The 44,044-nt window shown below is 54.1% G+C and carries 39 protein-coding genes and 2 pseudogenes; 27 read left to right on the forward strand and 14 right to left on the reverse strand.

The features are described from left to right. Window positions 1-554 precede the first annotated feature (554 nt). A complete protein-coding gene (locus HWX89_RS25445; RefSeq protein ID WP_138793693.1) occupies window positions 555-1,514 on the reverse strand; it encodes a quinone oxidoreductase family protein in 960 nt (319 codons plus the stop codon). 155 nt (window positions 1,515-1,669) lie between these two features. Here HWX89_RS25445 and HWX89_RS26385 point away from each other — a divergent pair, with 155 nt between their 5' ends. Beyond that, window positions 1,670-1,891, forward strand: a complete 222-nt coding sequence (locus tag HWX89_RS26385; protein WP_246705311.1) for a LysR family transcriptional regulator — start codon at window positions 1,670-1,672, stop codon at window positions 1,889-1,891. Further along, window positions 1,872-2,582 carry a LysR substrate-binding domain-containing protein gene (locus HWX89_RS25450; protein WP_246705307.1) on the forward strand — a complete coding sequence of 237 codons (711 nt, stop codon included), beginning with the start codon at window positions 1,872-1,874 and terminating at the stop codon, window positions 2,580-2,582. Before HWX89_RS26385 ends, HWX89_RS25450 begins: the two co-directional genes overlap by 20 nt. 430 nt (window positions 2,583-3,012) lie before the next feature. Here HWX89_RS25450 and HWX89_RS25455 read toward each other — a convergent pair whose 3' ends face one another. Continuing rightward, window positions 3,013-4,944 (reverse strand): methyl-accepting chemotaxis protein, encoded by a 1,932-nt coding sequence (locus HWX89_RS25455; protein WP_138793694.1) that lies wholly within the window; start codon window positions 4,942-4,944, stop codon window positions 3,013-3,015. A 596-nt stretch (window positions 4,945-5,540) separates the two neighbouring features. On the opposite strand from HWX89_RS25455, the gene HWX89_RS25460 reads away from it, so the two are divergent. Both HWX89_RS25460 and HWX89_RS25465 read left to right on the forward strand, forming a co-directional pair. After that, entirely contained in the window at window positions 5,541-5,771 is a 231-nt protein-coding gene (locus HWX89_RS25460) for a hypothetical protein (RefSeq protein WP_138793695.1), read from the forward strand. 503 nt (window positions 5,772-6,274) lie between these two features. After that, entirely contained in the window at window positions 6,275-6,691 is a 417-nt protein-coding gene (locus tag HWX89_RS25465; protein WP_138793696.1) for a DUF983 domain-containing protein, read from the forward strand. A gap of 92 nt (window positions 6,692-6,783) precedes the next feature. Here HWX89_RS25465 and HWX89_RS25470 read toward each other — a convergent pair. Next, window positions 6,784-6,999: pseudogene (locus HWX89_RS25470) on the reverse strand (alpha-crystallin domain-containing protein); the annotation flags it as partial. Between the two features lie 459 nt (window positions 7,000-7,458). Here HWX89_RS25470 and HWX89_RS25475 point away from each other — a divergent pair. After that, window positions 7,459-7,704 (forward strand): hypothetical protein, encoded by a 246-nt coding sequence (locus tag HWX89_RS25475; protein ID WP_138793697.1) that lies wholly within the window; start codon window positions 7,459-7,461, stop codon window positions 7,702-7,704. Window positions 7,705-7,780: 76 nt separating this feature from the next. Here the strand turns inward: HWX89_RS25475 and HWX89_RS26225 are convergent, their stop codons facing one another. Then, window positions 7,781-8,068 (reverse strand): hypothetical protein, encoded by a 288-nt coding sequence (locus tag HWX89_RS26225; RefSeq protein WP_210271544.1) that lies wholly within the window; start codon window positions 8,066-8,068, stop codon window positions 7,781-7,783. Between the two features lie 579 nt (window positions 8,069-8,647). Between HWX89_RS26225 and HWX89_RS25480 the strand changes: the two genes are divergently transcribed. From HWX89_RS25480 to HWX89_RS25495, 4 genes are all read left to right on the forward strand, one after another. Then, window positions 8,648-9,460: a chromate resistance protein ChrB domain-containing protein gene (locus HWX89_RS25480; protein ID WP_138793699.1), complete on the forward strand. Its 813-nt coding sequence runs from the start codon at window positions 8,648-8,650 to the stop codon at window positions 9,458-9,460. A 4-nt stretch (window positions 9,461-9,464) separates the two neighbouring features. Beyond that, window positions 9,465-10,865, forward strand: a complete 1,401-nt coding sequence (chrA, locus tag HWX89_RS25485) for a chromate efflux transporter (RefSeq protein ID WP_138793725.1) — start codon at window positions 9,465-9,467, stop codon at window positions 10,863-10,865. A gap of 155 nt (window positions 10,866-11,020) precedes the next feature. Continuing rightward, window positions 11,021-11,302, forward strand: a complete 282-nt coding sequence (locus HWX89_RS25490; RefSeq protein WP_138793700.1) for a ribbon-helix-helix domain-containing protein — start codon at window positions 11,021-11,023, stop codon at window positions 11,300-11,302. Beyond that, window positions 11,292-11,603, forward strand: coding sequence for a type II toxin-antitoxin system RelE/ParE family toxin (locus tag HWX89_RS25495; RefSeq protein WP_138793701.1), 312 nt, complete (start codon window positions 11,292-11,294; stop codon window positions 11,601-11,603). The genes HWX89_RS25490 and HWX89_RS25495 overlap by 11 nt, the downstream gene beginning before the upstream one ends. Before the next feature lie 205 nt (window positions 11,604-11,808). Here the strand turns inward: HWX89_RS25495 and HWX89_RS25500 are convergent, their stop codons facing one another. The 7 genes from HWX89_RS25500 to HWX89_RS25530 all read right to left on the reverse strand — a co-directional run bounded on the left by HWX89_RS25500 (window position 11,809) and on the right by HWX89_RS25530 (window position 17,920). After that, a complete protein-coding gene (locus HWX89_RS25500) occupies window positions 11,809-12,714 on the reverse strand; it encodes a LysR family transcriptional regulator (protein WP_138793702.1) in 906 nt (301 codons plus the stop codon). A gap of 123 nt (window positions 12,715-12,837) precedes the next feature. Then, a complete protein-coding gene (locus HWX89_RS25505) occupies window positions 12,838-13,956 on the reverse strand; it encodes an alkene reductase (protein WP_138793703.1) in 1,119 nt (372 codons plus the stop codon). A gap of 10 nt (window positions 13,957-13,966) precedes the next feature. Continuing rightward, window positions 13,967-14,986, reverse strand: a complete 1,020-nt coding sequence (locus HWX89_RS25510; protein ID WP_138793704.1) for a Gfo/Idh/MocA family protein — start codon at window positions 14,984-14,986, stop codon at window positions 13,967-13,969. A 149-nt stretch (window positions 14,987-15,135) separates the two neighbouring features. Next, window positions 15,136-15,471, reverse strand: a complete 336-nt coding sequence (locus HWX89_RS26615) for a putative quinol monooxygenase (RefSeq protein ID WP_353505731.1) — start codon at window positions 15,469-15,471, stop codon at window positions 15,136-15,138. Further along, window positions 15,431-15,967, reverse strand: coding sequence for a cupin domain-containing protein (locus HWX89_RS25520; protein ID WP_138793706.1), 537 nt, complete (start codon window positions 15,965-15,967; stop codon window positions 15,431-15,433). The genes HWX89_RS26615 and HWX89_RS25520 overlap by 41 nt, the downstream gene beginning before the upstream one ends. A 337-nt stretch (window positions 15,968-16,304) precedes the next feature. Beyond that, window positions 16,305-17,144, reverse strand: a complete 840-nt coding sequence (locus HWX89_RS25525; protein ID WP_138793707.1) for a type 1 glutamine amidotransferase domain-containing protein — start codon at window positions 17,142-17,144, stop codon at window positions 16,305-16,307. An 83-nt stretch (window positions 17,145-17,227) separates the two neighbouring features. Further along, window positions 17,228-17,920 carry a type 1 glutamine amidotransferase domain-containing protein gene (locus HWX89_RS25530; RefSeq protein WP_138793708.1) on the reverse strand — a complete coding sequence of 231 codons (693 nt, stop codon included), beginning with the start codon at window positions 17,918-17,920 and terminating at the stop codon, window positions 17,228-17,230. Window positions 17,921-18,256: 336 nt separating this feature from the next. On the opposite strand from HWX89_RS25530, the gene HWX89_RS25535 reads away from it, so the two are divergent. Then, window positions 18,257-19,129 carry a LysR family transcriptional regulator gene (locus HWX89_RS25535; protein WP_353505732.1) on the forward strand — a complete coding sequence of 291 codons (873 nt, stop codon included), beginning with the start codon at window positions 18,257-18,259 and terminating at the stop codon, window positions 19,127-19,129. Between the two features lie 121 nt (window positions 19,130-19,250). Here HWX89_RS25535 and HWX89_RS25540 read toward each other — a convergent pair whose 3' ends face one another. Both HWX89_RS25540 and HWX89_RS25545 read right to left on the reverse strand, forming a co-directional pair. Next, the gene (locus tag HWX89_RS25540) at window positions 19,251-20,015 is read right to left on the reverse strand and encodes an SDR family oxidoreductase (protein ID WP_138793710.1); all 765 of its coding nucleotides are present in this window, start codon (window positions 20,013-20,015) and stop codon (window positions 19,251-19,253) included. 38 nt (window positions 20,016-20,053) lie between these two features. Next, window positions 20,054-20,848: an SDR family NAD(P)-dependent oxidoreductase gene (locus HWX89_RS25545; protein WP_138793711.1), complete on the reverse strand. Its 795-nt coding sequence runs from the start codon at window positions 20,846-20,848 to the stop codon at window positions 20,054-20,056. Between the two features lie 123 nt (window positions 20,849-20,971). Here HWX89_RS25545 and HWX89_RS25550 point away from each other — a divergent pair, with 123 nt between their 5' ends. From HWX89_RS25550 to HWX89_RS25625, 16 genes are all read left to right on the forward strand, one after another. Continuing rightward, window positions 20,972-21,913 (forward strand): GlxA family transcriptional regulator, encoded by a 942-nt coding sequence (locus HWX89_RS25550; RefSeq protein ID WP_210271545.1) that lies wholly within the window; start codon window positions 20,972-20,974, stop codon window positions 21,911-21,913. Window positions 21,914-22,079: 166 nt separating this feature from the next. Next, window positions 22,080-23,480 (forward strand): hypothetical protein, encoded by a 1,401-nt coding sequence (locus HWX89_RS25555; RefSeq protein ID WP_246705310.1) that lies wholly within the window; start codon window positions 22,080-22,082, stop codon window positions 23,478-23,480. A gap of 88 nt (window positions 23,481-23,568) precedes the next feature. Beyond that, a complete protein-coding gene (locus HWX89_RS25560) occupies window positions 23,569-24,672 on the forward strand; it encodes a PDDEXK-like family protein (protein ID WP_138793712.1) in 1,104 nt (367 codons plus the stop codon). A 104-nt stretch (window positions 24,673-24,776) separates the two neighbouring features. After that, on the forward strand, window positions 24,777-26,240 hold the full coding sequence (locus tag HWX89_RS25565; protein WP_138793713.1) for a hypothetical protein: 1,464 nt from the start codon (window positions 24,777-24,779) through the stop codon (window positions 26,238-26,240). A 247-nt stretch (window positions 26,241-26,487) separates the two neighbouring features. Next, window positions 26,488-27,756 carry a DNA (cytosine-5-)-methyltransferase gene (gene dcm / locus HWX89_RS25570; RefSeq protein WP_138793714.1) on the forward strand — a complete coding sequence of 423 codons (1,269 nt, stop codon included), beginning with the start codon at window positions 26,488-26,490 and terminating at the stop codon, window positions 27,754-27,756. Between the two features lie 50 nt (window positions 27,757-27,806). Then, the gene (locus HWX89_RS25575; RefSeq protein WP_138793715.1) at window positions 27,807-28,262 is read left to right on the forward strand and encodes a very short patch repair endonuclease; all 456 of its coding nucleotides are present in this window, start codon (window positions 27,807-27,809) and stop codon (window positions 28,260-28,262) included. Next, complete coding sequence (locus HWX89_RS25580; RefSeq protein ID WP_210271546.1) at window positions 28,263-29,483, forward strand: type II restriction endonuclease; 1,221 nt, start codon at window positions 28,263-28,265, stop codon at window positions 29,481-29,483. Between the two features lie 877 nt (window positions 29,484-30,360). Continuing rightward, a complete protein-coding gene (locus tag HWX89_RS25585) occupies window positions 30,361-31,461 on the forward strand; it encodes a DUF3800 domain-containing protein (RefSeq protein ID WP_138793716.1) in 1,101 nt (366 codons plus the stop codon). Window positions 31,462-32,582: 1,121 nt separating this feature from the next. Then, window positions 32,583-33,107, forward strand: a complete 525-nt coding sequence (locus HWX89_RS25590) for a hypothetical protein (protein WP_138793717.1) — start codon at window positions 32,583-32,585, stop codon at window positions 33,105-33,107. Window positions 33,108-33,229: 122 nt separating this feature from the next. Beyond that, window positions 33,230-34,993: an AAA family ATPase gene (locus tag HWX89_RS25595; protein WP_138793718.1), complete on the forward strand. Its 1,764-nt coding sequence runs from the start codon at window positions 33,230-33,232 to the stop codon at window positions 34,991-34,993. A gap of 3 nt (window positions 34,994-34,996) precedes the next feature. Further along, a complete protein-coding gene (locus tag HWX89_RS25600; RefSeq protein ID WP_138793719.1) occupies window positions 34,997-35,833 on the forward strand; it encodes an HNH endonuclease in 837 nt (278 codons plus the stop codon). Between the two features lie 176 nt (window positions 35,834-36,009). Further along, window positions 36,010-36,951, forward strand: a complete 942-nt coding sequence (locus tag HWX89_RS25605; RefSeq protein WP_138793720.1) for a restriction endonuclease — start codon at window positions 36,010-36,012, stop codon at window positions 36,949-36,951. A 583-nt stretch (window positions 36,952-37,534) separates the two neighbouring features. After that, window positions 37,535-38,365, forward strand: a complete 831-nt coding sequence (locus HWX89_RS25610) for a DNA adenine methylase (RefSeq protein WP_138793721.1) — start codon at window positions 37,535-37,537, stop codon at window positions 38,363-38,365. Between the two features lie 4 nt (window positions 38,366-38,369). Further along, window positions 38,370-39,554, forward strand: a complete 1,185-nt coding sequence (locus tag HWX89_RS25615; RefSeq protein ID WP_178340935.1) for a metallophosphoesterase family protein — start codon at window positions 38,370-38,372, stop codon at window positions 39,552-39,554. A gap of 1 nt (window position 39,555) precedes the next feature. After that, complete coding sequence (locus HWX89_RS25620; RefSeq protein ID WP_093002869.1) at window positions 39,556-41,406, forward strand: ORC-CDC6 family AAA ATPase; 1,851 nt, start codon at window positions 39,556-39,558, stop codon at window positions 41,404-41,406. Next, entirely contained in the window at window positions 41,399-42,349 is a 951-nt protein-coding gene (locus HWX89_RS25625; protein ID WP_138793723.1) for a hypothetical protein, read from the forward strand. The genes HWX89_RS25620 and HWX89_RS25625 overlap by 8 nt, the downstream gene beginning before the upstream one ends. Window positions 42,350-42,587: 238 nt before the next feature. Here the strand turns inward: HWX89_RS25625 and HWX89_RS25630 are convergent, their stop codons facing one another. Continuing rightward, window positions 42,588-43,733, reverse strand: a complete 1,146-nt coding sequence (locus HWX89_RS25630) for an RHE_PE00001 family protein (protein WP_178340936.1) — start codon at window positions 43,731-43,733, stop codon at window positions 42,588-42,590. A gap of 188 nt (window positions 43,734-43,921) precedes the next feature. On the opposite strand from HWX89_RS25630, the pseudogene HWX89_RS26400 reads away from it, so the two are divergent. After that, a pseudogene (locus HWX89_RS26400) lies at window positions 43,922-44,044 on the forward strand (integrase); the annotation flags it as partial.

Raw genomic sequence — 44,044 nt, forward strand, 5'->3', positions numbered from 1 at the left:
CTCCAGCTAATCAATTACCCGAGCTGATTTAGCTGAAACGCGCCGAGAGGATGGCCAAGGATGAGGAAGACAATTTGTGTTTACGCTGAACACGATGCTGAGCTTTACAATGGAAGATTCTAACGCCGTGAGGGGAATCGAACCCTCGTTCTATCAGAGGTAACTCATTGATTTAGAGTAACAAGGTGACTGTTTAAGCGCATGTCTCGATCAACCCGTCTCACTAATCGACGACCCTATGGCTGTTGACGTCAATGGCGGCGCGGGGAGCAGCGCTTGCCTCGCGCCTGCCAAAGCCAATCCCACACATGCTTGAAAGCTGGAGAAGAAAATCATCAGTTCCACCCTTTATACAAAACGAAAAAGAGTCTGAAGCTCCCTCCGCGCTTGCACAGGGAATGGGTTGTCCAAAACCCGCTCGTGACTATTGGACGGTATAACCGCCATCGACAATTGCTTCATCGCTGACGCAACTTGTTCGTAAGGCCCTCCGGCTCTCTTCGGCGCAATGGCGAAGCGCGTTCGCGGCGCGGGATGCGCATTGCCCTTCTCGGCTAAGGGATCATGATGACCCTGCCAAGTGGCTTCGCTTCCTCGGCAAATTCGTGCGCATCTCGCGCCTGCGAAAGGGGAAACATCCTTTCGATCATGACCCGTATCTCACCCTTTTCGAGAGCACTCAAAAGCTTATCGATTGTCGAGCGGACATGATACCGCTCCAGAAGCGGCCCCATGAACACGCCGTATAAGGTTTGGTTCGATTGCATGGCGGACCAGAGATCGACGGAGAGACCACCTCCACCCGCGTTGCCGACAAAGACGAGACGACCTTCGGGGGCCACGGTCGCAAGAGATCTGGACAAGGTGACACCGACAGGATCAATCACCAGATCGACTCCTTTCCCTTTCGTAATGTGCTGTACCGCATCAACCACGTCGCCAGAGGACCGATCAATGACATAGTCCGCACCGAGCGACGGAATTTTATCCAGCCGTCGCTTGCCACTGGAAACGGCAATTACCCTTGCTCCGATCCGAGAAGCGAGTTGCACAGCTGCGAGCCCGACACCCCCGGCCGCTGCCTGAATGAGAACAGTCTCCCCCGTACGAAGACCGCCTTTGGCAAAAAGGCAATAGTGCGCTGTACCAAACGAGATAGGCACGACCGCAGCGGAACCTGCATCTACGCCCGATGGCACGATCCAGGTGTGATTTGCCGGGACTGCCCAAAGTTCAGCGTGTGACCCTTGCATATTGAAGGCCGTAACCTCGTCTCCGACTTTGCGGTTGCGGACGTTGGCACCGACCTCTACGACTTGTCCCGAGGCTGCGTATCCGACAACCCACGCGGAGCCAGAAGGCGGAACCGTGCGGCGATTGATCAAATCGCCGCCCTCGATTGAAATTGCAGTCGTTGCAATCAGAACATCGTCAGGACCAATCTTGGGGTCGGCAACATCCCGGTACTCCAAAACCTCAGGAGCGCCGGCCTTGTCGTAGACAGCTGCTTTCATGGTATATCCCTTAATCAAGCTTATGTCGTCTCCCGATGAAGCTTGCTCCGCGCTGCCTCACAGTAGACTTTCGAGCGAGGATAGACGCCTTGTCAGATATCGATAAACTACCATCTCTCGAATGGACTTAGAGATGAGATCGATAAATGGACCGGATGATCCTTCGCGATTTAGCGGTTTTCGAAGTGGTTGCTCGCTGTCGAAGCTTCACACAAGCCGCCTCTGAACTCGGAATAAAACAATCTACCCTTAGCTATACGATCAGCAAGCTAGAGAAGAAGATAGGGTTTCCGCTGCTCGCGCGAACAACTCGAAGCGTCGCCCCGACCGACCCTGGGCGGCGTTTGCTGGAAATTCTTGGGCCAAGCGATTCGTGACCTGGGGGAGGAATTGCAGACCTTGCAAGACGAAAGGGCAACGGTGACAGGCGTCGTCCGCCTGACAATGATCCCCGTCGCGTTCGAGAGCATTATTCGCCCAGTGCTGCCGAGCTTCTGTCAGCGCTACCCTCACGTCGTGATTGAAATTTCCACGAACGAAGGGTTGGATGATGTTGTGGATCAAAGGTTTGATGGCGGGATCCGCTTTCGCGGCCTTATCGATAAGGACATGGTGTCGCTGCCGTTGACCGCGACAACCCGTGTCGTTATCGCAGGTGCGGCGTCCTACTTCGAGAAGTACCCAACTCCGACCAACCCGGAAAATCTGATCCACCATCGCACTATATCATACCGATATGTCAGCTCCTCGCGGCTCCTGCGATGGCCGTTGGCAACAGGGCAACGGAAGCTGGATTACAAAGTTACTCCCTCCTTGATCTTTGACGACGGCGAAGCGATCAGAAAGGCGGTGATCGACGGGCTAGGAATCGGCTTCCTGCTTCGCTCCCAAGTGGCCGCCGATCTCGAAACCAACAAGCTGGTGCAGGTCCTTGACGACTGGGTTACCGATTTGCCGGGTTTCAGTCTGTTTTACCCGAGCCGACAAAGAATTTCGCTCGCGTTTCGTGCTTTCATCGATCACTTGAAGGAGATCGGAAAAAAAAAGAACTCGGCCGTCGTTCGTTAAAGGCCTATCTTCGAATTCCCATCGAAGAAGACGTCGTCGGAAATCACCGGATGTTAAGACTAATGAACATTCGAACGATATCAATTAAGTGCACGTCTCACGGCATTCTTCCTGCAGTTAGACGGTTGAGCGTCTAATCCATGATAATCCTACGCGATTTTAGATAGGATACTGAAAAACTGTAACTACACAGGCGTGAAGTCGCATCTCACAATTGTGCAAAGTAAGAATGTCACACCCCGTGATCTAACCGATGGGTCAGACTGTGGGAGCGTCGACGAATGCTTAACTCGTAGTTCTCTCCGTCCACCACATGTAAGAGTGGGACAACAGTCGGCTGTTCGTCGTGCATCGGTTCTTCTGCTTCACCAAAAGAATTGCTCCTCGCCCGTTTAAACCGGAGCGAGGAGTAGAGGGACGCCGACGCTGATCAGAATTCTTCCCAGCTTCCCTGCGCTGGAGCTCGACCCACAGCACTTGCGACCTTCGCCATAATACGCCTTGCTGGAGACGCGACAGGTCGGCTAGCTTGAGTGACGACGGATGGTCGCACGTAGCTATTCGCTGGAGTGCCGCCGAGTTGGAACTGTTGCATGCGTGCACGAAGCCGATCGACTTCGCCGGCAAGGCCAGCACTCGCCGCTGTTGATTCTTCAACCATGGCAGCGTTCTGTTGTGTCACCTGATCCATCTGATTGATCGCGGTATTAACCTCACTCAATCCTACTGATTGCTCTCTCGCAGACGTTGCGATCGCATCGAGTTGGTGGTTGATGGTGACGACCTGCTGTTGGATCACTGCCAGCGCTTCTCCAGTGGCCTGTACCAATTCCACGCCAGAAGCGACCTCGTCCGCAGAATTGCGAATGAGGTCCTTGATCTCCTTTGCCGCCTGGGCAGATCGTTGTGCTAGTTCGCGAACTTCCTGTGCGACGACTGCAAAGCCCTTTCCAGCCTCCCCTGCTCGTGCCGCTTCGACACCAGCATTCAAAGCCAACAAATTGGTCTGGAATGCGATCTCGTCAATTACCCCGATGATGTTAGAGATTTGGTTGGATGAATTTTCGATCCGCTGCATCGCTTCAACAGCGTTGGACACGACAGCGCCGGAGTTTGTCGCGCTCGTGTTCGCATTAATCGCGATTTGACGTGCTTCCTCTGCACGCTGAGAAGAATTGGTGACGTTTGCGGTAATCTGGTCCAGTGCTGCCGCGGTTTCTTCAAGCGCCGCTGCCTGTTGTTCGGTCCGCTTTGACAGATCTTCCGCGCTCTTGCTGATTTCGCGCGCACCGCTGTCGATCGAGCCGGTCGCTTCAGAAACAGCACGCATTGTCTGCGCGAGTTCGTTGACTGCTGAATTGAAGTCAGTGCGTAGTGCCTCGAACTCAGATGCGAAAGGCTCATTCAACCGGAATGAGAGATCACCCGCTGAAAGATGTTTGAGCCCTGTCGCAAGACCGCTCGTAGCCTGTGACATTTCTTCGGATCGTTTACGATCTTCTGCGGCAATGCGAGCCCGTTCGGCTTCTGACTGCGACCGGTTTGCTTCGGCTTCCGCCTCAAGCTGTTTTGCCCTCTGTCCGTTATCTTTGAAGATTTGAACAGCGCGTGCCATGCCACCAACTTCGTCCCGTCGCTCTCTTCCGACAACGTCGACGGAAAGATCACCGTTAGCAAGTTTCTCCATCAACGCTGCCAGCGCGCGTATCGGAAGAACAAGCCAAGAGCGGATCGCGAAGAAACCCAATGCCAGCACGATGAGCACCCCGCCAACAATCCCAACAAGCGTCAGAAATGCTGTTTGACCTACCTCTGTAGTCAGCGCATCCGACTTCGATTGCGCTGAAGCCACAGTATCTTGCGTGACCTTGGCGAACTGGTCGCTCAGTGGACCGAATGCCGGCTGACATTGCGTCAGGAAAATGTTCTGTGAAGCTGCAATGTCTTGGGCTGACAAGGCTGCGCGTGCAGATTCCAGGGTTGATTTGCATGTGTTGTCGAGCGCGGATAGACCTGCAATTTTCAGCTGAGGAATCTGTGCGTTGGACGGCATGGCTGCGATTGCCGTGTCCATGAACGTCACGTAATTCTCTCGCTGTTTCTCCAGCTCTTTCACGGCGCGATTGTTTAAATCTTCGCTTTGAGACATGAGCAGGTCGCCAATTGCGGCGCGGGCTGCTTGAAGCGAGCGATTGGCACGCGCAATGTAGAGCCCCGCCGAAGTTTCGCCTGTGAGGAGACGGGCGTATTGGGCATTGACCTTCGTAATCTGAAGGTCGCTATAGATCGCGACGCCGACGGAGAATGCTCCGAAGATTGCCATGATGGTGAGAAATTTTCCGATGATTGGCACATTTTTCATGTGATGCCGTCGCCCAAAAAAATAGATGAAACGATGCCTGCGGCAGATCATCTACCCTCAGCGAATATCACGTTGAACTCTGGAAACGCCTGTACAGATGGGGGCTCCACGGAGCAACGACAGCAGGCGATGCAGTATTCGTTCAACGACTGTCGGTGGCACCTAAAAAGGCCGCCTGACGTGCGTGAAAGTTACGTGGGCAAAATTAAACATTAGTAAAATGGCATGCAGTAAAGCTGAGAATTTGAGTGTAGTGATTGAAAAACGTCAATCTCATCAGAGGCGCTGGATCGGTGAACATTGGTGTCAGACACTCAATACCGGCGAATTGCCTGAGGGCGCATAGCCCGTTGAGATACATTCAATTTCGAAGTCCAACATGCCAATGATTTCAACGGCTCCCTTTCGGCTATCGCGGTAACGTTTGGCATGACCGTACGAACACCGAGCAAGAATACTTTAAGCTCCATCTCTGCGACGGTTTTGTTGTCGTTTTTTGTCGCGCCGTGAAATCGTCAGGAATAGCCATATAGCACAACTAGGCTCACAAGGTTCATAAGCTTTACGATGGAAGGCAATCGGAAGCGGAGACAAATATGAAAAACGATCGAACCTTATGGCCCTTGTTAGGGGCCGCGGCTGTGGCTGTGGCGATGATCGTGGTCGTCTACTTCGTCAGGGCGACGCCTGAGACAGCGTCATCAAGTCCACCGGACAGGGGCCAAACGGAAGAGCAAGCACTTGCGGGGCCTGCTGACAGGAATGCGTTGCCTGATGCCGACCTCAGCACTGCATCGCCGTTCAACAATAGATCGCAGGGTGTGTAATCAGAAAGGTGACCTAATCTCTGATTATGAGTAAATCGATGCATGTTTTCTCTTCAATTATTGTCAGAACGACGAACCTGGTGAAGCATACGTCAGAGCATGCTTTACGCCCAATTTAGACACTCGTTTCTTTGCTAAGCTGCGACAATTAAGGTCATAGTCGTAGGCATTGGTATGTTTTATGCCGTCAAGTGGCATCACGACCAGGCGAAAAAGGGATAACGGCTTTCTCTGTTACGACGCAGCAACGGGCCGTGCGGCTGTTGCTGTCTTGCTTCTCTAATTATGCTCTCGAACGACCCAAAGACTTCTCCCTCAAAAGAGGGGCCGGTTGTCCGTTGTGCTGCCGGAGGTATGGTGACGTTACTGCCGGAACTTCTAGGGAATAGTCAGGTTTGGAAATTTAGCTGAGGGCGCATTGAGCGCTGATCGGTGGGTAACTCGTCCAGATCGATCGAAATGAAATGCGCGACCAATCTGACACAACTGAAAGGACAAGTTCAATGGCAGACGATTGGCCACAGTTGCCTCCTGTTAAAACAGGGCTAAAAGGCCTTTGTCCCAGATGCGGGCGGGGGCACTTGTTTGATGGCTATCTGTCCGTCAAAAAAGAGTGCGAAGTTTGTGGACTCGATTTTTCCTTCGCAGACCCTGCGGACGGCCCGGCATTTTTTGTGCTTTGCTTTACAAGCATCCCTGCCGTAGCGGTCGCATGTTACATTGAAGTAAGTTTTTCGCCAGTATGGTGGGTTCATCTTTTCACGTCGTTGCCGTTGGTTCTTCTTTCGTGTCTCGTGCCGCTGAGACTTCTTAAGGGTTGGCTAATTAACAGCCAATATTTCTACAAAGCTGAAGAGGGTAAAATCGACCGAGAGTTCGGCAAAACAAGTTCGTCCTCTTTAGAAACTGACCGAAATTAGCGCGTCGCCCACCACTAACGCCTTAACTTGCGTCCTGCGAAAACCTAACGAACGTTTCACCCCATCCAGCCTGCCTCGGAGAGCGACTGCGCCAGGACATTGCGCTCCTGAGTGAGATATCGAGATCGCCTTCGCCAAAGCCTGCCACCGCCATCGTGATACGGTAGTCGTCTTCCGGTCTTGACGATGTCATAGGCCGGCCAGGTCTCGATTGCGTTGAGACGCGGCGTATTGCTGAGTAGATTGAACACGCGGTCGAAGCCGATGCTCGAACGATAGGGCGGGGCAAAATCAAGTTCAGTTCTCATAACCATATCCTCCGTAAAGCAACATGGAAGTAAGCGGAGAAATCCACCTCCTCGGTCAATCGACCCCCTCACTGGGCCGTCGGCGCTGACCGATTTGGTTTTTGAGATTTTGTCGTTCAAGACCCCGCTCGAAAATTTTTTCCAGCTCTCTAAAATCATCTTGTTCGCCTGAAAACCAATCCTATCTCGAGTCGCGATCTTCGCTTTGGGAGCATCGGGATGGATTATGGAATGACTGAGTTATTTTCGGACGCCGACACTGAGATTTTGCCTCCGGCGCGCAACACTGAACACGAGATGGCCATTTGCCTTTGCTGCTGTCGCCAGCGTCCCAACTTCACCATGGACGAAGACGGCTGCGGCATATGTGACGAATGCTTGGCAACTTAACCCATATTGAGGAAAATGAGTGCTGCACTCCGGCAGCAAACTGAAGCATTGGCTGAAAGGAACATGAAGATGGCTGGTATCACGGATTGGCTGGACGATCGCGTGCAGGAAATCATTCGCGACCCGGGCCTGCATGAGAACAAGGCAGACTTTCGCGATCAGGCGAAAACCCTGGTGGAGTCCGCCGAAGCTGAAGGTTTCACGGTGGCCGAGATCAAGGAGGCTTGTGGTGGGGACGTAGAGCGATATCTCCTCGATCAGCAGAACGCGATGACCGATGTCAACCGACAGCAGAGATTGGCCGACGACGCGTAGCTGCGCGGGCGAATTCGGGATGCCGCGAGACGTTCTCATCTATCAAGGAGATCACTCAATGCCCGGAACCTTTGTCTCAATCTACGTTCTTGCCTTCAATCTCGACGACCGAGGCCAACCAGTGCCAGCATTCGATCCTCGTCCTGCCGCGACCGAGGACGCCGCCATCGGGGAGGCTAAAGATCTTGCTAATCGGCACGCGGGCGTCGTTGTATGGAAACGCAAGGCCCACCCTGTCGTGGGGGAAGAAGGAGAGCCTGAAATAGTCTTCCAATCGGGTCAGATCGGAGACTTTGCGTAAGCCGAACAGCGCATGAGCGCTTTGAAAGCGTGAGGCAGCGCAGGCAAGACCACCTATTCCCATTTGCTTTGAGCTCGGAGGCCCGGAAACCAACGGCATCCCGCACGTTTCGGCCTGTCTCACATCCGCCAAGCCTTCATCGAGATCGTCGCAGTTTGTTGCGAGTAGGAATTAACGATTGGCGCACTAAGCTACGGTGCAACGATGGCCTCAGCGTCCGACCAGCGGGACGCCTTCCGGCGTTAGACTGAAGACCGGTAATCTGGCCGTGTCTCGAGGGCTTGCTGAAGCATGTGGAAAAGCTGGGAAAAACCGACAATATCGCCTGACGCCAGCAGGTCTTCGCTACCAGCATGAGCTGACGGAGGGCGATTAAGAGTAAATGATGCGCAGATGTCCGCCCGACCCAGTTTGCGATCGCTTATTCCGATAGTTGGCCAGCGCTTTAGATGGGCGGCATCGTCTCATAGTGTTATGTAACACAACGCTGTCGAATAACGCGCAGGTAATTGCCCCCGACCCTGGGTATATTGACTCGCACTCCTTCCGGTCGCACATTCATCATATGGGGTAGCGATCGCCCCACGAGGCTACGGCCGAAGTGTCGCGTCCTTTGAACCCGAGCAACCGGAGGGACGCGCCATGCCGTCATTTCTTGAGATCACGCCCGACAAGCTGAACCGAATTCTTGGCACGCGAAGCGCGCCGACCATTATCGACGTTCGCAATGACGAGGACTTCTCAGCCGATCCCCGACTCGTCCCCGGGACGATACGCCGCGACTATCGCAAGGTGACCGAGTGGGCCGACGATTTGAGCGGACCTTCCGTCGTACTCTGCCAGAAGGGTCAGAAACTCGGGCACGGTGTGGCTGCCCATCTCCGTGCCCTCGGCAAACCCGCCGAAGTCCTGGAAGGTGGCTTCGAGGCCTGGCGCGCGTCAGGCGCGGCTCTGGTACCGCAGGACAAGCTTCCTCCGCGCGACGGCCGCGGCAGAACCGTCTGGGTCACGCGCTCCCGGCCGAAGATCGACCGCATCGCATGCCCCTGGCTGATCAGACGCTTCGTCGATCCTTCTTCCGTCTTCCTGTTCGTCCCCGCAGCCGACGTAGCCGGGGTCGCTGACCGCTTCAATGCGACGCCATTCGACATCGAGGGAGCCACCTGGAGCCACCGCGGCGAGCTTTGCACCTTCGATATCATGGTGGAAGAATTCGGTTTAGGAACCGCGCCACTGCTTCGTCTCGCAACGATCGTCCGCGGCGCCGACACCGCAAGGCCCGAACTTGCGCCAGAAGTGCCGGGCCTGCTCGCAGCATCCCTCGGCCTTTCCCGAATGTTCAACGATGACCTGGAGCAGCTCGAAGCGGGCATGCTGCTCTATGATGCCTTCTACAGATGGTGCCGCGATGCGACCGATGAGACGCATAACTGGCCCAACTCGAGGAAGGGATAAGATGATGACCGACCTCACTAAGGCGAATGCTCATGTCGACCGAGCGGCAGGCGAAGACGTTGTTCCCCTGTCCGAAGCGGTAAAAGTTTGGGCGCGTGTAGCCGCACTCAGCTTCGGCGGCCCCGCAGGCCAAATCGCAGTCATGCACCGCATCGTGGTCGATGAGAAGCGCTGGGTCGGGGAACAGCGTTTCCTCCACGCCCTCAACTACTGCATGCTGCTTCCGGGGCCCGAAGCCCACCAGCTTGCCATCTATATTGGCTGGCTGCTTAACAGGACCAAGGGCGGCATGATCGCTGGCCTGCTGTTTGTCCTTCCCGGCTTCTTGTCTATCCTTGCGCTCAGCTATGTCTACGTCATCTTCGGAGACGTCAGTGCAATTGAGGGCATGTTCTTTGGCCTCAAATGCGCTGTATTGGCGGTTGTGATCCAGGCGGTCTTCCGGATTGGCAGCAGGGCACTCAAAAATGAGGTGATGGTTGCTATAGCGGCGGCAGCCTTCGTGGCTATCTTCTTCTTTCATATCCCGTTTCCGCTGATCATCATCGGCGCCGGCATCATCGGCTACTTTGGCGGCCGCGCCCGGCTCGAAACGTTCAGGCCGGGCGGCGGACATAAGTCTGGGCCGAACGTTACCCTGGAGGACAAAGATTCTGTGCTGGGGGAAGACATTCCGGTGCACGCCCAACCCAATCTAGCGTGGTCACTCAAGGTATCGGGGGCCTTGGCAGCGTTCTGGCTTGTTCCGGTAGCAGCGCTTGTCTTGCTGCTAGGCTGGAACAACGTCTTCTCGAAGATCGGCCTGTTTTTTAGTCAGATGGCTGTGGTGACCTTTGGAGGCGCCTACGCCGTCCTGGCCTATGTGGCGCAGGCCGCCGTGGAAAACTATGGCTGGCTTCGACCCGGCGAAATGCTCGACGGCCTTGGCATGGCCGAGACCACGCCGGGACCGCTGATCATGGTGACGCAGTTTGTCGGCTTTCTTGCGGGCTACCGCGATCCGGGGGCGCTCTCTCCGTTAATGGCGTCAACGCTTGCTGCAATCCTGACGACCTGGGTGACGTTCCTGCCGAGCTTTCTCTGGATATTCGCGGGCGCACCCTTCATCGAAAAGATGCGCGGTAATGCGGCCCTCGGCGGCGCGATGTCGGCAATTACTGCTGCTGTCGTTGGCGTAATCCTGAACCTTGCGGTCTGGTTCGGGCTGCATGTCCTGTTTGCCGAAGTGAGGGCAATTCACTATGGGCCGCTTGAACTCGACCTACCTGTGTTTTCATCGATTGTTTTGCCGTCAGTGGTTCTGACGCTATTGGCGGCGTTCGCGATCTTCCGCCTCAAGCTGTCAGTTATCGCTGCACTCGTTCTTTTGGCGACTGCAGGTATCGTGTGGCAGACGATTGGATAGGCCCTTGAGCACACTGTCGCCCCAGCTCTAAATCGAACCATCCAGCACCTCCTGTCATGACGCTCAAGCGAGCCGGGAGACGTGCGCTGCAACGGGGAAGTTGCAGCGCTGTTTGTTTGGTGGTAATAATTACTACCAAAAGAGTGGAGGTAGCTATGCCCAATGTTGAAAAAGTCAGCGTCTCGATGACCTCGCAACACGCAGAGCTGTTGCGCGATGCCGTTAATAGCGGCGCGTATGCCAGCGGAAGCGAGGTTGTACGGGAAGCCATGCGTGACTGGTCGGCAAAGTGGATGCAGAAGCGCGACGATATCGCTAAGCTACGTGCGATGTGGGAAGAAGGCAAAGCGAGCGGACCTTCTGTCGGAGTGGATTTTGATGCAGTGCTTGAGGAAGCTCGCCAGGAAGTAAAGTCTCCCCCTCCTCATGCCCGCTAAACTACTCTGGACGCCGAAGGCGCGTGCCGACATTAAGAACATTTACGTTGAGATAAGTCGCGAACAGCCTCTTAGCGCTGAGCGGTACTTTGCTAACTTTCGTCGCAAGGCGGAAATGCTCGTCGCGCATCCGCGTTTGGGCGAGCGTCACCCGGAGGTATTCCGTACCGCCCGGATGTTGGTAGAAGCGCCCTATGTCATACTTTACGAGACAAGGCCCGACTCCGACGACGGTCCTGTTCATGCAATTGAGATCGTACGAGTAGTGGACGGTCGGCGCGATCTTTCCGCTCTGTTTTGAGAGCCAAAGGGCTGGAGCTAAGCTGTAAGCAAAGTCACGCTCTCTTGAACAGAATCAAACCGCAGGTCCGGCTTTGCCTCACAAACATCGAAAACACAGGCCCCCGGCCCTGTCGTTCATAGCTGCGGCCGTCGCCAGCCATACTCTACGCGAATGTCGTGAAAGGCTCGGCGAACGAACGACTATGCTGGCACCGAACTGCCACTCATCCGAGCTGTAATCTGGGCTGCAACTGCTCGACCATATAATCGATAAATACGCGGCTTCTCGTCGGCATGTGACGGCGACTGCTGTAAACGACGTTGATATCTTCGATGTCACCCGCGTTGTAATCGGGCAGCACCTCAACTCGGCGTCCGTCAGCAATATCTCTTGCGATATGAAACATTCCTAGGCGGCTTATGCCCAGACCGTCCAGCGTGAGCTGGCGCATCGTCTCTCCATTGTTTGTCAACGTACTGCCTCGGATTGCGACATTGACACGTTCGGCGTTTACCAGAAATGGCCACTCGTCCATCGAGCGTCTGAAATTGAAATTGAAGCATTGGTGCATCGCTAGGTCGTCTGGATGCTTCGGAGAGCCGTGTTTTTCCAGATAGGTCGGGGCGGCAACTACTGCTCGTCGGCTTCGTCCCAAGAGCCGTGCATGAAAATCGGCGTCTGCCAGTGGCCCCATCCGTATTGCGATATCCACCGAGTCGCGGTTGAGATCAACGACCGCATCTGTAAGGGAGATATCGAGCACGATCTCGGGATATCGCTGCCTAAACTCTGGTAGCACCGGCAGCAGCCAATGATTTCCGAAAGGCAGCGACGCGTTTACGCGAAGAACGCCTCGAGGGGAGCTTGTATGGGCGGCAACATCACTTTCAGCTTGGTCGATGTCGGAAATGATCCGGACACTGTTCTCATAGAACTGCTTGCCCTCCGGCGTCACGCTCACCGCTCGTGTTGAACGCTTCAAGAGCAAAACCCCTAGACGTTGCTCGATGCGGGTAACAACCTTGCTAACAGCCGAAGCAGTCATATCGAGCCGTTTTCCGGCCGCCGAAAAGCTACCCGTTTCGACCACCTTGATGAAGGCCAGCATCTCGCCGCTTCGACTATCCATAGTGCAATCCTGCTGTCGTGGGTTCCATTCAGCGTTCCCAAGAGCACCTGAGAGCGGCGAGACCAATAACAAAATCATGGGCCGACCGGAGCTCCTCACTCCGGTCGGCGACGCGCACATCGGTTATGCAACTCGACCTATGGGCTGATAGGCAGGGTAGTCTGTATAACCCCGATTGTCGCCACCATAGAACGTCGCTCGGTCAGCCTCAGTCAGCGGCCAGTCGTGCCGCAAGCGTTCGACAAGATCGGGATTGGATATGAACGGCTCACCGAATGCAGCCATGTCTATTATCTTGTCCCGTAGAAGCTGTTCGGCGCGCACACGATCAAGCCCGCCGGCGAGGATTAGTGTGCCGGAATAAGCTTGGCGAAACTTCGCGAGGAAATCGCTTGGGATTGGTGAAGCTCCACGGCTCGCCTGATCCATGATGTGGATATAGGCGATGTTGCGTTTTCCGAGCTCGGCCGCAAGGTAAAGATACGTCTCCTCAAGCTCCGGATAAAGCCCCATTTGAAACAGCCTGCCGTATGGCGACAACCGGATTGATACGCGAGAGCAGCCAACACGAGCTATTGTTGCGTCGATGGCTTCCAGTAAGAAGCGCGTACGGCTTTCCATGTTATGGGCGCCATACTTATCCGAACGATCGTTGACGGTAGGATTGAGGAACTGCTCGATCAGGTAACCGTTGGCTCCATGAAGTTCGACACCATCGAATCCTGCTTTGATTGCATTGCTGGCAGCGTCAGCGAAATCCCCAATCACGCGGGCAACGTCCTCAGTTGTGAGGGCTCTTGGAACGCTCGCTTCCACGAATGTAGGCTGCCCCTCACCATCGAAGGCGAAAGCCTTGCTCATTTCGTCTCGGGCCGGAGTTGAGGTCGAGCTAACGGGAGCTTGCCTGCTGGGCTGAAGCGACACATGAGACATTCTGCCAACATGCCAGATCTGAGCAAAAATGGTCCCACCTTGCTCATGCACAGCCTCCGTCACCGCCCGCCATCCTTCAATTTGAGGCCCGCTCCAGATGCCTGGTACAAAGGCAAATCCTTGCCCCTCCTGGGAGATCGGCGTCCCCTCGGTGACAATGAGCCCAGCACCGGCGCGTTGGCGATAGTAGCGAGCGGTTTCGTCATCAGCGTAACCTGCGGCAGCGCGCGCTCGCGTCATGGGAGCCATCACGACGCGGTTGCGCAGCAGTCGTCCAGACAAATCGTAAGAGTCAAAAAGCGAGGTCATCGTTGCCTCCTCAGTTTGCTTCTGCTGCGTTCCAGACCGCGTCAAGCAGGCTCTGGGTCTGAACAGTCGCTTCCATCCATTGCAAGCGCTGCTCCGCGTCGGGCTCAAGTGCGAGCTGCGCAAAAGAATCGATCATCAGTGCATGCTGAGGTTTTGTGCCAGGCGTTTCAATGAAGCTGATGTCGTTGCGCGTCGCCATGCCTGTCCTGTGCGTGAAACCGGTTGAGATGTCAGGATTATCGAACGCGAATCCGCTGTTCCAGTCCAAAACGAAATCATCCTGAGCGAGTACGCCCGAAGTACCACCCAATGTCAGGTCCATCACCGCTGTACCTGTAGTGTAGCCGACATCGAAGGTTGTTGTTTTGCCACCCTCAAACGCAAGCAGGCCGGTTGCACGGATAACTGCGTTTGTCTGCGCGTCCCGTTCTGCAAAGACCCTGATGTCCTTCAACTGACCGGGCGATAAAAACTCGACGGCGGCGCGCATGGAATACCATGCCATGTCGCCGATGGCACCCATCGGCTCCTCGCTCTGGTCGAAACGGATATTCTCCCTGTCGGAGAACGGGAAATAGAACATGGTGTGCAACGACCGAGGCTCACCGATCAGCTGGGGCATGCGCTCACGCATCGCCCGGGTTCGGGCATGATGGACAAAATGCGTCGCATCCATGAGGACGACGCCATTTTGTCGGGCGAGTGCCGTCAGCCTCTCGGCGACTTCCTTGGACTGAAGGGGTTTTTCGATCAAAACATGTTTTCCGGCCGACAGGGCACGAGCTGCAATATCTTCCTTCGCAGATGTCGGCGCAGCAACGTAGACGGCCTGCACATCTGATTGCGCCATCAGTTCCTCCACACCTTGTACGCCAACAGCGCCAGGGTATTGAGCCGCAAAGCTATCAGCTTTTTCTTTTGATCGGCTCGAAACAGCGACGAGGCGCGCGTACTGTGAGCTGTGGATCGCGGGGGCGATCAGGCCGGCAATGAAGCCCGTTCCAACAATTCCGAAGTTGAGTTTGTTCATAGCTATCTACCTTTTTTAAGCAGCATTGCGCCATGCCGAGCCTCGGCATGGGCTGGCGACCTGCATACGTGGTGGTGTTGTGAATGAGAGGTGAGACTTCCCAAGGGCCTCAAACGATTGCGAAAGCCAATGGTCCGCCTTCGATGCGCTCATGCGATCCGATGCATTTCGAATAGCGAGAAGTCGCCAATGCAATGCCCCGCAGACGATCTGAAAGCCTGAATGGCTTGGCTCTGCATGTGATTTTGCCAGTCCTCAGCAGAGGCCCACTCCTCTACGAAAGTGACCAACCTAGGGTCAGCGTTAGACCGATGCAGTTCGTATCGAAGACAGCCAGCAGCATGTTGCGTCGCCTCAACGAGCTTTGTCTGCTCACTAATCATTAGATCTTCGAGGCCGGGTTTTGCACGGGCATGCGCAACGATCGTGAGGGAGTTTTGCATCTTAGTTACCCTGCGGCTCTTTCGGAGGATACTTATCAGCATCAGCAACCGTGGGGCCTTCCCGCAGCCAGTTTACAGCCCAGCCGCTTTCGAGGATGTTGAGTGTCTGCGAGCCGGCGGGCGGCCATGCTTCATGGACGACGCCACCCGGCGCGCGAAAGAAGCCGCCGTTTTCGATGTTATAGCGCACACCTTTCGAGTCGAACGTATGTGTCCCCCCGACGAGAATGACATGAGTTTCTGCCAGGTCATGCGTGTGGGCAGGAATATGCACCGGGATCGGGGTCCGGAACATCAGGGTCGTCAGTTTGGTGTTCGGGTCAGAATGCAGGATGGCGTATTCGGGGGAACGATCGCCAAGCTCAGGAATGGTTTTTTCCCATTTCAATGAGCCCGGGTTTTTGAGGATAATGCTCGTGTCGGTTTGATCTGCAGCTGCGGCAGTCAGTGTTATTCCCATAAGGGCTGCGCCCGCAGCTATCGTCGTGAAAGCTGTCCGAAGCGAACTTTTATTCCCCCAGAGCGAAAGCGGTCTCATCTAAGTCTCCTTCGTGTTGGTAAGCAACCCGTCAGTGAGTTGATGTCTGTTAAATGGCAGGAGATACTTTCAGGCGGTAGCCGTTGCTGCGGACAAGCATTGCGGAAAAAAATTCCACAATCGGATCGCCTTTGTCTGCCAGGCGGCTTTCTCAAGTTTCTACGAGAAAGCGGCACTTGTTGTTGCCGATCTCGAGGTAGGCCCATCTTCCAGCATCAATCACGGCTATACGGTTCCGTGAGCGTGAACAGCGGGTTCACGAGACGGATTTAGGAAACGCACCGACTCGTCTGGACGCATTTGCCTGCGGACGAGTCGGTAAATTGCTCCGAGTGTTTTATTTCAGTCGCTTGAGTAATTCGGCGGCGACAGCTGGGGCGGAAGCTGGGTTCTGGCCCGTAACCAACTCGCGATCGGTTACCACGTGAGATGTCCATGGAGCCTCGTTGCTGACGAAGTTTCCGCCTGCCGCTTCTAAGGCTGTTTGCGGATAAAACTTCATCTCCCCGCCGCTCAGCAGGCCCTTGGCAATTTCCTCTTCCTGATTGCTGATGACGGTCATCTTGTAGCCCGCATAGATCCAGCCCTCGCCCTTGGCCCAACCGCTTGTTTCAAGCTTGGTCGTGAAGGCTATTGCGTCGGGCAGGGCAGAGAGCAGAGCGATCGGACCATGGCATGCGAGGGCCGTTGTCTTGCCCTTCGCATGGAAGTCGGCAAGGAGTCTGCCCAATTCCGGGCTCAAGAGAAGATCCTGCATAGGGGCATGACCACCTGGCACATAAACCGCATCGAATTGGTCGTAACCGATCTGCTCGACACGGGCGAGGCTGATCACTGGCGAGGTGCTTTCGGATGTCAGCCCTAGTTTTTCAAGCATGGCCAAGCCTTCTTTCAACGCAGCCTCGTCGCCGCCGAAATACATCTTGTCCACGGAGGACTTGTCCAGCGTCGGCGCCGTTCCCTTGGGGGTTGCGAAGATGATGTCATGACCGGCCTCGGTCAGCGCCTTTACCGGCTGCATCAGTTCGTTGAGGTAGAAGCCAGTCTCGAAAACCTTGCCGTCCTTGAGGTCGAGATGGTCGGAATCAGACAGGACGACCAGGACGTTGGCCGCCTGCGCACTGAGGGCGCTTGTTCCAAGAGCGAGTGCGAGAGCGAGAGTGCGAATGGGATTCATATTTTTCTCCATAGGAAAGCCGTTCCCTGCCCATCGGAACAGAGAAGATCCATTGTGTCGTTGGTGGTGTCAGCGATGGGTGTTTATGCGATAAGGAGATCGCGGAGCGCTTCTCCGACGCCGGTCGCCGATTGCGGATTTTGGCCGGTCACCAGCCTTCCATCGACAACAACATTAGCAGTCCAGTCAGGGGCCGGATGATGATGGGCACCGCAAGCGGCAAGAGTGCTGGCCAGAAGGAAGGGAACAACCTTGTCCAACTTGACGGCCCGCTCCTCATCGTCGGTGAAGGACGCGACGTTCTTGCCAGCGACCAAGGGAACACCGCTGCTCAACGTGATGTTGACCAGTGCTGCGGGACCGTGACACACGGCGGCGACAATGCCGCCGGCCTCGTATATATCGCGGGCGACGGTGTTGACCGCTGAACTCGTCGGGAAGTCCCACATCGCGCCGTGTCCCCCTGCGAAGAAGATGGCGGAGTAGTTTTTCGGATCGATGTCGGAAAGACGTGACGTGTTGCGGATGGCACGGCGGAAATCTTCGCTGTTCCAATAACGGCTATTGGTCTCATCGCTGAGGTCGAGGCCATCAACCGGGGGCTCACCGCCATGTATCGATGCGAACTCAGCCGAAATTCCAGCGGCGTCGAGGACTGCGAGGGGATGAGTTACTTCACCCAAGTAAAAGCCTGTAGGTTCACCGGTTTCTCCTTTGACACTATGACTGGTGAGTACGAAGAGAACCGGTTTGGTATGGCGAGGTGCGCTTTTCATTGTCTGCTCCAAAATCAGGAAGGCATTTGATCGTCTGGCGAACCGAATCTATTAACGCCTTGTCGGCAGATAAAGCGCGCCTTGAGGAATTCATTTGTTCCCAAGCAAGCTAAATTGGGCAGGGGTGCGCCGCCCGGGCGTCGTTTTTGCGAAACGACGCCTTGTCGATAGATGAGCCGCTATCTCCTACGGCTTTGGGCACAAGACCTTGTCTTCCGATCTTGCAAACGAAACACCAACTTTATCGATGCCGGAATCGAGGATAAAGCTGCCTGAAAGAGACGAACTTTTTCGCGAGGAGACAGGGTGGGGCGACGATTTGATCATCTTGGCGATGTGGAAGCCTTTGTTACGGTTGCGGAGAAAGGCTCAATGACTGAGGCCGCAGTCGCGCTATCGACAACTGCGTCTGTCCTCAGTAGGGCGGTCACCCGTCTCGAGACGCGGCTGGGAGCGCAACTTATGCGCCGGACGACTCGGCGATTGAGCCTGACGGATGAAGGCCGGGCCTATCTTGAGCAGGCACGTGCCGCATTCTCAATGATCAATGACGCAGAGCGGGCAATCCAAGGTCCAGCAGGAGCGTCGTTGAGTGGCCAAGTCCGCATCAGCGTTCCAACCACCTACGGTCACTACCGGCTCCCGGAGATGCTGGGCCGTTTCACCGATGCCTTCCCGAACGTTCGAATCGAGTTGAGCATCACCAATCGCAACGTTGATTTGGTGGCGGAAGGATACGACTTAGCCATTCGCCTTGGGCCGCTTCCCGATAGTGGACTGGTGGCGCGCCGACTGGAGGATGCGCCGCTGCGGTTGGTTGCATCCCCGCGATACCTTGAGCGTGCTGGCACCCCTACAAGCGTCGAGGACCTAGCGAAACACCAATGCCTGCCGTTTGTAATGCCGAGTACAGGGCGCCCGGCACCATGGCTGTTTCGGATCGACGGAAAGGATGTTGATTGGACTCCCGCGGGGCAAATCCAAGTTTTCGACGACGTGCTCGGGGTTGTGCGTCTGGCGGAAAGTGGGCTCGGCATTTGCCAGACCTACGACTTTATTCTGCAAGACTCTATCGAGCGAGGTCGCTTGGTGGATGTCCTCAAGAACGTTCATGGCCGCACAAGAGCTTTCTCGGTGATTTTCGCCCCACATCGGCGTCTTTCAGCGGCAACGCGAGCGCTGATAGATTTCCTCGCTAAGGGCCAATAACCGAGTAGTATGGATAGGATGATCAAACAAGACGAACTCTCTTGAACGGATTGGAACCTGCAACCTAATCTTCATCGAGCGTTGTTGGCCGATGTCGGGTACTACCACACCGGCCACGACCTTAAGCACCAAGCGGGATCGGGTTGTCGACGAGGCTCTGATTGAACGCTTCGAACAGGGCGTGTTCGTTTGCACCCGGATTATCGCGCAAAGGCCTGATGGCATCGACGATCACTTCGGGTTCGTCCGTGGCAAGCGCCACCAGGGTCTGTTCGATGAAGTCAGGCAGCGGCATGGCGCGCGGGTCCCCGCTCTTGTAGATGAGATCGGTGTCCACCCAAGGCGGAGCGATTTCCTGCAGCCGCACATTGGTGTTGCGTAGCTGAAAGCGTTGGGACAGGGCAAAGGAGTGCAGTGCCGCCTTAGTGGCCGAGTAAATCGCGTTGCTGGCGATTGGCACAAAGGCAAGGACGCTACTGGTGTAAAGAACAGTTGCCTCGGGCTTCGTCTTTAGATGTTCGATCAGCGCCGAGGTCACACGGATGGGTCCGAGCAGGTTGGTAGCGATCAGGTCCTGCATGCCGGCGTCGTTAACTGGGCCGGAGACGTCATCAAAGGGCATAAATCCGGCGTTGTTGAACACCACATTGAGATCGGGATGTTTTTCGATCAGTTCTCTCGCGACGGACTGGATGCTGTCGAGGCTCGATACATCGAGCGCGATGGCCGCCATGCCGGGGTTGGCCGCTGTCACTTCGTCGAGTAACGCGGTGCGCCGTCCGGAGATGATTACCTTATTGCCAAGACGATAGAGAGCTTCCGCAAGGCCTCGCCCGATGCCGCTTGTGCCGCCGGTGATGAAGATAGTGTTGCCAGTCAGTTTCATGGGATCAGTCTTTCATTCTTAAGAAGGTTGGGACGTTTTCAGGCGGCGGTCGTAAAGCGCGGAGCCGGCCGGGTGGCGGAAAGCTGCGGGCCGAGGGCAAGACGGGCTGCCTCATAGGCATTCCACAGCTCGATGTCCCGGAGCGCGGGGATGGTGCTGGTTTCGCCCTGATCGAACGCAGCAAGGGCGGCATCGACCATGTCTTCGGCCTGCATCACGATTTCGGTTGGAAGATGCTCGACCGGCAGGCCGCCAAGAGCCCAGAAATCGGTCCGTGTCGCGCCGGGCAGCACGACCTGGGCACGAATGCCGCGGTCTGAAAGTTCGTGGTTGAGCGAGGTGGTGAACGCCTGAACGAACGCCTTCGTCCCGCCATAGACGCCGTTGAGCAATTCTGGCGCGACTGCAACGATCGAGGCGATATTGATCACCGTGCCACCGCCGCGCGCCACGAAGCCGGGAACTGCTGCGTAGGTCAGCCGCATCAAGGCGGTCACGTTGAGGCGCACCATGGCTTCCATGCGATCGACATCGCTTTCCAGCAGCGCCGAGTGGGTGCCGATGCCGGCATTGTTGACCAGCGCCGTGATGCTGGCATCTTCGCGCAGCACCTTCTCGACGCCCGCAAGATCGGCCGCGTCGCCCAGATCGGCGGCGAGGACTTCGACCGCGCGGTTCGTCCTGTCCGAGATCTCCGAGGCGAGCGACTGGAGCTTGTCCTTATTACGGGCAACGAGGATCAGGTCGTAGCCGCGCGCGGCAAGACGGTCGGCGTAAATCGCGCCGATGCCGGTGGAGGCGCCGGTGATAAGTGCAGTTCCCTTGGTGGTCATAGGTTTGTTCCTTGTGTGCGGGGAAAGCGCCATCGCTTTCGACAAGGACGTTATGGACCAGATGACATTTGTCCGATATGACGTATAAACTACGTTTTCCGGACATAGAAGTTGGAGGGCTGAATGCCTCACGTTTCCATGGTGCTGACGCCGGGCTTCCAGTTTCTGGCGCTCGGCGTGCAGGCCGCCTTCGAGCTGGCCAATGTGTTGCGGGATGAGACATATTACACCCTTTCAATCACCTCGGTTGAAGGCGGACCTGTCATGTCATCCAGTGGTTTTGCCGTGCCGACGACCAAGCTCGACGACGTGAGACAGGTGGACACGCTGCTTCTTCTGGCCGGACTCGTCCCCCCACCGCAGCAGGATGAAGCGACGCTCGCGACGTTACGCGCGATGGCCAAGGGATCGCGACGCGTCGCGGGGCTCTGCACCGGATCGTTTCTGCTGGGGCAGATGGGCTTTCTCGACGGACGGCGCGCCACCACGCATTGGTCCTATGCCAGGGAGATGCGCAAGGCCTTTCCAAATGTGCGGGTTGAGGATGATCGTATCTTCATCAACGAGGGGCCGGTCTGGACATCGGCCGGCCTCACCGCAGGCCTGGATCTCGCCGTTGCATTGATCGAGAAGGATTTGGGACGCGACATGGCAGGAGCCATCGCTCGACGGCTGGTGATGCATCATCGCCGCGCCGGCGGCCAGTCGCAGCATTCCGAACTGCTTCAGCTCGCGCCCAGCAGTGACCGCATTCAAAAGACGCTGATCCATGCGAAAACCCACCTCGCGAATTCGTTGACCGTGGAGGAACTGGCTGAGGTCGCGGCGCTCTCGCCCCGCCAGTTCAGCCGCGCGTTCCATGCCGAAACAGGCCAGACGCCTGCCAAGGCCGTCGAGCAGATCCGCCTCGAGGCCGCTCGCTTGATGATCGAGGAGACCCGTCTTCCCATGGAGAAGATTGCGCAAGAGTGCGGCTTCATCGATCTTCGGCGCATGCGCGATGCGTTCATGCGCCAGTATGGTCAGCCCCCACAGACGATTCGGCGGCTTGCAAAAGCCGCCTGAAAATGGCTGCGGAGGTAAAGCTCTTGAGCGGTATCGAACCATCGACACGCAGTTCGTCGACACTACGACTTTGATATTAAACGCTTTTGTGCAATGGGGACGCCCACCGCGGCATCCGTCAGATTTTCGATAGCGACACAACAGCTGGCAACCAAGATAGCGTTTAATGACCGCTAAAGCGGGCATGCCGCTTATTGGTTCAAGAAAGGTGTATCTCGAAAGCCCAGCAAAACTTTCTCTTCCCCGTGTTGATGATAGGCTATTACCTGTAGGGATGGAGGTGCTGATGAAACTGACCCGATCAGAATTGTTCAGAAAGGTTTGCGAGTTGCCGCTGAGCAAGCTTGCACCAGAACTAGAGACATCAGGTCCGGCTCTGGCTGTGATTTGCAGACAGCATCAGATCCCTTATCCGGGATCAGGATACTGGACGCGGAAGTCGTTAGGCCTTGTCGCTGATCTCCCTATCCTTCCAGAGGGACCCGATGATGCGATCGAAATTGCAGCGCGCGTGGTGGTTCCGCGGAAACCGAAGGCGCCCGGGTCAGAGGGCGAACCGACTATAAGGTTCAAAACAGCTCCGAAGCATCGTCGGTCCGAACATCATTTGTTACTTTTCGGAGTAGAGGAACACTTTCGGAAAACCCGGGCTGCCGAGAAGAATGAGTTTCTACGTCCGTGGAAGAGGCTGTTACCGGATATAATATCATCACCGGAAGCGCTGCCCCAAGCCCTTGCAATCGCAAATAAGCTTTACCTGACACTCAGCGAAGTCGGCCTGAACGTTCAGATCGCCGCAGCGGCAGAAAATCTTTCGAGAATTCAGATCGAGGAACGAGAGGTCGAGCGTAAAGACCGTAAGTATGGGCGTTACAGTTTTGGCACCATCTGGGCTCCGGACAGGCCGACCGTAGTATTCATTGACAACGTGCCTATCGGGTTGACCATCACCGAGATGACCGAACGCGTCACGATGAGATATGTCAGCGGCGACTATTATCGAGAGGACAGCAAGCTCATCAGGTCGCTGAAGAGCTGGCAGCTAACGCATTCATGGACTACGGAACAGGATTTACCTTCAGGTCGCTTCAGAATTGTTGCCTACTCCCCGAAACCTGGTGTTGACTGGTCGCTTCATTGGCAGGATGCAGCGTCGGAAGAGCTCTCTGAGAAGATGCCCGAAATTGTTCAGGCATTGAGGGCGGCCAAAGCAAAGCTGCTTGCGCTGATGCTTGCTGAGGATGAGGCTCAGGCTAAGCGCAAGAAGGAGCAGGAGGAGGAATGGGAACGCTATCGTCGCCGCGAGGATGCAAGGCAGGTCGAGCAGGCTCTTCAGGCCAGTCAGAAGCAACTTGCCGACATCATCGACAGTTGGGGGAGGGCGATGGTTGTTGAGCGCTTCTTTACGGACGCGGAGGCGCGTCTGGAAGGTGCGCAGGAAGAGCGAAAGCAGCGACTAAAGGAAAGACTTGCGCTCGCTCGTCAGATGATGGGAACCGTTGATCCGCTGGATTTCATCGACAATTGGCAAGCACCAGAGGATCGATATCGCTCCAAATATGATTAATGAGTGTGGGAAGGCCGCCCAACCTGCTGCTCACGGGAACTTTGTGAGCTTAGCTTCAACCACAATTTAAGATTGTTAAGGGTTTAGGTTGAACCTGTCCCGGGTCATCGCATGGCTCCTTCGGCCGCATGGATCACACGGACAGGGCGGGGCATTCCTACAGCAGTTGCTGGCCCTCACAGGAGGCGCGTGGTCACCTGAGGAATGTTCATCGGCCAAGGTTTACCTCGAGCACGGAACAGGGGACGGTCGCATTGACATCATGGTGAGATCAAACGGCCGCGTCCTTGCGATAGAGAACAAGCCCGAAGCTGACGATCAGCCATATCAACTACAGCGCTACCTTCAGTATCTGGATGGGCTAAGCCTTCGGGATTATCGGCTCCTGTATCTTACACCAAACGGCACGGCTCCGAATGAAAAGAGCATCACGTTGAAAGCCGCCGAAGCTCGCGTCGAAAGCGCCCACCTGCATCTTGTCTCCTATAACTCGACGATGCTGGAATGGTTATCCGCCTGTAGGGCAATCTGCAGGGCGGACCGAGTCTCGGTATTTCTCGACGAAGTCTCCAGAGCTATCCGCAAAAAATTTCAAGGGGTTTCCGATATGTCGGATCAGGAACATATTACTGACGTAATGGCTGCAACTCCGCAGTCAGTCGCAGCATCCCTGCTTGTTGCAAATACAGCTTTTGCTCTAAAGTGCCGGCTCGCTGGCATACTGGAGCAGCAGCTGGCCAAGTTGATAGATGAAAAAGGCTGGAAGTTCATTGCCGGATTTTCGCCAGCGAGGTATTCCGCGATCAGGGTCGATTTCGATGAGCGGTCGCCTGTTGTTGTCAGCTTCATGTTTGATCGTGCGAACTTTAACTCACTGGCAATCGGTACTGAAAAGAGGCAGGACGCTAAATTCCCAAGCAGCAATCTGCACCGTGCGATGAACAGTATCCTTGGTGCCAGCCACGGCGGCGCCGGAGAGGACTGGCCTTGGTGGCAAAGCTTAGGAGCCGAGAACGCTCTCTGTCCCCTTCCGAGGGATTGGGAAACAGATGTTGATGTCTGGGTGAAAATAGCCGACGGCCGCGCCGCCCTCATCGCGATGTCGGGGATAGAAAAGGTAGCTGATGCCTGTTTGCGCTCGCTGGCTGATATCGAACATTTCCAGCAAGTGTTTGACGATCAGCGGCCTTGAACGAATTCATTGTCGATTGCTCGATGCCGATGAGGGATTGTTGAACGCACTTTTGAGCTTCAGCATTCTCATCCCTCGACTCCCAAACTGAATGCCGGAAAGAAATGATCAGAGATAACGGACACGATCTACGAGCGAGCTTTGATGTCGAAGGTGAAAATGGAAGCTTTGTCATCACGTTCCATTCCCGGGGTGGCGCGGAAGATGAAGCACGAAACCCGGACTATATTCCCGGTCTGAGGGTTCTTCTATCTCGCCTTGCATCGGTCGACGCAATACTGAAGCAAGTCCTCCTTGACAGCGGTCCTGCGAGGAAGGCAGTCAATGCGGGGTTGATGGTCCGGTATCAACTCCTACTTCCGGGGACTTCTGAACTGTATCTCGCCCGGCTCGATACTGGTGAGCTCCGCAGGCACATTTCGCGAGAACAGAAATCCATAAAAGTTTTGACCGGCGAAGAAGTGATTAAAACCGACTCTCGCGGTAATGGCACGCGCAGGATACGGCTTGAGATTTTAGTTTCCGGTTTCAGGTCCGCGGAAAGTCTGAAAGCATTTCTGACGTTTGGTGACGCCGTTGATGTCCAGCGCCTGCAAATGACAATCGCTGACAGCGGCTGGCAGGAGTGGTTTAAGCTGTGGCATTCGATACTGCGAGCCGGAGAGAATATTGGTAAAGACAGATACTACTTTCCCTCCGCGGACATACGTGCCCAGATCGTGAAGAGTAAGAATGGCAGCATTCCGAAAACACGGTTCGGTATAGGACGGTTCGGCAGAGACTGGGTTGTCGAGATTAATCCACCCAATGATGCCGGAAAGGAAGACGGCCTCAGCACCATAGCGATTGATGAAGATGACCGTCGTTGGCTCTTGCGTCAGGGTATTTTGCACAAGAACCATCTGAGCGGCCGAATAGATAAGGAATTTCGCCAGCTCACCAACCTGAGGCCCGTAGAGGTGGAAGGTGCCAAGCGTACTTGGTATCCAGTCGAGCTTCTGGACGGGTCATCTGTTGATTTGCCTGTCGGAACTCTGGAGTTTGTAAAGCGGTGTGCCATGGCGCGCTCCCCAGGCGAAGTGATGCAAGTCACCGACGCCATAAGATACGGGGCTGCGGAAATTGCCGGATCATATCTTCAGAAGGCTGTGTATCGAGCCGAGCGGGAAGTCATGCGCAGACAGGGTTATGTCTGGCAGGCGCTTAAGGAAATAGCTGATCGAAACAAAATTGATCTCACAAAGCCGTGTCATGCTGCGGGGTACGAGGTGGACGGCTTTCTGGAAAACGCTCATTCAGCGTTTCTCATTGAGATCAAAACCACAACAGCAGCATCGGACATTTATGAGGGAGTGGGTCAGCTTCATCTCTACGGGCACCTGATCAAAGGGGTAAAAGCGGCAAAAAAGGTATTGCTCCTCCCCAAAGCCCCTCGGCCCGAGATAGTACAGGCCGTACTGGCCACCGGAATAGCCTTATTGTTTTATGAGTTCGGTCATGACAACAAAGGTCTGACAGTGAAATTTCCCCAGGAAACGAGAGAGTTTTTTGGCTTCGATGTTGCTTAATCACGGCACGAAATTTCCTTAAAAGGGTAGCGTTCTTCTGCTCGCGTCACGTTAAACCGGAAAAAAATCGCAAGAAGCGATGGTCTTAGTATACGGACCTTCACTGGTGTTTCAGCCGACCCTGAGGGTGTCAGAGCGTGATGCCCTCTGCCTGAGGCAGTTCATAACGCAGTTTCGTGCATGATATGTTCTTGTGCCCGAGGCTAAATCCTGGCAATGTGACAAAAAAATACCCAGCGAGGACCAGATGGCTGATTCGACAATCGATTTTTCAAGACTGCGCCAACTGGTAGGCATTTCTCTGGAGGAACTGGCTCCAATCGTGGGATTTAGCCTTTCAACTCTCTACCGCTGGGAAAAGGGCCAGCAGGAGCCGAGACAGGCTGCAATGGTTGTTTTACATGGGCTTCTAAATGCTCGAGCCCAGGTCACCAACGAGAATCCGCTCTTCACTTTTATTGACCTGTTCGCTGGTATCGGTGGATTGCGCCGTGGTTTCGACCACATTGGCGGTAGATGCGTTTTCACGTCCGAATGGGATAAGTACTCGCAGGCAACGTATAGAGCGAATTACCGCGGCGACGACCACGAAGTCCAGGGCGATATCACCAAGATAGATGTCACCGGGATCCCGGCGCATGATGTGCTTCTTGCCGGCTTTCCGTGTCAGCCTTTCAGCATCGCGGGCGTCAGCAAGAAAAACGCCCTTGGCCGTGCACATGGTTTTGCAGACGAGACTCAGGGCACGCTCTTCTTTGACGTTGCCCGCATCATAAAACACCACAGGCCGAAGGCCTTCCTGCTTGAAAATGTCAAAAACCTTGTAAACCACGACAAGGGCAGAACATTCGCAGTCATAATGAAAACGCTGAAGGATGAGCTTGGCTATGACGTGGAAGCTCGTGTCATTGATGCCAAAGGTTTCGTTCCTCAACACAGGGAGCGTATCTTCATCGTGGGTTTTCGGAAGGATCTTGACGTGGAGTTTTCCTTCAGGGACTTTCAGATCCCAGACAGATTTGCCGGGCCAAAGCTAAAGACCATTCTCCATCCGGAAGACGGTTCAGAAGGGCCAGACAAGCATTACACTGTCGGCAATATCGGTAGCGTATCCGAGCGCTATGTCCTCACAGATCATTTGTGGAAGTATCTCAGGGACTACGCGGCTAAGCATGCCGCGGCGGGCAACGGATTTGGCTATGGTCTCGTTGGGCCTGATGATGTCGCGCGCACCCTGTCTGCGCGTTATCACAAAGACGGATCCGAGATTCTGGTTTCCAGAGGGGCTGGCAATAACCCACGTCGCCTGACCCCGAGGGAATGTGCCCGCCTGATGGGTTTCGATGAGCCGGGCAAAGCGGAGTTTGTTATTCCGGTCAGCGACACGCAGGCATATCGTCAGTTTGGTAATAGCGTTGTTGTCCCTGTGGTAAAAGCGGTCGCCAGTTACATGCTTCCATTCATCGAACACGCGCTCTCGCAGGCATCTGGCGAGCGGCTAAAATTGAGTGCATGATGTGGGAATGGCGGCATTCACCACGATTGTCTTTTCCGGATTAGCCTGGAATGGCTGATGTTGTCGATGAGGCAACCCGCAGCCGGATGATGTCGGGAATCCGCGGGAAGGACACGAAACCCGAAATGAGTGTCAGGCTTGGCCTGCACGCGCTCGGCTTTCGCTACAGGCTGCACCCGAAGGACATCCCGGGGAAGCCTGATTTATGGCTACCAAGATACAGAGCTGCCATCTTCGTTCACGGTTGCTTCTGGCACGGGCATGACTGCGCTCTGTTTAAGATGCCGGGTACCCGTCGTGATTTCTGGGAAAGCAAAATCGATGCGAATCGCGCTAGAGATGCGCGGGTCGATGAGCTGCTCGCGATCAGGGCTCTTCGTCGACTGGACATCTGGGAGTGTGCTCTTCGCGGACCCGGCCGTATCGGGATCGACACGACGCTTGGTCAGGCCGCCTCGTGGCTACGCAGCGAAGAGCCGAGGGGCGAAATAAGGGGAACGCGGTAGATGATGGAACTGGGTGACTGGCTGGGCGAGTACAGCGGGCCGCAGTACATGTGGTATGTAAAGCGGTTGAGCGGCAATGATACGCTTGCCAACAAAACGCACCAGGCCGGCCCTTATATTCCGAAGGAGCTGCTATTCGAGATTTTCCCGAGCCTTGCCCGGGTAGACATCGAACGACCAGACATCTGGTTCGACGTTTACATCGACAGCCATGCCGACGCGCGCCGCATCCGTGCAGTCTACTACAATAGCAAGAGGTATAAAAAACAACCTAACGGCCGGGATGAAACCAGGCTGACAAACTGGGGTGGTAGCGAGTCCGCCCTGCTTGATCCGGAGAGCACTGGTGCTCTTACCATATTTGCCTTTTCCCGTGATCCTGTCAGACCCGAGTGTCATGTTTGGGTATGCAGGCACGAAACTGAAGAGGATCTGGTTGAGGACCGTCTCGGTCCCGTCGAACCTGGAAAGACCATCACACAGGCGGTGGGAGGCACCATCCAGGCCGGACTTACTACAGTTCCCACCCGTGCGAGTTGCTGGCTAACACCTGCAGAAATACCTCTGGCCTGGCTCACAAAATTTCCCAGCGGCGCAGAGATCATTGCCAAAACTGCAGAGCTTCAGTCGCATGGAAACCTGATGCCCGATTTCAGGCTCATGAAACGACGCGGGTGCGAGTATGAGATCTTCCGAAGCGTCGAGGAAGCGATCGAGCTACCACTAATAAAAGCCGGCTTTAGCGACATCAATGGTTTTATCGCAAGAGCCCAGACCATTCTTCAGCGTCGGAAATCCCGTGCAGGTCGGTCGCTCGAGCTTCATGCCCGGGAGATTTTCACGGAAGAGAAGCTGGTTGAGGGAACCGACTTTTCGCATCAACCGGAATCGGAGGCCGGGAAGTCACCTGATTTTCTGTTTCCGTCTGAATCGGCCTACAAGGATCCGCAATTTCCTCAGGACAGGCTGCGAATGCTTGCGGTTAAGACTACGATGAAAGACCGCTGGCGTCAGATTCTTAACGAAGCCAATCGCGTTGAACAGAAACATTTGCTTACTCTGCAGGAGGGTATCTCTGAAACGCAGTTCAGGGAAATGGTCGACGCCAGAGTAACGTTAGTGGTGCCAAAGCCGATAATGGAGAAGTTTCCGTCTTCTGTGCAACCTTACCTGCAGACTCTGGAATCGTTTATCGGCGACGTGAGGCTTCTGAGGCTCTGAAGCCTCAGGCCAATATCCTGAAATAAGCTAGGCCTGATCCGGTTCTTCGCCAGAATGAAAAACTCGCCTTTTTCCGGCAATATCGTTTCGAGCAGTAGTCAACGTGCAAAATTCTTCAGTTTGTTTTTAGCCGGATCGTTGCGTTTCCGACTCTCCGCCGCCTATCGTGTATCAAAAAACGACGACGGGGCGGAGATGCGAAACCTACTCTCTTAATGCCTGGGCGACCTCAGTCGTTCTTGAAAGGGCTTATGCCGGTCTTGAGCCAACTGTGCAGACAGCTCCGGAATTCGCTCGCAGATTTTTCGAAAAACTGGCAAGGCAGGCGGACGATTTTCTCATCGAGATTGAAGCAGTAACTGACAAGAAATTGGCCTCGGATCCATCTCCTGAAAGGAGCGGGTGAGAATGGTTGCAATTTTATGTCCAGGCTTTCTCTTGAACGGGTACGAACCATTGAAACTCGCATTTTATCACCAAACATCTGAGTTTTCTATCTTTCTCCACATTCGGCGGTCAGTTGCATAATAAGGGGCTGTTATTGCACATTTAGCAGACCTTCGTATCCAGGAGCTTCTCTAGCGGTTTGGTTCGCTAGCCTATGGGTGTAAGCCAATCTGGGGTATCGAGCAGAGGCGAAGAGATATCTCAGCTGCAACGAGGCTCGGCTTATGCAAGAGACGAATAGCCACCTCGGCAAATCGCCCGTTGCGATATACTATCATGGCCCGCACCATATGTGATGCCAGCGGAAACTGCCGTTTTAGACTAATAACAGATGTCTTGACCAAAAATGCAGCGTGATAAATGTATGTGGACAACACGAAATCTGAGAATGCTCTTGCACGTAAATTGATGTGAAACCGCAGGATTCGTTTTGACCAACCTTTTCTTTTTAGACGAGAGTGGCAATACAGGCGATCTCGTCAAAGCGGGCGCAGAACTTGCTTTTGGTGATCAGTCGACCTTTGTATTGGTGGCCGTGGGGGTCGATGACGAAGCCGAGCTTGCCGCGGAACTGTCCCGTCTGCGCGCGGTGCATAAAATACAGGGCTCAGAGCTGAAATCGAAGCGGCTGGTCGGGAAGCCGAGGGTCGCCAGCGACGTCGCACGATACCTACATAATCGCGGATTGCCGGTCTTCGTTGAGGTGGTAGATAAGCGATTTTTTATCTGCGCGACGATGGTCAATCACTTTGTGATCCCTTTCGTCTCGCAGGAATTTGACGGACGCCGCGATGTCATGGAAATGAAGAACAACGTCGCGGAATATCTCCATGCTCTGGCCCCGCTGTCAGTGCTTCAGTCGTACATAAACGCCTGTTCGGCACCTTCTATTTCCGCAACACGATCAGCTTTCACAGAAATATCCCTCTGGCTCGAGGTTGAAGCTGCCAGCGACAGCAATGCCGAATTTATCTTGAAGTTCGTCCGCGATACGATTGACGAATTCGAACACGGAGCTCGGTCGCCGGATGGCGAGGTCAATCTTTACCTTCCCGACCCTGATCTTAGTAAGGCATCAAACCCTTTTTGGATGCTACCAAACCTGTCCTCACTCACAAACATCTACGGCCGAATAAATCTCTTTCGCCAGCGAAAAATGGCCGATGTAACGTTGGTTCACGACGAGCAGCTTGAGTTCGGCCACATTCTCCAAAGTGGCAAGGCGACGATGGAGGAACTGGCTCAAGCGGGAAAAGACTGGTCCGTCCGCGATGCCGACTACCGCGTTATCGAGCGAGCGGAGATGCGATTTCTCCGCTCTGAGCAGTCCGCGGGGATACAGGCAGCGGATGTACTCGCGGGGTTCATAATGCGCTTCGTACAGCAGATGCAGAGATCAAAGGTTCCAGCGCGGGAATTCACTGACGCCTACCGTGCGTTCGCTGATTTCACCAACCCCGGTCGGGGCACAGGGGTCAACTACGTTCTCCCAACAAGAATGGTGAACTTGCTCAACCTCTTTTGGCTCTAACCCACAACTTTAAGCCACACCGTTATAAGAAGGCAGTCACCAGGACCGCAAACCTTGACCCGCCTATTGCCTATCGTCCTCTTTTGACACATCGGTGAATAATCGATGGAAAAAATCATAGAGCTCCATGTCGCCAAATAGCCCGCTCAAATAATGGACGCTGCTCTCGATCAGGTCGGGCTGACTATAACGATCATGAGGGTCTGGATGGTCTGCTTCCTACGGCGGACCTTGACGCCTTGTTCGATCGCGGCTTGATATCGTTCTGTGCCGAATAGAAAATGCTGGTCGCAAATCGCGTGCCTATGTTAGAGCGTGAGCTTCTGCGGTTAGATATACTTCGACAGATACCAAACAAGCTTCGGCGTCGCTATTTGTCAGATAACCGCCGCCGGTAGGGCTTTGATCTCAATTGTGTTAACTAGAACTCAGCGCAGGATACTTAGCAATGTCAGTACTCTTTGATGATCCTAGGCTGCCGCACTTTTCGATCAAAATGGAAGACGGTAGATTGGCGTGGCCAATAGCAAAAGCCAACGGTGTTTCTGTAGAGGTATTTTACGATCGGCTTAGTAAGCGTTGGTCCGCCCAAAAAGCGGCTACTCATCCTCCGCCCCCTCGACAGCGAAGGTCGCCACCGCAACGGCCCTCCCTCAAATTATCGACGTTCCTCTTTGACGGCCGATTGGCATGGCCAGTCGCTGCATCTGAAGGTGTGAGCCAAGCCGTATTTTATTGGAGGCTCAAACAAGGGATGACACCCGACCAAGTCGCATTTACACCCGTGATGCCGTCCGGCTGGCGATAAAGCAATCAGCAGGACAGGCCTTTGGTGGTGGGAGATGTAGAAAGAGGCTTTGCCACCAAGAATACATGAACTACCTCTTGGTGCGTTGAGTTTCACTTAGGTTTGGGCAAAAAACAGGTGTGAGCAAACTACAGCGAAGCAAAAGCAATCGAGCTGCCACTTCCGACAATTCGTCATTTTTTCTTGAGAACAAGGTCAGCTGCTCGACAATTATCCAGCGGTCAGGCGGGCCGATTAATTCGCCAAGCTTGCTGTAGCACCAACGCTGCGATCTTCGGATCGTGGCTCGAACGGGATCAGGATACCACCCAACATGCAAAAAGCTTTTGAAGATTCGCCTGCAGAATACGATGAGCGGGTTTTGACGTTTATCGACATACTGGTATGGCGGTCGATCGTAGAGCGGAGCCTGACCTATCCATCACTGCGGAAGCGAATACCCAACGCTGTGCATTCGCTCGGCACCCTGACTGAGAAATACTGCACCGAAGAAACCGAAGAACATCCTCCCGAAGATGAATTCGCTCAGTTTTCAGACAGCATCATCATATCGATACCACGTCGACACGACCTCGATGTCGGTCGGATGATCAAGCTGGTCACAGAATTCCAGTCTAGCGTGCTGTTTTCTGGCTTCCTGATCCGTGGAGGGATAACGGCTGGCCCGATGTTTCACCAGGGAAGGGTCGCTTTTGGTCCAGCGTTAAATCGAGCCTATGAACTCGATTCAAAAATCGCCAATTTCCCGCGTGTGGTGATCGATCCAAGCCTTGAGAGGATCGTAAAACGCCAAGCGAAAAACGTTCCAAAACATTGGACCTTTGTCTGGCAAGAGTAGGCCATTACGCACTTTTTAGATGAAAGAGCTGAGGTTGACATCTTGTTGATGTGCCTTCAAGCAGAATGCGAATGGACAGTGGAATAATGCCCGCTCAGCAATGCCATATTTAGGTCAGAAAAATGCAAATTCCCTCAGCTCCCGACGTCAAAATGGTTTTTGCGGAGAATCTCGAAATTGGCAAGTCCGCATCGGCGTTGCGGCCCCTTCTCGTTGTTGCTAAGCCGGACCCCGTGCCGAGCTATAATAGTTTTGGTTACAGATTCCAGACAGATTGCTACATTATTCTCGAAAGCGGCGAAATAGTCTCTATTTTTCCCGAATTTATGTTTGCTGGGTCGAGTACAACTTGGGAGGCAATCGCTGGTCTCCTTAAGAGCGGATCAGGTTGGATCGATGCTTCCGAAATCACATCAACCTACTGCTCGCTGATGTCTCGAGAAGACAACTATCGCGATCTTGTAAGTCGCCTTGGGCTCGAACTCGCTGTCTCGGTGCTTAGACGTCTGGGGGACGCCGTCGTCGTAAAAATGGAAGCCCGCGATGACGAGCGTTTACGATTGATTGAGAGCGAGCCTTTCGCGCTGTCGATGCTGCGCATGAATGAGAGTTGGACCGCTTTCCGCCGCGCGGCTCGACATCTTCGCTATGCACCTATTCCAGAAGTCGAAGATGCAGCGGTGACCTTCGGAATGGCCGTTGATCTCCCTTCCGCCAACAATCGGTACATGGTGGACTTTAACTTCGGATATGATCGGCTCATTCGCGGCCGATTAGCCGTTCTGATTGGAAGAAACGGTACGGGAAAGTCACAACTACTCCTGTCATTAATTGATGGACTGACAAGCCATCCAACGGTGAAACTTGTTTCTCGCGAACGCCGGGTCCGGTTCGCTCACAGCAAGTTCGGGAAGTTGAAGTTCGGGGCCCCGGCGTTTTCACGCGTGGTCGTATTTTCCTCTACTCCGTCGGATCTATATCCGGTGAGTATCCCTCCATGGTTGGGTATCGATTACCAGTTCTTCTCACTGACGCGCTCGGTAGAGTCGGGCGTCGATAGCGTGACCGCTTCCATTTTGGATTGCTGGCGTGACGACGAACGAACTGCTTTACCGGAAATTGAGAATGAACATCCAACCGCCTCTCAACCACCGCGCCTGAAGCTTCTCAAGAGCATTCTGAAGCCGCTTGACCTTTGGGACGGGCTTCACATTCCTTTGAAAGAAGGTGACGACAGTAGGCAGCACACAATGATCGAGTGGCAGGGCCGCGGATATGTCAAAGCAGGCCGGGTTACAAACGAGCAAAAACGTCTGTTAACGTTTAGGCAGATTGATCTTTCATCCGCTCCTATCCTGCTTGACCGGCGCACATTCCATCCACGCCATCTCAGCAGCGGGGAGATGGTAATGTTCCGCTTCGCGGCTCAAGCGTCTGCCGCTGTTGAGACGGGGAGCTTATTTCTCTTCGACGAACCCGAAACACACCTTCATCCGCATTTTATCTCAGATTTTGTTGAAATTCTTCACCCACTATTAGAGTCGACGAAGTCCGTAGCGATAGCGGCAACCCACTCGGCTTATTTGGTGAGAGAGGCTCCATCTAGACGAGTGCGAATCTTGCGCGTCGAGGATCGCATTGTAAGTATTACCCCACCCCGATTGCAGACCTTCGGAGCAGGGATTGATGAGATTTCGAGCGCTGTCTTTTCCGACTTCGAAATCGGACATCAGTACCAGTCGACACTGCGTAAGTGGGTGGATTCGCTTGATCCGGATGTTACGATCGAATGGGTGCTTTCGGAATTCGGTAGAGAGATGAATCCTGAGACCCTATCCTTTATCCGTCGGCTTTTGGAGTCCCGTGAGCAGGATGGGAGCGCTTAACCAATGCTTACTCTTGACCTGCCGAAAAACGACAATGACGCTACGCTCGCGCAGATAGTGGCCCGCCCTATATGGGCACGATACAAAAAGGCTTGGATGGAAGCTTACAAGAGCTATGGCCAGCACAACGGCGATCCTTGGAAAGTTACGCCACATGCATTTCCAAAAACGCGTCAGAAAGCTCAGCGGAAGTTCTATGACACCAGAAAGGGCTATGGTGAACTTGCGAGTCTTCGATCCACCGAGGGGATAAAGTGCTGCCCGATGTGTGGTTCACAGAACACTGGCACACTTGACCACTATCTTCCGCGCAAGCACTACCCAGAGTTCTCAATACTCTCCTGGAATCTGATTCCTGCGTGCCCGGCCTGCAACTCAAGTGTTAAAGGTGATCGTCACAAGGGAATGTTGTCTCCAGAAAGGTTTCTGCACCCCTACTTCGACACCCTTGCGAACCAAGCTATATGGACGGTGAAGGTGCTAGCACCTTTCGCGGCGCCCGCCTTCAAAGCTGAGCCACTTCCCGGCTTTTCCCCGAACGAGACAACAATAATAGACTTTCATGTAAAGAATATTCTTGGTGACCAGTTCCGTCTCAAGATGCCGACGCTATTCAAGGGGCTCCCGCAACGTGTGCGCAACATGATGAGGTCGCTGAGTGTGCTTGATAACCACGACACCGAAATGGGTCTGCGGCTTTTGCTTACGGACGTCATCGAAGCCAACTCTCCAAATTGCTGGGAGGCAGCACTTTTACGCGGAGTGCTGTCCGATTCGGTCGCGATTGATTATGTTCGAGGTCTTGCCAATTTGTGCACCCTGACACCATTGGCTAGGTAATGGCTGCGAGGCAGGCTTTAAATCTCCACGGTTAGCAAATGTCGGTCTCGGTTAAACCCGCCAATGCCCTGGCCGACACACATGAACCTTATGGGTCAGCATGCTTGCTGCCATCATGGGTGGACATAGCAGAGATGTGATCAGACCCCGGACCAGTTGTAGAGAGAAAGTGTGCGATGCTTATCCCAACTAAAAATATTAGGGACTGGAAAAACCTTCAGGACACAGTTGCTAATTTCTTTCGCGAGATGGGCTACGAGGTACGTTCTCCGCATGTCGTGCAGCACGTCCGTGGCTCGAAGGAGGTAGATGTTTATGTTAGCGACCCTCGAACTAGCATACCTCATGTGATCCTGATCGAATGCAAGCATTGGGGATCCAACCTACCGCAGGAGACGGTGCACAGCTTTCGGACTGTTATGTCTGATTGTGGTGCAAATACTGGCATCATTGTTGGATCGACAGGTTTTCAGTCCGGCGCTAAGAAGGCCGTGGCCTACTCGAACATCGAATTAAGAACATGGGAGTCGCTGCAGCTTGCATATGGAAACGAGTGGCTCCTCTGCCAGAAAGAGCGGCTGAACCCTCTTTTGGCCAAGCTCAAGCTCATTGACGGTCTTTATCTTGATGAATGGGAGACGCCCAAGACATTGCATAACCTCATGCGGTTCGACCACACGGGTCGTCTCTCGGAGCTCTACGACCTGCTCGAAGAAGGTCGGATGCTGATACTCGGGATGAGCGCAGGACCGCGATCGTATGATCAGCCAGGTCCTATTGAGACTCAAGTCTACGACGGCTACAAGGGCGCTGTGCCGGATAGGTACGGCCTGCCGGTCGTTCGTCATGACGACGTGCGCGCCTGGTTCCAATGGGCCGAACAGTGTTCAATGTCACTGTTGGAACGCATCGATTTGCTGGAAGAGGAAGTATTTCAAGCCTTTGATGCCTTGGATAGTAAGTCGGCAGACGCTGCGTTCGACAAGACTCTAGAAAGCATCTGCGAAGAGGCTCCAATTCGCTTGCTGCGTTCGATCGTCGGCGAGGATGAATATCATCGATTGTTGGGCTTACTCGCCAATCGGTCCATTTCGGACGGCTCGCCGCCGACTGCTTAGGCTTGAGCCGCATTGAGGATACAGTGCTCGCCGTTTCTACAGGCCTTTCGACCGTATGTCAGGTGCAACTTCGTGATTTGCACACTCTCCTGAATCTGCTTTCACGGCCGAGTCTCGCAATTCCGCCAGCCCGCTCCCCGCTCCCTTTGCGGCCATCTGACGTCTGCGTAGCGACGTTTGCTTTTGTCGCAAAGTTGCCTACTTAGAGTGGCGTCAAGCAAGGACACATCGAATATCGCGGCGGTCAATGTGTGATCGGAAACCGCTTACCGAATCCGGGTTCGATAGCTCCGCCAATACTGTTCGCCACGCTAGCCATAGTCTCTCCGCACTGCGTCGATCGGTCTGACAAAGGTCCGTCGATCAATGGACGATCCGACTTAATGAATGTCGGGGTCGTTCGTCAGAAGGAAGCGATCTCAGGTCTTACGACACAATGCTTCCGGTGGTCCGCGTCGGCGATTTCTTACCTGACTTCAGGACTAATCTGTATATGACCATTTTGAGTTGAGTTTGGCGATTGCAGGGCGTTCAGCGCGCAACTAATCTATGTGAGAGAATCGCAGGGGAACTAGATATAAGTATGGAGGGTACAGGCGTTCAGCGGACGACCCAGTCGCCACGTAAGATACTCAAGTGGGCGGGAAGCAAGTCGAATGTTTCCTCGCAGCTGCAGCAATTTCTTACCTTTGACCGTCCCTACATCGAGCCCTTTTGTGGATCTGCCGCATTTTACTTCGAGCGCTTACCGCCAAAGGCAGCGCTTAATGATCTGAATTCCAACCTCATCGATTGCTATCGTAGTATTAGGGATGAACCCCACCATGTTTGGGAATATTATGATGCGCTCGAGGTTTCGGAGGAGAATTACTACCGGGCAAGAGCTACCTTCAATGAAATCACGAGAAGTCACCAGAAGTCTTCTCTTTTTCTGTATTTAAATCACTACTGCTTTAATGGAATTTATCGGACAAATAGATCCGGCCTCTTTAACACGCCCTACGGCGCCAAGAAAAAAATAAAGAAGAAGTTCTCGCTAGAAGATTTCAATTACTTCTCCGAATCTTTGAAGAATACAGAGTTACACAGTGAGGATTTCGAATCATTCATAAATAAGATTTCTCCAACCAACTCTTGCATATATATGGATCCTCCATATTTCACATTTGAGGGTAGAGTATTCAATGAGTACGGTGCGAAGACATTCTTGGCGGATGACTTAGCTAGGCTACACACGGTTGCAACTAGGCTAGCAGCAAATAATATTGTGGTTATCTCTTATAAAAACTGCAGCGAATTCAGGGATTTATTTGAGCGGCATTTAGCTGCTCCGATTACGGTCACTAGAAACGTCGGTGGATTTGCTGGCCGCAGAAAGTCAGAAACCGAGCTCGTTGCGGTACTCGGGGGATGAACGCGTGCGACTATTGGTGATCAGCGACATCCACTGCCTATCAAAAGATATCGAACAGGGTAAAGGCTATGCCGGTCCCACTGGGAGCGATTTCTTTATCGAAGAACGCAACGCTCGGCGCAATCCAATTCTTGCTATTCCCAATGCATGGAAGGATACTCCTCCAAAAATAGACGCACTGATTTGTTTGGGAGACTTGGCTCACCAGTCCAAAAGGCTTCCATTCTTACAGGCCTGGCATGATCTCCACCAGTTAGCAGATATCCTCAATATACCTGACGTGTTTGCGGTTACAGGAAATCACGACATATTAAGTCGCGCCGAAGACGTCTTGGATGCTGAAACAAGGCTCGAGTTCTTGCAGACGGTCTCCCCTGATTTTCCATATCGCGACCACGACTTCAAGAAGGATTACTTTGGCACCGGTGTGGCGACCAAGGAGTTGGGGAGCTGCTGCATTATCGCAATCGACACTTGTCGTACGCATGGCCTGGGCTCAAGTGCTGAGACTAGTAAGCAGATCTGGGAAATCGGGCATATAAGCACAACGATGCGCGAAAAAGTTATCGCAGCGATCAAGGCTTCCGAAGCAACCCACTATTTGATCATGATGCATCATCACCCTGACCGAGTGGACGACATCAATGATATTCATACCGACGCGATGAAGGACGGAGCTGAATTTCTTCGTGATATCGGCGGTATTGGGAAGAAGTGCATCGTCCTCCACGGCCATAAACATCAAGTACATCTGAAGCACTCTCTTCACGGATCTCCCCCCCCAATCGTGTTCTCCGCCGCAACGTTCGCATCTAAGCCTTATCCTTCTCAGTCGCGAGGATTCGAGAATCTTTTTCACGTCATAGAAATCGACTTGAATGAGCAACGTTTTCCAGCGGGAGCCGTCTATTCGTGGAACTGGAATGGCGCGCAGTGGGGCGAGAGCAAGCACGTTGACATGCCACACTACGTCCCGTTTGGACGCCAAGTTGACGTTTGTGAAATCGCGAAGACTTTGAGCGAGATCGTTATTACGTCAAAGGTGACAGCAGCGGAGCTCCACGAGAAATGTCCGGATCTAAAATTCCTTCATATAAATCAGGTCGATGCGCTGAATGAAGCGTTAAAGCCGTTCAAGCGGACGGTTTATCCAAAGCATTCGAAAATTGATGCGATGTTGGAGGATTGATATGGCATCGACGTCGCAGTTTAACGCAAGGAATGCAAGTGCGTCACAGATCGCGCGTGACTTCGTTATGCCCAGTTATTTCCCGGACGTGGCCGAGTACAGGAACATCGTTCTGGTCGGTCCACGAGGAATTGGAAAAACCACCCTCCTGAAGGCGCTCACGGCACCTGGTCTTACAGCCTTACATCAAAGAGAGGATTTGTTGGACCTGCTCCGACCAATCGATTTCGATTACATTCCCATTTATATTCCGGCGGAATCCATATGGAAGGGCACTGCAGGGCTGGTCGCAAAGGAAGTCCAATCAAGCCAGGATCGGGATCTGATCTTGGGTGGCTTATTTACAGATCATTGCCTCCACCAGCTAATATCCTCATTCGAAGAAGCGGCTATTGCAGTTGAGTCGGCCGACGGGCTCAAACACCCTTGGCAGGTCATGTTGTCAAATGTGCAAGAAGCGCAGATCGCTGAAAAATGTTCAGAGTTGTGGAAACTGGAAAAAGTCCAAAAATCGTTTTTGGGCATAAAAATGCAGCTTTTGCAGCGCTCAAACATATATCGCGGGGCAATAAACGCTGGAAATAACTCCCGCACGTTGGACGCGGTTCGAGAAATTGGCCACTTGGACTTTTTGGTCATGCTCAAAGGTTTTATGGACATCGCACAAACTTATTGCGGTGTTAAGCGGTGGACGATTTCATTCGATGAGATGGAAATTGCGCCAAAATCTATTCTCTCTCACTTATATGAGAACTTGAGATCGTTCGATCAGCGAGCAGCGTTGAAGTTCTCACTTTTTCCTTACGTGGATTTTTACGAAGAGCAAGGTGGCTTTATCCCGAACCCCTCCAGCCCCGAAGATGCTCAAGACTTTCACCCGATCATCCTCTCAAGCAAATTCGCAAATCCCGATTACACTTTTGCGAGAGGTTTGATCCGGTCTGAGTGTGACAGGCGCGCTGTTTCTTATGGCGCGTTTCGTCAGTATCTGAACAGCTCAAAAGCGATCCTACCGGGAAGTAGGGAGTTCACAGAAATCGGCTTCGAGCGAAAGCCTGCGAAGATATACGAGTATGCAGTTAATCAGGCCGGCGACTTGTCACTGAAGCAACATCTTGCGTCCAAGGGCATTAAAGAGCCTCAAGACATCGAGAATCTCAAAGGCGAGGCTCGAAGAGCCGAGGTTGTGCGTAAGGTATTTCCAATCGCAGAAATACGCTCGTACTACCTCGTCAAGACAAAGGACAAAAAGGCCCCTTCCCGAAGGACGTCAGCTAAAGGTTACGGCTACTATCATGGCTTTGACCAACTTCTTGCGCTTACGGAGGGTAATCCTAGGGCGATCAAGTATTACCTCAACGACCTCATCACCGACATGATCGACGGTAGAGAATCCCACAGATCTCAAAACGCGGCAATTCCGATGAATGTCGACCGATTTCGCGCGATGGTTGCTTCTCAAGCGATTCCTCGAGATCTCTCCGGCGAAGATAGGTCGGCCCTTAAAGTCCTTGATGCAATGGGTTACGCCTTAGCTGATGGTGTTCTTGGTGACGTCTTCCACCCAGAGCCGCCGTTATCATTCAGAATAAAGAACGTACACCCTTCGCTGAAAGATGCGCTGATTTCTGCTGTCAATTCAGGGGCGCTTGTGGTTGAGCAGAATGTCAGCGGCAAGAAGCTGCTTTTTGACCTTGAAGGGTGCCGTGTTCGGCTGTCTTACCGGCTAGCACCGTTTTTCAAATTACCGACAATTTCGGGCCAGGAGCGATTACTTTCGGGAATGCCCGAAGTTAGGAAAAATATGGATTCGCAACCTGACCTGCTGACGTGGGCTATCGCTGATGCCTGACATAACACTGATCGCCGACCCTGATAAGCTGGAGGTAAGCATCCACATAGGATGCCTGGGCTACGAGCATCGGTCTATCGAGGCTTTGCGTCGTCTGGAAAGTGCGAAAGCGTCTAAAACCAAGCTGCTGTTCGACTATCGTAGTGAGTTAGATCACTGCTATATCGAGAATAGGCGTGAGATAGACAAATCAGGATGCATAATCATCAATGATTTGAAAACTTTTCTCGCCCAAATCCGACTGCATATTGCTAAGGAAATAGCGCCGACTGTTCAGCTCGACGTAACGTCGTTTGACAGGAAAAAGCTGGCGCTCATTCTGGAAGTCCTTTTCGAGAGCTCTGCCTCAATTGGCGCTGTGATACTAACTTACTTCCCTCGTCAATTTGCAGAGCCGTCGGGTGAACTGGAAGAGGTGCTCGAGTTTGGCCCTGTTACGCCTCGATTCGTTGGTGAGGTCTCCTACGAACGAGATAGCTTGTCCCTCATCGTCGGCGCGGGGTATGAATTTGGCCGTGTAATCGGAGCCATCGATGTCCTCGAGCCAGAGCTGACATATTGCATGTTTCCGGTCGGGACAGACGCTCGCTTCGAGCGTGCCGTCGCGCGCAACAATCTCGGGTTCAGCTTCTTGGACGATCCCAACTTGCTGATCCCCTACAGTGTGCTCAATCCCCACTCGACGTATTTTGCTATCAGGCGATTGATACAAGTCGAATTAAACGAGCGAAATGTGCTAGTTTTGCCGTTAGGGCCCAAAATTTTCGCTGCGCTCTCTATCATTATTGCGCTTATCTACTCACCTGCTGTGATGGTATGGCGCTACTCAACAGAAGACCTCAGACGGCCGAATTCACTGAGCGACGCGAAAGCAAGCGGCGACGTTGCGTTATTCGCCTTCACCTTCTCTGAAACCGCCAGCGTAAAACCACTCGTCATTTGACCAGACATTCTAGCAGCAGTCCTCCACCCATTTGGTCGAATGACGTGCTCAAAAACGTGATGGAGCCGTCCGTGCATGTGCAGCTCCGCAACCGAGGCCAAGTGCGCGACGAGGCTGAGGCAATGCTGAAGCGTGTTGGCCTAATTGACCGTGCGAACGCATGAGCCCGACATCAAACGGTTTGTAAAAACAATGCTCAAAAGGAACAGATCATGGGCGGCTTCCCGTGAAGATACGTCTAGATCACACCCCACGCCCGAAACCTCCCCCTCCCCGTCATCTCGCGCAGGCCGAGCTCCCCGACGATCCGCCGCGCAGCCTGCGGCGTGACCTCGAGCGTTTTCGCCACCATCCCGGCCGAAACCAACGGCTTTGCCATCACCAGTTCGACCAACTCCGGCAGCTTTGAAGACGTCCGCCGTCCCTCCAGTTTTCGCTCGAACATCTGCCGAGCCAGCGTCAGGCGATCATGCTCTTTGATGCCGATCTCGGCGGCCGCCAGAAATCCGTGGGCGATGGCCAGCAGCCGCATCTCACGATCGCGATGCCGGCGCCGATCGACGGGAATGGTTTTCATGCCGAGGTTGATCGCAGCGAGATGGGCGCTGGTGGTGATGCCGGCTTCCCGCAACATCGACGCGGCGAACAGTCGGCCGAGCCAGGGCGCGTGCTGCAGAACCTCGAGCGTGTTCCAGGCATCCAGGGCGATGATGGCCTGCAGCGCCGATGGCAAGTTTTCGGCCTGGCGTAGTACTGCACGCCATTCGTCGAGCCGGGCATCCTCGTCCCAGTCGAGATCGTAAATGAGCGTGTCTCGCTCGCGGCTGTCGACCGCCGGCCGGTCGGGGCGTTTTGCCTGTTCGATGGCACCGTCAGATCGCGCTAGCAGCGCATCGATGGCGGCATAGTCGACGCCGGGAAGCCCTTCGGCTTCATCGATTTCTTTCCACTCCCCTTCCGGATCGATCGCGGCCGCGCTCCGCATTGCGCTGGCAGCCTCCGCCGCCTCAGTTCCGGGTGAGGCGATCTCCGATGTCTGCCGGAGCGAGCGAATGCCTTCCGGCGACAGCGCCCAGTCCGGTGTTTGGCCAGAAATCCGTCGACGGGTCCTCAAAACATCGCGGGCGATGGTGAGCTCGTGGGTCGGGGTGCGGGTATCGCGAAAAGCGTCGTGGAGGACGAGGTCTTCGAGATGGACGAGTTCGCCGTCGATCCACAGCGAGGCGCAGGCGTCGGCGAAATTGGATCGTTCTGTCCAGCCGCTTCCTACAGATGATTGGGCGATGCGCTCGTCGAGGCGAGTGAGCGAGACACCGGCGTCGAAAGCCGGCCGCATCAGGTCTGTCATGCTGATTTTTGCGAGATCGTAAGCCATTGATATTATGGTAAACTAATTGCTAAACGAACGCTATATGAATATTAAAGTTCGGCATATGGTATGGTCTTGGGTTAGATATTCAACCATCGATAAGTATCCCTTATCGATGGTAGATTGATTTCGGCCAGAGAATCCGGCAAATTCGGGTTAACGGGCAGCCGCAAGACTGCCCTGACCGTGTATTTGAGGGTCTGATGCCGAAGTCACCGCAACAATCCGCCGTCGAGCGTCGGGCCGGCGAACTCGATACGATTGCCGCCGTCCTGCCGATCGAGCGGCGCGATGAGCTCGCCGAACTGTTGTCAGACGAAGATGTC

Source organism: Rhizobium sp. RM (assembly GCF_013390595.1).
Classification (GTDB): domain Bacteria; phylum Pseudomonadota; class Alphaproteobacteria; order Rhizobiales; family Rhizobiaceae; genus Agrobacterium.

Excerpts from the sequence above, each read along its gene's own strand:
- HWX89_RS25445 (WP_138793693.1), bottom strand. The coding sequence starts at position 1,514 with ATGAAAGCAGCTGTCTACGACAAGGCCGGCGCTCCTGAGGTTTTGGAG.
- HWX89_RS26385 (WP_246705311.1), top strand. The coding sequence starts at position 1,670 with ATGATCCTTCGCGATTTAGCGGTTTTCGAAGTGGTTGCTCGCTGTCGA.
- HWX89_RS25455 (WP_138793694.1), bottom strand. The coding sequence starts at position 4,944 with ATGAAAAATGTGCCAATCATCGGAAAATTTCTCACCATCATGGCAATC.
- HWX89_RS25460 (WP_138793695.1), top strand. The coding sequence starts at position 5,541 with ATGAAAAACGATCGAACCTTATGGCCCTTGTTAGGGGCCGCGGCTGTG.
- HWX89_RS25465 (WP_138793696.1), top strand. The coding sequence starts at position 6,275 with ATGGCAGACGATTGGCCACAGTTGCCTCCTGTTAAAACAGGGCTAAAA.
- HWX89_RS25475 (WP_138793697.1), top strand. The coding sequence starts at position 7,459 with ATGGCTGGTATCACGGATTGGCTGGACGATCGCGTGCAGGAAATCATT.
- HWX89_RS26225 (WP_210271544.1), bottom strand. The coding sequence starts at position 8,068 with ATGGGAATAGGTGGTCTTGCCTGCGCTGCCTCACGCTTTCAAAGCGCT.
- HWX89_RS25480 (WP_138793699.1), top strand. The coding sequence starts at position 8,648 with ATGCCGTCATTTCTTGAGATCACGCCCGACAAGCTGAACCGAATTCTT.
- chrA (WP_138793725.1), top strand. The coding sequence starts at position 9,465 with ATGACCGACCTCACTAAGGCGAATGCTCATGTCGACCGAGCGGCAGGC.
- HWX89_RS25490 (WP_138793700.1), top strand. The coding sequence starts at position 11,021 with ATGCCCAATGTTGAAAAAGTCAGCGTCTCGATGACCTCGCAACACGCA.
- HWX89_RS25495 (WP_138793701.1), top strand. The coding sequence starts at position 11,292 with ATGCCCGCTAAACTACTCTGGACGCCGAAGGCGCGTGCCGACATTAAG.
- HWX89_RS25500 (WP_138793702.1), bottom strand. The coding sequence starts at position 12,714 with ATGGATAGTCGAAGCGGCGAGATGCTGGCCTTCATCAAGGTGGTCGAA.
- HWX89_RS25505 (WP_138793703.1), bottom strand. The coding sequence starts at position 13,956 with ATGACCTCGCTTTTTGACTCTTACGATTTGTCTGGACGACTGCTGCGC.
- HWX89_RS25510 (WP_138793704.1), bottom strand. The coding sequence starts at position 14,986 with ATGAACAAACTCAACTTCGGAATTGTTGGAACGGGCTTCATTGCCGGC.
- HWX89_RS26615 (WP_353505731.1), bottom strand. The coding sequence starts at position 15,471 with ATGCTGATAAGTATCCTCCGAAAGAGCCGCAGGGTAACTAAGATGCAA.
- HWX89_RS25520 (WP_138793706.1), bottom strand. The coding sequence starts at position 15,967 with ATGAGACCGCTTTCGCTCTGGGGGAATAAAAGTTCGCTTCGGACAGCT.
- HWX89_RS25525 (WP_138793707.1), bottom strand. The coding sequence starts at position 17,144 with ATGAATCCCATTCGCACTCTCGCTCTCGCACTCGCTCTTGGAACAAGC.
- HWX89_RS25530 (WP_138793708.1), bottom strand. The coding sequence starts at position 17,920 with ATGAAAAGCGCACCTCGCCATACCAAACCGGTTCTCTTCGTACTCACC.
- HWX89_RS25540 (WP_138793710.1), bottom strand. The coding sequence starts at position 20,015 with ATGAAACTGACTGGCAACACTATCTTCATCACCGGCGGCACAAGCGGC.
- HWX89_RS25545 (WP_138793711.1), bottom strand. The coding sequence starts at position 20,848 with ATGACCACCAAGGGAACTGCACTTATCACCGGCGCCTCCACCGGCATC.
- HWX89_RS25550 (WP_210271545.1), top strand. The coding sequence starts at position 20,972 with ATGCCTCACGTTTCCATGGTGCTGACGCCGGGCTTCCAGTTTCTGGCG.
- HWX89_RS25555 (WP_246705310.1), top strand. The coding sequence starts at position 22,080 with ATGACCGCTAAAGCGGGCATGCCGCTTATTGGTTCAAGAAAGGTGTAT.
- HWX89_RS25565 (WP_138793713.1), top strand. The coding sequence starts at position 24,777 with ATGATCAGAGATAACGGACACGATCTACGAGCGAGCTTTGATGTCGAA.
- dcm (WP_138793714.1), top strand. The coding sequence starts at position 26,488 with ATGGCTGATTCGACAATCGATTTTTCAAGACTGCGCCAACTGGTAGGC.
- HWX89_RS25575 (WP_138793715.1), top strand. The coding sequence starts at position 27,807 with ATGGCTGATGTTGTCGATGAGGCAACCCGCAGCCGGATGATGTCGGGA.
- HWX89_RS25580 (WP_210271546.1), top strand. The coding sequence starts at position 28,263 with ATGATGGAACTGGGTGACTGGCTGGGCGAGTACAGCGGGCCGCAGTAC.
- HWX89_RS25590 (WP_138793717.1), top strand. The coding sequence starts at position 32,583 with ATGCAAAAAGCTTTTGAAGATTCGCCTGCAGAATACGATGAGCGGGTT.
- HWX89_RS25595 (WP_138793718.1), top strand. The coding sequence starts at position 33,230 with ATGCAAATTCCCTCAGCTCCCGACGTCAAAATGGTTTTTGCGGAGAAT.
- HWX89_RS25600 (WP_138793719.1), top strand. The coding sequence starts at position 34,997 with ATGCTTACTCTTGACCTGCCGAAAAACGACAATGACGCTACGCTCGCG.
- HWX89_RS25605 (WP_138793720.1), top strand. The coding sequence starts at position 36,010 with ATGCTTATCCCAACTAAAAATATTAGGGACTGGAAAAACCTTCAGGAC.
- HWX89_RS25610 (WP_138793721.1), top strand. The coding sequence starts at position 37,535 with ATGGAGGGTACAGGCGTTCAGCGGACGACCCAGTCGCCACGTAAGATA.
- HWX89_RS25620 (WP_093002869.1), top strand. The coding sequence starts at position 39,556 with ATGGCATCGACGTCGCAGTTTAACGCAAGGAATGCAAGTGCGTCACAG.
- HWX89_RS25625 (WP_138793723.1), top strand. The coding sequence starts at position 41,399 with ATGCCTGACATAACACTGATCGCCGACCCTGATAAGCTGGAGGTAAGC.